This window comes from Streptomyces griseomycini, from assembly GCF_014203535.1.
In the GTDB taxonomy this organism is placed as follows: domain Bacteria; phylum Actinomycetota; class Actinomycetes; order Streptomycetales; family Streptomycetaceae; genus Streptomyces; species Streptomyces griseomycini.
Window position 1 is genome coordinate 403522 of sequence record NZ_JACHJI010000004.1, and the last position, 56775, is coordinate 460296.

The window sequence follows — 56775 nt, forward strand, 5'->3', positions numbered from 1 at the left end:
CCGCCAGCCGCGTCCGCGCCCGCTCGTAGCCGCGCTGCACCTCGCCCGGCGTGTCGCCCAGCCCGTACACGTCGTCGTGCCGGGCGACCCACGCCCGGAAGTCCGCCCAGCGGTCCTCGAACGCGGCCGACTGGTCGAGGTTGTTGCGGTACCAGATCTGCTCCGGGTCCGGGTTCACCGCCGAGTCGAACACCATCCGCCGCACGTGGGAGGGGAACATCGTGGCGTACAGCGCCCCGATGTACGTGCCGTAGGACGAGCCCAGGTACGTCAGCCGGTTCTCGCCGAGCGCGGCGCGCAGCACGTCCAGGTCGCGGGCGTTGTTGAGCGAGTGGTAGTGCCGCAGCGCGTCGCCGGTCCGCTCGGCGCAGCCGCGCGCGTACGCCTCGGCCCGCGCGACGCGCTCCCGCTTGTACGCCTTCGAGGGGTGGACCGGTGCCTTCGTGGGTCCCTCGGCGAAGACCTCCGGGTCCGTGCAGGACAGCGGCGCGGAACGGCCCACCCCGCGCGGGGCGTAGCCGACGAGGTCGTAGGCCGCCGCGACGCGCTTCCACTCCGGGAGCACGCCGAGGAGCGGGAAGGCCATGCCGCTCGCGCCGGGCCCGCCCGGGTTGTAGACCAGGGCGCCCTGCCGGGGCACCTCGCGCCTGCCGCCGGCGGGGTCCTTCCCGGTGGCCCGGACCCGGCTGACGGTGAGTTCGATCCGCTTGCCGTCCGGGCGGGCGTAGTCGAGCGGGACGCCGACCGTGCCGCACTGGACGGTGGCCGGCAGGTCCTCCGCGTCCGGGCACGCGCCGAACTCGACGCCCTCACGCGCGGCGCGCGCGGCGGCCACCGCGGTGCCGCGCAGCTCGGCCGCGCCGGGGGCGGTGGCCGAGGCGGCGGGAGCGGCCTCCCCGGCCGCTGAGGGAGCGCTGCCGGCCGGGGCGGCGGCCAGGGTGGTGAGCAGCAAGGATCCGGCGGCCACGTGGACGGCGGCGGTTCTCATCGCGTATCCCTTCGGTGCACGGTGGCGACAAAAGGGATGTTTCGTTCGATGGTTGGCCGAGGCAAGCACCGTTCGCGGGTGTCGCCGTCAGTACTCCCGTTCGCCCCCGGAACGGCTGCCGTGCTCACGGTGCGCGAAGGCCGCGCGCAGGTCCGGCTCGCCGACCGCGTGGACGCCGCGCACGGCGACGGAGGTGAGGTACGCGCGGTCGTCGCCGGCGCCCTCGGCCCCGCGGTGCAGGGCCCCCAGCAGCCGCTGGCCGGCGGGGGAGGCCCAGCGCGAGTACGGGTGGACCTCGAACCGGGCTATCGCCAGACAGCTCAGCGCGAGGACGAGCGGCAGGGCGAACCACAGGGCGACCAGGTGGCGCGGCACGTCCGGGGGGACCGGCAGCGCCAGGGCGGCGGCGCCCAGCCCGACCACGGCCAGCGCGGCGAGCCGCACCCGGCGGACCGCGTCGGCGATCGTCGTGCCGGTGTGGCCGTCGGGCACGGCCAGACCCGCGCGGACCAACCGGTCGGCGATCCCGCGCACCGCGTCCGCGGTCGCCGCGGCGGTCCGCACCGGAGCGATGGGGGACTGCCCCTCCGGTCCGATCGCCCCTATGACGGACCGCTCCACGTCGTCCCGCCCGCGCGGGTCGACCACGGTCGCCCAGCCGGTGTGCGCCAGCAGCAGGCGGCGCTGGCGCGCCATGGAGACGAGCGTGACGTCGGCGACCCGCCGGGGGCCGCCGGACAGGAACGCGGCCTCGTACAGGGTCAGGGGCGCCGGACGCGGATCGCGTTCCCCGCCGTCGGTCGCGGCGGCGGGACCGGGATCGGCGGCCGCCGCCCGGACGGCTGCCAGGCACAGCCGTGTGCACGCCGCGCCGGCGACGGCCCAGGCCGGCAGCAGGAGGAGGACCCAGAACATGGGTCGTTTGTAAAGGACACGGTCACGAAAGCACCATGCCCTGTTCAGTATCCGGACGGAGTGTTGTCGGTATGTGACGTTCCGTTTCGGGACGTCCCCGACGTCCCGGCACGCCGGCGCCCGGTGCTCCGGCCGGGCTCACCTCCGCAGCAGCACCCGCCGCGCCGCCCGGGCCAGCCGCACCGTCGGCCGCCGCGACCGGGGCCTCGGACCCGACCGCTCCAGCCACCAGTCCCGCAGCTCGCGCCGCGCCCGCTCCTCTTCCGGCCGCCCGGCCAGCAGCAGGTGCTCGGCGAAGTCCAGCGCGTCCTGCCGGTAGCCCCCGCTCATCGGCTGCCCCTGCGCATACGCGAGGAAGTCGGCCCGGTACTCCCCGCCGAGGATCACCGGCAGCTCGGGCGCGACCTTGGCGACGACGTCCGCCCGCTTCGCGGCGAGCGCCCGCACCTGCACCCCCATCCGCACCCGGTCGAACCCCTCGGGCACGGGCGTCCCGGCGACCAGCGCGGACAGCAGCGCGGTCTGCGCGAGGGCGAGCCGCTGCCGGGAGGGCCCGCAGGACCCCCGTTCCGCCTCCGGCCGGACGGGAGGCGCACCCGCGGCCGCCTCCGCGGCACCCGACCGGGCCTCCTCCTCGGCCCGTCGACCGGCACCCTTCTCCAGGGCGTCCCGGATGGCCCTCAACTCGCCTTCCAGCTCGGCCGGTTCCGGGAAGTTCTCGTCCCGCTCCAGCAGCACGCCGGGAGGGGAGACCCGGGCCGCGAGGTCGGTGAGGACGTCGAGCACGGGGCCGGGGACGGGATGGGCGTGGCTGTCGTGCCACACGCCGTCCCGCTCGACGCCGCCGGCGACGTGGACGTACGCGATGGCCTCCAGGGGCAGTTCGGCGAGCGCCTCGGCCGGGTCCTCGCCGCGGTTGACGTGGTTGGTGTGCAGGTTGGCCACGTCGATGAGGAGCCGCACGCCGGTGCGGTCGGCCAGTTCGTACAGGAACTGACCCTCGGTCATCTCCTCGCCGGGCCAGGAGATCAGCGCGGCGATGTTCTCCACGGCGAGCGGCACGGGCAGCGCGTCCTGGGCGATGCGGACGTTCTCGCACAGCACGTCGAGGGCGTCGCGGGTGCGCGGCACGGGCAGCAGGTGCCCCGCCTCGAGCCGCGGCGAGGCGGTCAGCGCCCCGCCCGCCCGCACGAACGCGATGTGCTCGGTGACCAGCGGCGACCCGAGAGCCGTGGCCCGCTCGGCGAGGGCGGCCAGCCGTCCCTCGTCGGGCCGCTCGGCACCGCCCAGCCCCAGCGAGACCCCGTGCGGCACGACGGTCACCCCGCGCCCGCGCAGCCGCGTCAGCGACTCGGGCAGATGCCCCGGGCAGACGTTCTCGGCCACGACCTCGACCCAGTCGATCCCCGGCATGCCCTCCACGGCACCGGCGATCTCCGGCCGCCACCCGATCCCCGTCCCCAGTCGCACCATCGTCCCCTCCTCCACCCGGCTTCCCCGGTCACCCGGCTTCCCCGGTCACCCGGCTGTTCCGGCCCCCGCCGGACGTCCTCTCCGGACGTGACGGGGGTATGACCCCGCAGCCGGCCCCCGAACCCTGTGGCGGACACCTTCAGAGCAACATTTGAGCTTCGGGACGGGCCGCCCGGGTCCGGTGCCGATGAGTACGTGCGGCCGGTGCCGGCCGTTCATCCCGGCCCCGGGGACCCGGGCCGTCCGCCCGCTCCCGCAGACCGGCCCCCCGGGCCGCGAGACCACGGCCCGCGGCCTCGACGGGGGGACACGACCGGTGCGGAACGGGCTTGCTGCGGCGGATGCCGCGCTGACGGAATCATGGACATGATCAAGAGGGCCGAGCCCTCCGTCCGCCGGTGAGGGAGGAGAGGGAGGACACCGGGAGCCATGGCTGAAGGCGAGCCGGCCGGCCCGGAGGGGGCGAAGAGGGCGCGGCGGATCGCCGGTGCCGCACTCCCGCTCTACCTGACGATGGTCGCCTCGTCCGCGGCGTCCCTGGTGGACACGGCCGTCCTGGGACGGCACGCCACGGCCTCGCTCGCGGCGCTCGCCGTCACGCTGGCCGTGTTCGGCCCGGCCACCGCCGCGGTCTCCGGGGCCATGCGCGGAGTCGTGCCGTTCGTGGCGGCCCACAAGGACGACGCCGACGAGCTGCTGCCCGTCCTGCGCAACGGCATGTGACTCGGGATCTGCGTCGGACTGCCGGGCGCCGCGGCGGTCGCCTCCGTGCCGCTGATCGGCAGGGCCGGCGGAGCGCCGCGGACCACCCTCGACGCGTTGGGCGCCTTCCCGTACCTCCTCGCCTGCAGCGTGCTCGTGACGTCGGCCGCCTCCGCCGCGACGTCCGCACTCGTCGGGCTCGGCAGGGGCAGGGCGGTGATGCGCTCCGGGATGGCCGGCACGGGCGCCGCCGTCGTGCTCCCGCTGGTCCTGGTGGGCGGCGTCGGTTCGTTCGAGGGGCTCGGTCTGCCCGGTGCCGGCATCGCCATGCTCGCCTCCGGCGCGATCAACGCCTCCCTGGCGCACCTCCAGCTGCGCCGGCACGCGGTGTCGGCCGGGAGGTCGCTGCGGCCGGGGCGTCCGAGTCCGCGCGAGGTGATCGAGCTGGCCGGGGTCGGCGTCCCGCTCGCGGCCACCGTGCTCGTCGAGTTCGCCGTCCTGGGCGTCCTCGCGTTCTCCGCGGCCCGGGTGAGCACCGACGGCGCGGCCGTGCACAGCATCTCCCTGTCCCTGGTGAACCTCATGTTCGGCGCGGCGGTGGCGGTGGGCCAGGCGACCGTGCCGCTCATGGCCGCCCCGGTGGAGGCCGGTGACGTACGGGAGGTCAGGCGCAGCGTCCGGGCGGGTGTCCTGGTGGCCCCGTGCGCCGTCCGCGCCCTGGCGCTGCTCCTGGTGGCGGCGCGCACCCCGGTGGTCTCGCTGTTCACCGAGGACACCGGCCTGCGGGACCAGGTGCTGGACCTCCTGCCCGTCGTCCTCCTCGTGGTGCTGACGGACGCCGTCCAGGCGGTGTTCGGCTTCGGACTGATCGGCATCAGGCACACCGTCCCCAGCCTGGTCGTCTTCGCGGTCTGCTACGGACTGCTCGCCCTGGTGGCGCTGCCCGTCGGCACCGCGGGCGGCCTGGAGGCGCTGCGGCTCTCCCTGACCGGCGCCGACCTCCTGCTGCCGACCGGACAGGCCCGCTCCTTCCGGCGCCGCAGCGCCGCACTGGCGGCGCCCGAGCCGGGCGCGGGCGACGGCGACCCGCCGTCCCGGGGCCGCGTCCGCCGGGCCGCGCCTGCGGGCCCCACCGAGGGGTCCCGCTCGTCGCCCCCCGGTGTCACCGCAGCGCCGGATGGTCCGCCACCACCGTGCAGGAACCGGGGGCGATCTCCGTGAAGCCCGCGTCGCGGACGGTGGGGAGGCCGCCGGTCACCAGGTCGCCCCAGCGGGACGGGTCCGCGGTGCGGACGGTGAGGGGGAAGCCGGCGGCGTGCCAGGCCGTGCGGTCCTCGTCCGGCAGTTCCCACCAGGCCAGCTGCGCGCCGTGGCCCGCCTGGGCCATGGCCTTGCCGGCCGACATGTCCAGGTCGGGGTTGAGCCAGAGGACGGGGGCGGCCGGGTCCGCCGGGGGCGGGGTCTCCGGGTCGTCGAGGTCGGTGCCGGAGACCTGGAGACGGGCCAGGTCCTTGGGCCAGCCGTCCAGGGGGACGGGCGGGAAGACGCGGACCTCCGCCGACTTGCCGGTGACGGTGATGCCGGGAAGGGCCTCCGCGCGGCGCCATTCCGCGCCGCGCGCCCGGCGCACCACCTTGCGGATCCGGGCGTCCTGCCAGTCCCGCACCGCCCGCGCCCACTCGCCCTCGCCCACCGAGCGCTCGTCGGCCAGCATCACCAGGACCGCGCGGGCCGCCGTCTCCAGTGCGTCCGTACGGGGCGGGGGCGCCGCCCGCTCGATGCGGACCACCAGGGGCAGGACGAACTGGGGTGCCTCGTCGCGGGCACCCGGGTCGGGGCGGAAGGGGCTGTCGGCGGCAGGCGTCTGATCAGTGCTCACGGGTCCAGTCTGCCAAGCGGCCGCGCACCGCCGTCAGCCCGAGCAGGACGTGCGCTCGGCCTCGCGCCACTCGCAGACCGGGCACAGGGTGACGCCCTTGTACGACTCCGGATACTCCGTCGGCTCCCGGCACAGCACGCACTCCGCGTACGGCGGGCCGTCGGCCTTCGGCGGCCTGGACACGTCGATCAGGCAGTAGTCGTCGTCGCTCATGTGTCCAGCGTAGGACGCTCAGCCCCGTCCGTCCGCCGCCCCGATCAGCTCGGAGACCTTCACGAACCGGTAGCCCCTGCGGCGCAGCTCCGGGACGATCGTCCGTACCGCCCGCTCGGTCGTCGGGGCCGCGCTGCGCGTGCAGTGCAGGACGACCACCGAACCCGGCCGCACCCCGTCCAGGACCTGCCGGGCCACCGCCTCCGCGTCCGTGGCGAACGCGTCGCCGCCGACCACGTCCCACTGCACCGCCGTGACGCCCGTCGGGGTCAGCGCCCTGAGCGCCACCCGGTCGTAGCAGCCGCCGGGGAAGCGGAAGTACGGCATCGGGTCCTCCACCCCGACCTCGCGGAAGGCGGTGTACGCCCGCTCCACGTCCGCCCGCATCCGGTCCGCGGGGACGGTCGGCAGGCCGTGGCAGCCGGCGGTGAAGGCGTAGTGGCTGTAGGAGTGGTTGGCGACCTCGAACAGCGGGTCCCGGCCGATGGAGCGGGCCTGGTCCGGGTACTCCTCGGCCCACCGGCCCGTCATGAACACCGTGGCCGGCACCTCCAGCGTCCGCAGGGCGGCGATCAGCCGCGGGTGGTCGAAGCGCTCGCCCGCCGCGGCCCTCGGGCCCTGGTCGGCGGTCATGTCGGCGTCGAAGGTGAGCGCCACCGCCTTGTCGCCGGGGGTGCGGGGGCCGTTGCGGAACACCGGGGTCAGGCCCGAGGGGCCCGGGGCGAGGGTGGGCGGCGACGACCGTACGGCGGGGGAGGAGGGGGCGGGGCGGGGCCGCTGCTGCGGGGGCTGGACGGTGGCGCAGGCGGTGAGCGCGGTGCCCAGGGCACAGAGCGCGGCCACGTGACGTACACGTGTGATCACCGTACGAAGATATGATGGGATTTGCCCCTTTCGTCGCGCCGCGTGCCGGGGCGCGGGCCGGTGTCACCCGGCCGGGGTACGGCTCCCGCGCCGCTTCAGATGTCCCGGCGCTCCAGCGGCCGGGTCGCCGGACCCTGGACGACCTTGCCGTCGGTGTCGAAGCGGGAGCCGTGGCAGGGGCACTCCCAGGCGCGTTCGGCGGAGTTGAAGTTCACCAGGCAGCCCAGGTGGGTGCAGCGGGCGGAGACCGCGTGCAGGGTGCCGTCCTCGTCGCGGTAGACCGCGAGCCGGTCGCCGTCGGCGCGGACCACGGCGCCCTCGCCGGGGGGCAGGGACTCCACCGGCGGCGAGGGGCGCAGCCGGTCGCCGACGAAGTGCCGGGCGACCTCGGCCTGGGTCTTGAGGAAGGACGGCGCCTCGCGCACGGCCGGAGCCAGCCGGCGCGGGTCGTACAGCCCGCTCCACGCGCACTCCTCGCCGGTGATCTGCGCGGTGAGCAGCAGGCCCGCCATCACCCCGCCGCTCATGCCCCAGCCGCCGAAGCCGGTGGCGACGTAGGCGTGCCGGGCGCCGTGGTGCAGCGGGCCGACCAGCGGCACGGTGTCGGTGGGGTCGTTGTCCTGGGTGGCCCAGCGGTGGGTGACCTCCATGTCGGGGAAGTGCTCGCGCGCCCAGGCGGCCAGGCGGTCGAAGCGGGCCCGGGTGTCGCCGGTGCCCGGGGTGAAGTGCTCCCCGGTGATCACGAGCAGGCGCCGGGTGCCGTCCTCGCCGTAGGGGGCCGTGCGCACCGAGTGGGTGTTCTCGTCGGGGGTGATGTACATGCCCTCGGGGTCCTGGCCGGCGGGGAGGGGGCCGGCGACGACCAGTTCGCGGCGCGGGGAGAGACGGGTGAACAGCAGGGCCCGGTCGAAGATCGGGTAGTGGGTGGCGACCACGACGTCCCGGGCGGTCACCGTGGCCCCGGACGCGGTGGACAGGCGGCAGGGCTCGCCCTCCTCCAGGCCGAGGACGGTGGTGTCCTCGTGGACGCGTCCGCCGCGCGCCACCAGGTCGTCGGCGAGGGCCAGCAGGAACTTGCGCGGGTGGAACTGCGCCTGGCCGGTCACCTCGACCGCGCCCGCCACCGGGAACGGCAGCCCGGTCTCCGTCGTGAACGAGGCCGGCAGCCCCGCCTCCCGCGCGGCCCTCGCCTCCGCGCGCAGCTCCTCGACCCGGCCCGCGTCACCGGTGAAGGTGTACGCGCTGCGGCGCTCCCACTCGCAGTCGACGCCGAGCTCCGTCGCGACGCCGGCGAGGTGCTCGATCGCCTCCGACTGGGAGCGGGCGTACAGGCGCGCGCCCTCGTCGCCGCGGGTGCGGCGCAGCTTGTCGTAGATCAGTGTGTGCAGGGCGGTGACCTTGGCGGTCGTGTGCCCGGTGACGCCGGCCGCGATCCGCCCCGCCTCCAGCACCGCGACGCTCCTTCCGGCCCGCGTCAGCTCCCACGCGGTGCACAGTCCGGCGATCCCCCCGCCGATCACCGCCACGTCCACGTCGAGATCCCCGGCCAGCGCGGCATGCCGGCCACCCGGTGCGGTCTGGAGCCAGTACGAGCCGCTGACCTGCTGCTTCTCCGTCATGGGCGTCGAGTACCCCGGTGCGCCGGGTTCAGTGGCCCCCTCCGCTCGGCCCCTGCTCCGTCCGCGCGTTCCGCTTGCGCGCGGGGGCGGACGGGACTATTGTACAACCAAATGGTTGTAGATGGAGTGGCCGCCGGATCCGGCGGCGCCGACGAGACCGTGGACCGGCTGTTCCACGCCCTGGCCGACACGACGCGCCGCGACATACTGCGTCGCTGCGTGCGGGACGAGCTGTCCGTGTCACGTCTGGCCGCGACGTACCCGATGAGCTTCGCCGCGGTGCAGAAACACGTCACGGTGCTGGAGCGGGCCGGTCTGGTCACCAAGCAGCGACGCGGACGGGAGCAGCTCGTGCGCACCGATCCCGACGCGGTGGGGCGCGCGCGGCAGGCCCTCGACGGACTGGAGTCGGCCTGGCGGGCGCGGGTGGACCGGATGTCCGGCCTGCTCGCGGACGACGACGCCGAAGCCGGCCCCGACGGCAACACGAGGAAAGGACCGGACGGATGACCGTCACCAGCGTGGACAAGGACGTCGACCACCTCACCCTCACCCTGATCGCCGACTTCACCGCCCCGGTCGAACGGGTGTGGCGGCTGTGGGCCGACCCGCGGCTGCTGGAGCGCTGGTGGGGACCGCCCACCTATCCGGCGACCTTCGAGGAGCACGACCTGACGCCCGGCGGGGAGGTCAGGTACTTCATGACCGGCCCGGAGGGCGAGAAGCACGGCGGCTGGTGGCGGGTCACCTCGGTGGCGCCGCCGACCTCGCTGGAGTTCACCGACGGCTTCTCCGGCCAGGACGGCAAGCCGGACCCCGGGATGCCGGCCACCTCGGTGCGGATGACCCTCACCAGGCACGACGGCGGGACCCGGATGGAGCTGCGCTCGGTCTTCGACAGCCGGGAGCAGATGGACCGGCTGACCGAGATGGGCATGGTCGAGGGGCTGACGGCGTCGGTCGGGCAGATGGACGACGTGCTGGCGGGCTGACCGCCGCGCCCGCCCGCACCGAGGCGGACGGCCGGGAGGGAGGACGCGGAGCCCTCCCGTCCCGGCCGCCGGGCCGTCACGCGGTCATCTGCGCCACGGCCCCGTCACCGCGAACGTCGTCCCGGGGTCGTAGCAGTTGACGTACATCGTCCGGCCGTCCGGGGAGAAGGCCACCCCGGCGAACTCGCCCCACTCCGGGTCCTCGGGCGTACCCGTGTTCTGGCGGTTGCGGGCCAGCGCGTAGACCTCGCCGCGCCGGGTGACGCCGTAGACGTGCTGGGCGCCGCCGCCGTCCTCGCAGACCATCAGACCGCCGCCGGGGGCGAGGCAGATGTTGTCCGGCGACTCGCCGGGCAGCTGGACATCGGTGTCCGGACCGAAGACGACCACCAGGGTGAGCCGGCGCCGGTCCGGGTCGTAGCGCCAGATCTGCCCGTAGTGGTCGCCCGCCGAACCCTCCGCGCTGCGGGCGAAGGACGACACGAAGTACACCGAGCGGCCGCCCCAGTAGCAGCCCTCCAGCTTCTGGGCGTGGGTGATGCCCTTCGGCCCGAAGTCCTGGTGGCGGATGGGGGTGTGGACGGCCTGCGGGTCCGGTACGTCCACCCACTCGACGCCGTCGAAGCGGGCGCCCGTCTCCCGGATCGAGGACAGGTCCGGCACCCCCGGCACCCGCATCGCCTGGAGCCGGCCGCCCGCGCGCAGCGAGCCGGTGCCGCCGAGCGGTTTGTCCGGCAGGAAGCGGTAGAACAGGCCGAAGGGCCGCTGGAAGGCGTCCTCGGTCTCGTAGACGACACCCCGCTTCGGGTCCACCGCGATCGCCTCGTGCTGGAAGCGGCCCATCGCGGTCAGGGGTACGGCACCCGTGCGGCGCGGGTCGGCGCCGTCGACCTCGAAGACGAAGCCGTGGTCCTTGGCGTAGCCGTTGGTGCCCGCCTTGTCCTCGGTCTCCTCGCAGGTCAGCCAGGTACCCCAAGGGGTCGGCCCGCCCGCGCAGTTGACGGCCGTGCCGGCCACGGCGACCCGTTCGGACAGCACCCTGCCGCGGGAGTCCAGGGTGAGCGCCGTGCAGCCGCCCTTGCCCGCGGGATCGTAGGTCAGGCCCTCGACCGCCGGCACCGGGACCCGGCCGGTGGCGCGGTTCTCGTGGTTGCGGACGAGGTGGACGCGGCCGTGCCGGCCCGCGAAGGCGGCCATGCCGTCGTGGTTGGAGGGGACCGGACCCTCGCCGGAGCGCAGTCGGTCGCCCTCGCGGGAGAGCACCCGGTAGCGGAAACCCTCCGGCAGGTCGAGCAGTCCGTCGGGGTCGGGGACCAGGGGGCCGTAGCCGCCGTGCCCGAGGCCCTGTGCGGCGGCGGTGCCGGCGAACAGTTCGGAGAGGGCGCCGGTGAACGCGATGCCGATCCCTAGGGCACCGGACCGGGCGAGCACCTGACGTCGTGTCGCGGGGGAGCCGGAGTCCGTGGCGGACCCGGCGGTGGACCCGGTTTCAGACATGGGGAAACCTTCCTGCTGGCGGACAGGAACTGTGACCCCGCCGTGTCTATCACCTGGTGCGGATCACGGGAACCACGCGCGTAGCACGTGTCACGGACCGGGGGCGCGGTCCCCGGGCTCCCCGAGGGCCTCCACCGCGTGCCCGGGCGGTGTCTGCTGGGCCCGCTCCGGTGTCTGCTGGGCCCGCTCCAGGAAGCGCAGCAGCTCCACCGGGAAGGGCAGCACGAGGGTGGAGTTCTTCTCGGCGGCGACCGCCACGATCGTCTGCAGCAGGCGCAGTTGCAGCGCGGAGGGCGTCTGGGCCATCTGCTGGGCCGCCTCGGCCAGCTTCCTGGACGCCTGGAGCTCGGCGTCGGCGTTGATGATGCGGGCGCGGCGCTCGCGGTCGGCCTCGGCCTGGCGGGCCATGGACCGCTTCATCGTGTCGGGCAGGGAGACGTCCTTGATCTCGACGCGGTCGATCTGCACGCCCCAGCCGACCGCCGGACTGTCGATCATCAGCTCCAGGCCCTGGTTGAGCTTCTCGCGGTCGGACAGCAGATCGTCCAGATCGCTCTTGCCGATGATCGACCGCAGCGAGGTCTGCGCCATCTGGGAGACCGCGAACCGGTAGTCCTCGACGTTGACGATCGCCGCCGCCGCGTCCACGACCTTGAAGTAGACGACCGCGTCGACCCGCACGGTCACGTTGTCCCGGGTGATGCCCTCCTGGGCCGGCACCGGCATCGTGACGATCTGCAGGTTGACCTTGCGCAGCCGGTCCACGCCGGGTACGACGAGGGTGAACCCGGGCGGGCGCACGTCACCGTGGAGCCGGCCGAGGCGGAAGACCACCCCGCGCTCGTACTGCTTGACGACCCGGGCCGCCGCGGCGAGGTAGACGGTGCCCGTGGCACCGACCGTGACGGCCGCGGTGAGCAGCTCCTCGAGCATGACGACCTCCCGTCCAGAGGTCCGCTGCGTACACTTGCATCCGCTCATGCAACGATATGCCCGGTATCCGGTCCTGGGCCATGCCGTCCGCGTCGTGCCCGACGGGCCGGCCTCCGGAGGGAGGTCACCCGGCTCCTCCCCTGACGCGGTGGTCCGTGAGGCGTGATGCCGTTCGGCTGGCAGACTTGCTGCTCGCCGTGGGGTTCCGGACGGGGGGCGTGATGAGCGGGCGCACGAAGGGGTGGCTGGTCGGCGGTTGGCTCGTGCTGACTGTCGCCGGTTGGTCGTTCACGGAATCGATCAACGATGGGATCGAGCCGACGTCGGGTCCCCGGCCGGAGCCGTCGTCATCGAGTTCTGCCCCGGAATGCCCGACGCCGACGCCGACGCCGACGGCCGACCCGGAGCGCGGCCTCACCGCCTACACCGGCAGGGAGCCCGATTTCGCTGCCACAGCGATCGTCTGCAAGACGTCAGGCTGACGCCACGCCCCCGGTGAGCCGTACGGCCCCGTGCCCTCGCGACAGCGGTGAGCGTCCGACTGCGTGACCACGCCGGTGCGCAGCGGCGGGCAGGCACGGGTGCCTACGGACCACCGGAGCAGGTGAGAACCGCAGCAGCTCGAGGTCAGGTGCCCGTCCAAGTCGCTCCGGGGCGAGGAAGCCAGGGGTTCGGGGCTCGCAGGGCCGGCAGGCGCGGTGCCGCTCGGCGGGGCCGACGCTTCCGCGGTCAGGCCGGGGCGGGCACGAAGCCGCCGCGGGCGGTGTCCGAGGACAGCAGGGCGGACCAGTCGAGTGCCTCGGGCAGGCGGTCCAACGACAGGACGACCGCTCCGCCGGCCCGCTCGGCGTCCGCGCACCAGTCGCCCATGCCGCTCGGTGCCGTGCCGTCGTCGGCTCCGCCGACCACCGGCGCGGCGAGAGCGGGGACGACGAGCCCGTGGTCCCCGGGCCCGTCCACGACGCACAGGGTGAGTCGGGGAACGATGCTCCAGCCCTCGCACAGGGGCACCGCGCCGTCCGGCGCGGTCAGGAGCGGCAGGGCGTCGTGGACGGGCGCGCCGGCCAGCAGGAGCACGGGCGTGGCCCCACGGACGAACAGGGTGTTCTCGGGATCCAGCAGCATGGGACCACTCTCGCAGGCCGGGGCATCGGGACGGCAAGGAGGTGCCGGGGCGGCCGATGAGCACGCGTCGGCCGCGGTCGTCGAACCGACGCCTGACATCCGTCGTCGACGTCGACCACCTCGGACATCGTCGTACCTCCTGGACGACCGGCGTGCAACGCGCGGCAGCGGGACGCCGCGTTCCCCGGCGTCCCCCGCGCCGTAGACGGACATGAACGCCTTGCAGTCGTTCGGGAGGCCGGTCCCCGGGGCCTCTTCGGCCGCATTCCGGTCCACCCGCTCGTCTGCCCCGTGGTCGGCGGACACCGGACTGAGCAGCGGCTCCGAAGAACTCCCAGCGGACATGACGCTCCTTCGGCCGGCCCAGGCGCCTCACCGCAGCCGTACGCACCGACACCCCGGTCGTGTCCGGCGGCACCTTCGTCGTCGCCGACCCCGACGGCAACCGCACCCGTCGACCGACGCGCCGTGCCCGCCGGTACGAGGCGCTGCGGCGGTCGGCCGAGCGCCGGGCCCCTGCGGCGTCTCCCGCCACCGCCCCCGGGTACGGAACCGCCGGATCACGCCTCCGGCCCGCTGACCTCCCGCTCGGGATCCGCCGTCGCGCCCGGGTCGCGGGGGAGTGCCTGCCGGGCCGGGCCGTGAGAGCGCATCCGCAGACCGGTCACCGCTCGGCGCGTGCCCTAGACGGCGGTGGCCGGCTCCTCGTTCTCCGGTCGCGCGGTCTTCCCGTCCCCGGTGACCCTCACCGGGGACGTGCCGGCCGCACCGTGCCGCTCGGCCCAGTTCTCCAGCGCCGTACGGCAGGCGTGGTCGAGGTGGTGGACCCCGGACAGGTCCAGTTCGACCGGGCGGTCCTCGGGCAGCGCCTCCAGGGTGTCGAGGATCCTCGGCAGCCGCAGGAAGGTCGCGTTGCCCGACAGGTACACCTGGATCGGTCCCGCGCCCTTGTCTATGACCTCCAGCTTCGCGTGCGAGGCCTGCCAGGCCGTCTTGACGACCGACAGGGCCAGACCGATCAGCACGCCCTCGAACATGTTCACCGCGACGATCGACACGGCGGTCACGACGAGGATCAGCGCCTCGCCCCTGTGACCCCGCCACAGCGCGGCGGTCTGGCGGAACGGGATCAGCTTCCAGCCCGCGTGCACCAGGATGCCGGCCAGGGCGGGCAGCGGGATCAGTGCCAGGGCCCACGGCATCGCGGCGGCGAACAGCAGCAGCCACACGCCGTGCAGCACACGCGAGGCCTTGGTCTTCGCGCCCGCGTTGACGTTGGCGGAGCTGCGCACGATCACCGCGGTCAGCGGCAGCGCGCCGAGCAGACCGCACACCGTGTTACCCGCGCCCTGGGCGATCATTTCCTTGTTGTACTCGGTGCGCGGACCGTTGTGCAGCCGGTCCACGGCCGCCGCGCTGAACAGGCTCTCCGCCGAGGCGATCAGCGCGAATGCGACGATGGTGCCCCAGATGGCCGGACTGACCAGCTCGCCGAACGCCTCGGCCCCCGGCGGCTGGACGACACCGAGCAGACCCTCCACCTGCACGGTGGCGACCGGCAGGCTGAAGGCCGAGGAGGCGACCGTGGCCAGGATCACCGCGGCGAGGGCGCCGGGCAGGGCCTGCACCCCCTTGGGCGTCTTCTTCCACAGCACGACGACGGCGACGGTGCCCGCGCCTATCGCGAGGGAGGCCAGGGCTTCCGTGCTGCCGAGGGCGTCGGCGAACGCCCCGGGCAGCCCCACGATCTTGCCTATGCCGGTCTCCGGCGCCCTCATGCCCGCCGCCGCGTAGAGCTGGCCTGCGATGATCACCAGGCCGATGCCGCAGAGCATCCCCTCGACGACGGAGACGGAGATCGCCCTGAACCAGCGGCCGATTCCGAGGAAGCCCATGGCGAGTTGGAGCAGACCGGCGAAGAGCACGATCACACCGAGCGTGGCCACGCCGAACTCGCTGACGGCCTCGAAGACCAGCACGGTCATGCCGGCGGCCGGGCCGGACACCTGCAGGCTGCTGCCGCGCATGAGCCCGGTGACGAGTCCGCCCACGATGCCGGTGACCAGGCCCACCTCGGCCGGAACGCCGGAGGCGACCGCCACGCCGACGCACAGGGGCACGGCGACCAGGAAGACGACGATGGAGGCGAGGAGGTCCTGCCTCAGATGAGGGAACTTCGACAGCATGGTCATCGGTTCCCTCAGAGCGCCTTGAACGTGTCGGACTCGGCGCGGTATTCGTGCACGGTCCCGGTGTGGACTTCGTAGTACCAGCCGTGCAACTGGAGTTCACCGGCCTCGATGCGCTGCTCGATGCACGGGTAGGAGCGCAGCCGCAGCAGCTGCGTCAGCACGTGGTTCTGCACGGCTTCGGCGACCGTCGGGTCGCTGGGATCGGTGCACTCGGGCTCGTCCGCGGCGTGCGCGAGCCAGTCGCGTACGGCGGGTACGGCCGTCAGGTCCTCGTGGCGCACCACCGCGCCGACGGCTCCGCAGTGGGAGTGGCCGCAGACCACGACGTGCTTGACGCCGAGCACCTGTACCGCGTACTCGATCGTGGCCGTCTCGCCCGCGGGGGCGGTGGTGGCGTAGGGCGGGACGATGTTCCCCGCGGTGCGCAGCTCGAAGAGCTCGCCGGGGCGGGCGCCCGTGATCAGGGCCGGGACGACCCGGGAGTCGGAGCAGGTGATGAACAGGACGTCGGGGGATTGCCCCTCGGCGAGGCGGGCGAACTCCTCAGGGCGCTGTCCGAACGTGCGGGCGTTGTCGATGAGGGGCTGCATCTGGTGATCCTCCTGGCGCGCAGTGGGGACGCGTCGGACGGGCACGACGAAGGTGGTGGGGGGACCCGCGGGCTCCCGGATGAGCCTTGGCCCTTACCTGGCGGGCCGTATACGCGGGTGCGAAGGCTGCAGGTCATGGGGAAGTGAAGCGCGGGTAAAGCGGCAGCAAGGGCCGAGTGGACGGCCGGAGCCCGCCCACCTCGGAACATGCCTTTCCCTCAAGGTGGTTCGCACCTCTTCTGCGTGCCAACGCTTGGTCAACGGTTGGTCAAGAAACACATTAACCCTGCAAAGGCCTTTGCAGGGTTAATTTCGTGTTTCAGGCCGCGGGGAGCCTGAAAAGCAGAGGTGGATTGGCGTGAACCGCCCCTCAGGGGGAGGGGATTCGGTCGGGTGTCGGAAACCCGTTCACCGGGTTCCGGCGAGCCGTCCCGCGTCCCGGGCCAGCGCGGTGAGCCGGGAAATCGCCCGGAAGTACTTCTTCCGGTAGCCGCCCTCCAGCATCTCCTCGCTGAACAGCCGGTCGAACGGCAGTCCCGAGGCGAGCACGGGCACCTCGCGGTCGTAGAGCCGGTCCGCGAGGACGACGAGCCGCAGCGCGGTCGACTGGTCCGGCACCGGCCGCACATCGGTGAGGCACACCGCACGGATCCCGTCGGTGAGGGCGCCGTAGCGGCTGGGGTGGACCTTCGCGAGGTGCTCCAGCAGGTCCGGGAAGGCGTCGAGCGAGGCGCCCCCGACGGTGTGCGCCGTCCTGGTCACCAGCTCGTCGGAGTGCGGCGGCGGCGCCTCGGGCAGACCGCGGTGGCGGTAGTCCTCGCCGTCGATGCGCAGGGTGCGGAAGTGGGCCGACAGGCCCTGGATCTCGCGCAGGAAGTCGGCGGCGGCGAACCGGCCCTCGCCGAGCTTGCCCGGCAGCGTGTTCGAGGTGGCGGCGAGCGCGACGCCCGCCTCGACCAGCTTGCCGAGCAGGGTGGAGACGAGCACGGTGTCGCCCGGGTCGTCCAGCTCGAACTCGTCGATGCACAGCAGGCGGTGCCCGGAGAGGGTCCTCACCGTCTGCTGGAAGCCGAGCGCGCCGACCAGGTTGGTCAGCTCCACGAAGGTGCCGAACGCCTTGCGCGAGGGCTCGGCCTCGGTGGCGTGCCACAGGGAGGCCAGCAGGTGGGTCTTGCCGACGCCGTAGCCGCCGTCGAGGTAGACGCCGCGCGGGCCGGCCGGGGTCTTCCTCGGCGCCCTGCCGAAGCCGAACAGCCTGCGCCGGCCCGAGTCGCCGGCCGGGGCCCCGCCGAGGCCCGCCGCGAAGCCCTCGAGGACGCGCACGGCCTCGGTCTGGCTCGGCTGGTTCGGGTCCGGGATGTAGGTGGCGAAGCGGACCGCGTCGAACCGCGGCGGCGGCACCATCTCGGCGACGAGCCGGTCCGCGGGGACGTGCGGCTCGCGGGCGCACAGGGACAGCGGAGCCACGTCGGCTATCGGACCGGGACGGGAGGCGGTGGAGGACGACACGGTTCCCCATGCTACGTGGCGTGGAACACTGCACGGCATGCGACGCCTGTTCCCTGTGACCGACGAAACAGCAGCTCCCGCCGGGGAGGCCGGCGCCCCGCGCGGCGGCGCCCGGGAGTGGGGCCTGGCCGAGCTGGCCGCCGCCTACGCCTACCCGGCCCCGGGGCCCCGGGGCCGGGAGCCGTGGCTGCGGGCCAACATGGTGTCCACCCTGGACGGCGCCGCCCAGCACGACGGCCGCTCCCAGCCCATCTCCTGCGCGGCCGACATGCGGATCTTCGGCACCCTGCGGGCGCTCGCCGACGTCGTGGTCGTCGGCGCGGAGACGGTACGGCAGGAGGGCTACCGTCCGGCCCGCGCGCGTGCCGAGTTCGCGGCGGCGCGGGAGGCGGCCGGGCAGGGGCCGGCGCCCGTGATCGCGGTGGTGACGGCGAGCCTGGACCTGGACTTCTCCCTCCCGCTGTTCACCTCCCCCCTGGTGCCCACCCTGGTCCTGACGGGCTCGGGGGCGGCCCCGGACCGCGTCGCCGCCGCCGAGAGGGCGGGCGCGCGGGTGGTGGCCGCCGGGGAGGGCGCCGGCGTGGACCCCGTGCGGATGGTCCGGGCCCTGGCGGACCTGGGGCACACCCGGCTGCTGACCGAGGGCGGACCGCGGCTGCTGGGGCAGCTGGTGGCGGCCGGGGTGCTGGACGAGCTCTGCCTGACCGTCTCGCCGATGCTCACCGCCGGTGACGCACAGCGCATCGCCGGTGGCCCCTCGGTAACACTTCCGCGGCGTTTCGCGCTGAAGTCGATGTTGGAGGAGGACGGGTTCCTGTTCACGCGCTACCAGCGGGAACGGCGGGACCGGCGGTCCTGAGCGGCGGTCCGGAACATCCGGGAAGACGCTCGATGGTGACGGTCGGTCCGGTAATCGGCGGAACAATCCGGTCCGCTCGGAGTGGCGACGGGCACACTGGTCCCGGCGGCACCCGTGCGAACACGGGGCAGACGGTTTCCGCGGGGCCCGGTCCGGCCCACGGAACAGAGAGGGCCCGCGGGCTCTCCGAGGAGTAAGGGGCGCCTGGTGTTCACAAGCGTACTGATGATCGAGAAGGCCCTGACGTCCGCCGACGTGGAGTTCGTCACCACCCTGCACGGTGACGAGCCGGTCTCCTTCCACGTCCTGCTCCAGCCGCGCGGCGAGCAGGCGGACCGGCTGCTGCGGGCCATCGACGACGTCGCGCTCGGCGAGCTCGACGAGGCCGTCCGCGAGGGCGAGACCCCCGAGGGCGAGGAGGCCATGAGCACGGGGCAGCGGGCCCTGGAGGTGTCCCTGCAGGCCCTGCGCGCCTCCGGCGACGAGGCCGAGGGCCGCCTCGTCGAGGACCACCCGCTGGACGCGCTGAAGACCCTGGTCGAGGAGGTCGGGGCGGACGAGGTGATCGTCCTGACCGACCCGCACTACGTGGAGGAGTTCTTCCACCGCGACTGGGCCTCCCGGGCCCGGCACAAGGTGGGGGTGCCGGTGCTGAAACTCTTCTCGCACAGCAAGGCATAGGCTGGGGCGGCGCCGTCCCGCGAGGGCGCGCAGACCGTCGTACCGCTCGTCGCACCACTGGGAGAACACGCATGGCACCCGGCCTTCCCCCCGCCATGGACCGACCGCACTTCATCGGCATCGGCGGCGCCGGGATGTCGGGCATCGCCAAGATCCTCGCCCAGCGCGGCGCGAAGGTGGCCGGCAGCGACGCCAAGGACTCCGCGACCGCCGAGGCGCTGCGCGCGCTGGGCGCCACCGTGCACATCGGGCACGCCGCCGGGCACCTGGCCGACGACGCCAGCTGCGTGGTCGTCTCCTCCGCGATCCGGGAGGACAACCCCGAACTGCTCCGCGCGGCCGAGCTGGGCGTCCCGGTGGTGCACCGCTCCGACGCCCTCGCCGCCCTGATGGACGGCCTGCGCCCGATCGCGGTGGCCGGCACCCACGGCAAGACCACCACCACCTCCATGCTGGCCGTGTCCCTGACCGAGCTGGGCCGGAACCCGTCGTACGCGATCGGCGGCGACCTGGACGCCCCCGGCTCCAACGCGCTGCACGGCGAGGGCGAGATCTTCGTCGCCGAGGCGGACGAGTCGGACCGCAGCTTCCACAAGTACGCGCCCGAGGTCGCGATCATCCTCAACGTGGAGCTGGACCACCACGCCAACTACGCGTCCATGGAGGAGATCCACCAGTCCTTCGAGACGTTCGTCGGCCGGATCGTGCCCGGCGGCACCCTGGTGATCTCCGCGGACCACGAGGGGGCGCGGGAGCTGAACCGGCGGCTGGACGGCTCGGTGCGGACCGTGACGTACGGCGAGTCGGACGACGCCGACGTGCGGATCCTGTCGGTCGTCCCGCAGGGGCTGAGGAGCGAGGTGACCGTCGAGCTGGACGGCGCCCCGCTCACCTTCACCGTGTCGGTCCCCGGCCGGCACTACGCGCACAACGCGGTGGCCGCGCTCGCCGCGGGCGTGGCGCTCGGCGTCCCGGCCGCCGAACTGGCCCCGGCGCTGGCCGCGTACACCGGGGTGAAGCGGCGCCTCCAGCTCAAGGGCGAGGCGGCCGGCGTACAGGTGATCGACTCCTACGCGCACCACCCCACCGAGATGACCGCCGACCTGGAGGCCATGCGCGCCGCCGCCGGCGACGCCCGCATCCTCGTCGTCTTCCAGCCGCACCTGTTCTCCCGCACCCGGGAGCTGGGCAAGGAGATGGGGCAGTCCCTGGCCCTGGCCGACGCCTCGCTCGTGCTGGACGTCTACCCGGCCCGCGAGGACCCGATCCCCGGCGTCACCAGCGAGCTGATCATCGACGCGGCCCGCGCGGCCGGCGCGGACGTGACGGCGGTGCCCGACAAGGCGGAGATCCCCGGGGCCGTCGCGGGAATGGCGAAGCCCGGTGACCTCGTTCTCACCATGGGAGCGGGCGACGTCACCGACCTCGGCCCGCGGATCCTGGACCGTCTGTCGAAGTGAGGGGCTCGAGGCACATGCCGTACGACGTGGAGAAGCCGGACGAGCAGTGGCGCGCGGAACTGACGCCGTCCGAGTACGCCGTCCTGCGCCGGGCGGCCACGGAGCCCGCCTTCACCGGCGAGTACACCGACACCAAAACCGAGGGCGTGTACTCCTGCCGCGCCTGCGGCGCCGAGCTGTTCACCTCGGACACCAAGTTCGAGTCGCACTGCGGCTGGCCGTCCTTCTACGACCCGAAGGACACCGACGCCGTGGAACTGGTGGAGGACCGGTCCCACGGCATGGTGCGCACCGAGGTGCGCTGCGCCCGCTGCGGCTCGCACCTCGGGCACGTGTTCGAGGGTGAGGGGTATCCGACGCCCACCGACCAGCGGTACTGCATCAACAGCATCTCCCTGAGGCTGCGGCCCGCCGGGGCCTGACGCGCGGGGCGCGGTCCGCGCCCGTCGGCGCGACACTGGCGGTGTGCGGGAGGTCGTGGTACGGGTGCTGGGCCGGTTCCGGATGGGACCGGCCGGGGGCCCGCCCTGGCGGCCGGCGTCCGCACGGGCCGAGTCCCTGCTCGGCTACCTGGTCCTGCACCGGGACGAGCCGCAGCCGCGCGGCCGGCTCGCGGGCCTGCTGTGGCCCGAGTCGTCCGAGGCGCAGGCCCGCACCAACCTGCGCCACCTGCTGCACACCCTGCGCGGCGCGGTACCGGACGTCGACCACGTCCTGGAGGTCACCGCGCGCACCGTCGCCTGGCGGGCCGACGCGGCCTGCGCGCTCGACGTCACCGCGTTCGAGTCGGCGCTGGAACGGGCCCGCGCGCTGCCCGCCGGGCGGCGCGCGCCCGCCCTGGCCGAGGCGGTCGCCGCCTACACCGGCGAACTGCTCGCGGACTGCGACGACGCGTGGGTCGTACCGGAACGGGAACGGCTGCGGGCGGAGTTCACCGACGCCCTGGAGGAACTGGCCGCGCTCGCGCACCGGTCCGGCGACCACCGGGCCGCCGTCGGCCACCTGGAACGGCTGGTCCAGGAGGACCCCGTACGGGAGTCCGCCCACCGCGGGCTGATGCGCGTCCACGCCGCCCTCGGCGACCGGGCGCGCGCGGTCCGCGCCTACCACGCGTGCGTGGCGGTGCTGGAGCGCGAACTGGGCGTCGCCCCGTCGCCGCAGACGCGCGCCGCCTACGCCGCACTGCTGTCCGCGCCCCGCCCGGCCCCCTCCGTTCCCTCCGCCGCCCCTCCCGACCGGCCGGCGCCGCCCGGGGACCCGGAGCTCGTGGGACGGACCGCACAGCGGCGGCGGCTCACCGAGGCGTGGCGCACCGCGCGGACCGGCCGCCCGGAACTCGTGCTGCTCACCGGAGACCCCGGCATCGGCAAGACCCGCCTCGCCGAGGACTTCGCGGCCCGGGTGGCCCGCCGTGGAGCCGTCACGGCGACCGCGCGGGCGTACGCGGCGGAGGGCCGCCTGGCGTACGCGCCCGTGGCGGCCTGGCTGCGCACCCCCGCGCTGCGGGCCGCCGTGGACCGGCTGGACGCCGGCCTGCGGGACGAACTGTCCCGGCTGTTGCCGGAGCTGACCGCCACCGGGCCGCCGGAACTCCTGCCCCCGGACGAGCAGCGGCAGCGGCTGTTCGGGGCCGTCGCGCGCGCCGTGGACGCCGTCGGACGGCCGGTGCTGCTGCTCGCCGACGACCTGCACCGGTTCGACGGGGAGTCGCTGCGGCTGCTGCACTTCCTGGTGCGGGGGGCCCCGCGGGAGCGCGGCGGGCCGGCCGGCGGCCGGCTGCTGGTGGTGGGCACGGCCCGCCCCGAGGAGACCGACCCCGGACACCCCCTGCACGAGGTGCTGGGCGGACTGCGGGCGCTGGGCCGCTGCACGGAGCTGGAACTCGGGCCGCTCACCCGCCGGGAGACCGCCGCCCTGGTGCGCCGGCTCACGGGGACGGAGGCGGGCACCGACCGGCTGCACGCGGACAGCGAGGGCAACCCGCTCTTCCTGGTCGAGGCCCTGCGCGCGGGCGGGCAGGCCCACGGCGGCCTCACCCCGCGCGTCCAGGCCGTCATCGGCGCCCGGCTCGCGCAGCTCTCCGTCGGCACCGCCGGACTGCTGGGCGTGGCGGCGACCATCGGGCGGGAGTTCACCGCGGACGTCCTGGGCGCCGCGGCCGGGGCCGACGAACCCGTGCTGATCGCCGGACTGGACGAGCTGTGGCGCCGCCGCATCGTCCGCGAACACGGCCTCGACGCCTACGACTTCACCCACGAGAAGATCCGCGAGGTGGCGTACGCGGCGCTCAGCCCGGCCCTGCGCCGGCACCACCACCGCCGGGTGGCCGAGGCGCTCGCCCGGTCCGGCGAGGCCACGCCCGACGAGGTCTGCGGCCAGATCGCGGACCACTACCGGCGCGCCGGCGACCCCCTCGCCGCCGTGCCGTGGGCGCTGCGCGCCGCCGACGCGGCCTGCCGGCTGCACGCCGACTCCCAGGCGATCGACCTGCTCGACCGCACGCTCCGCCTGCTGCGCGAGCAGCCCCCGTCCCCACGGCGCGACAGGCTGGAACTGGGGCTGCTCGCCGCGCTGCCCGCCCTCCTCGGCCGGGTCGAGGGATACGCCTCCACCACCCTGACCGCCGTCCACACCAGGGCCCTGGAGCTGTCCGCCCGGCTCGGCACCGAACTCGCGCCGCCGCTGGTGCGCTCGCTGGCCCTGGCGAGCACCGTCGGCTCCGACTTCGCGGCCACCCGGCGGTACGGGGAGCGACTCCTGGCCCGGGGGCGGGAGTCGGGGGACGACGTCCTGGTCGTGGAGGGCGCGTACGTGCTGGGCATCGCGGCGTTCTGGCAGGCCCGGTTCACCACCGCGCGGGAGAACTTCGAGCTGGCGGTGCGGCACTACCGTCCCGAACGGCGGGCGCTGCACCTGCTGCGCTACGCGCAGGACCCGCGGGCGGTGTGCCTGAGCCGGCTCGCCAACACCCTGTGGTTCCTGGGCCGTCCGGCCGCCGAGGCGATCGCGGTGCGGGACGCGGCGCTGGCGTACGCGGACGAGACGGGACACGCGTTCACCCGGATCGTCGCCCGGGTCTTCGCGGGCCTGCTGGCACTGGACATGGGGGACGAGGAGGGCCTGCGCGAGCACGTGCGCGAGCTGCGCGGACTCGGTCGCGGCAGCCCGGCGCCGCACGCGTGGATGCCGCTGGAGGCGTTGTCCGGGTACGTGGACGTCCTCGACGGGCACGCGGAGCGCGGGATCCGCCGCTGCCGGCGGGTGATCGCCGCACTGCCCGGCGTCCAGCCCGCTCCCGGGATGCGCGCCGTGCTGCACCGCGTCCTGCTGGCGGCGGCGGAGGCGGCGGGGGACACGGAGGAGGCCCGCCGGGCCGCGGAGCGGTTGCTGGAGATGGGCGGCGCGGCCGCCGTCTGGCGGAAGGAGGCCCTCCGTGCGCGCGAGCGCCTGCGGGACGCGGACTCCGCACGGGAGGGACCCGTGGGGGAGGGGACTGTCCGGGTCGGGGAGCTCCCGGGCAGCGGGCCGGTGCGGGCCGGGTCGGCCGAGGGCGCTGTGGGGGGCAGGCCGGGAGCCGGAGGAGGGTGAGGAACGCTCGTGGAACGCCCGCCCGCGCACGCTCGACGCATATCCGCTCCCCACCGCCACCCGAGGAGGACGGCATGTCCACCGCATACGACGCGATCGTCGTGGGTGCCCGCTGCGCGGGCGCGCCGACGGCGATGCTGCTGGCCCGCCGGGGCCACCGGGTGCTGCTGGTCGACCGGGCCGCCTTCCCGAGCGACACCCTGTCGACGCACATGATCCACCCGCCGGGCGTGGCCGCCCTGGCCCGCTGGGGGCTGCTCGACCGGGTGACCGCCACCGGCTGCCCGCCGGTCACGACGTACTCCTTCGACTTCGGCCCCTTCACCCTCACCGGCAGCCCGCCGCCCCGCGACGGCACCGGCGTCGGTTACGGCCCGCGCCGCCGGGTCCTCGACGCCGTCCTGGTGGCGGCGGCCGACGAGGCGGGCGCGGAGGTCCGCGAGCACTTCCACGTGGACGAGGTGCTGATCGAGGACGGCACGGTCGTCGGCGTCCGCGGCCACGGGGCCGGCGGCCCGAGCGTGACCGAGCGGGCCCGCGTGGTGATCGGCGCCGACGGACGCTCCTCGCACGTCGCGAGCGCGGTCGGCGCCCCCGAGTACCGGACGAAGCCGCGCCTCCAGCGGGGCTACTACGCGTACTGGTCCGGTCTGCCGGTCGCCGGTTTCGAGACGTACGCCCGGCCCGGCCGGGGCTGGGGGACGATACCGACCAACGACGGGCTGACCGTCGTGGTCGTGGGCTGGCCCCGCGACGAGGCGCAGGCGTTCCGGGCGGACGTGGAGGGGAACTTCCTGGCCACGCTCGACCTCGTGCCGGAGTTCGCGGAGCGGGTGCGGGCGGGACACCGGGAGGAGCGGTTCCTCTGCGCGTCCGTGCCCAACTTCTTCCGCAGGCCGTACGGACCGGGCTGGGCGCTCGTCGGGGACGCCGGCCACACCGAGGACCCCATCACCGCGCAGGGCATCAGCAACGCCTTCCGGGACGCCGAGCTGTGCGCGGGCGCCCTCGACGACGTCCTCACCGGGCGCCGGCCGTTCGCCGAGGCCCTGTCCGGTTACGCGGCGGCCCGTGACGCCCGGGTGTCGGAGATGTACGAGTTCACCACCCAGCTGGCCACCCTGGCACCCCCGCCCGAGGACACGGCCCGCCTGCTGGCGGCGGCGAGCGGCGACCGGGCCGCCATGGACCGCTTCGCCGGCGTCGTCGCCGGGACGGTGCCCCCGCACGCCTTCTTCGCCCCGGCCTCCGAAGCTCCCGCACGCTCCGGAGCTCCCGAACTCCCCGACGCCCCCGCGGCCTCCGCGGCTTCCGGGGCCGTCACGGTTCCCGCCCGGGCCGCCTGACCGTCCGTGCCGGCCGCCTGCCGCTCACCGGCCGCTGAGCGGCAGGCGGCCGAGGAGCAGGGCGAGGACGGTCTGCCCGGCGAGCCGGGCGCGCGGACCGGGCAGGAACGCGTACGGGCCCGCAGGTACTCGTGCGGGGTGGTCAGTCGCCCGGCGACGTTCCGGAACCAGCCGGCGACGGGGGCGAGCGACCAGGTCCAGGCCAGGGCGGCCCCCAGACCGCGAGCAGCAGGCGCCACCAGGGCGGGCCGGGCCCCGCGCGTCCGCGGGCGGCGGCGTCCCAGCACCAGGCCGGCCGGGTCCGGGGAGGCGTCGCAGCCGCAGAAGCACACGGTGCCGGCCGTGGCGGCGGTCAGTCCCGCGTGGCAGGCGGCCCCGAAGCCGCGCCGCTCCTCGCGCACGACGGTCGCGCCGACTCCGCGGGCGACGCGGTCCGAGCCGTCCGTGGAACCGTTGTCCACGACGAGGGCGCGCCGGCCGGGCGGGACGCGCTCCAGCACTCACGGCAGCGCCGCGGCCTCGTCGAGGCAGGGCAGGACGACGTCCACGGACGTCGGGTCCGGTTCTGGGGAGGAGACGGCCACGGCCCTCGCCCTACGGGCGCGAGACGGACATACCGGTCATCGGTTCTTACGGAACGCGGACGTCGGGCAGCCGGCCGCACCGCTCGGACGCGCGGGGTGCGAGGCTGTCCGCATGGAGCAGCGACCCCCTGACGCCGAGGCCGGAGCCCGGGTCCTCGTCGTCGACGACGATCCCACCGTCGCCGAGATCGTCACCGGCTACCTCGACCGCGCCGGCCACCTCGTCGAGCGGGCCGGTGACGGCCCCGAGGCGCTCGCCCGGGCGGCGGCGCACCGGCCGGACCTCGTCGTCCTCGACCTGATGCTGCCCGGCATGGACGGCCTGGAGGTGTGCCGCCGGCTGCGCGACCACGGGCCCGTGCCGGTCATCATGCTCACCGCGCGCGGCGACGAGGACGACCGCGTCCTCGGCCTGGAGGTCGGCGCCGACGACTACGTCACCAAGCCGTTCAGCCCGCGCGAACTGGTCCTGCGCGTCGAGTCCGTGCTGCGCCGCGCCCGCCCCGCCCCGGCCGTGTCCGGCCTCCTGCGGGCGGCCGGTCTCCGCGTCGACCCCGCCGCCCGTCGCGCCACCAGGAACGGCGCCGAACTCGCCCTCACCGTCCGCGAGTTCGATCTCCTCGTCTTCTTCCTGCGCAACCCCGGGCGGGCCTACGCCCGGGAGGAGCTGATGCGCGAGGTGTGGGGCTGGGACTTCGGCGACCTGTCCACCGTCACCGTCCACGTGCGGCGGCTGCGCGGCAAGGTCGAGGACGATCCGGCGCGGCCCCGGCTCATCCGGACCGTGTGGGGCGTCGGCTACCGCTTCGATCCCTCCGACGGACGGGAGTGAGCGTGCGCGACACCCTCCTCATCGCCCTGTTCGCCTTCCTCGGCGCCGCCGCGGCCGGGTTGCTCGGCGCGTGCGTGCTGCTGCTGATCCGGCGGCGGTCGCTGACCGCGCACCTCGCCGTGGTCGCCGGGGTGGCGGTGACGGCGATGCTCGCGGGCACGCTGGCCGTGGCGCAGGCGATGTTCCTCTCCGCGCACGACCTGACCGTCGTGACGACCGTCGTCGCCATGGCCGCCGTGGTCTCCACGGCCACCGCGCTGCTGCTCGGCCGCTGGGTCGTCGCCCGCAGCCGGGAGCTGGCGCTCGCCGCCCGCTCCTTCGGCGACGGCGGGGACTTCGCCGCGCCCGACGGCCCGTCCACCGCCGAACTCACCGCGCTGAGCCGGGAGCTGGAGGCGACCAGCGCCAAGCTGGCCGAGTCCCGGGACCGCGAGCGGGCCCTGGAGTCCTCCCGCCGCGAACTCGTGGCCTGGATCTCCCACGACCTGCGCACCCCGCTCGCCGGACTGCGCGCGATGGCCGAGGCGCTGGAGGACGGTGTCGCCGCCGACCCCGGCCGCTACCTCGGACAGATCCGCACCGAGGTGGAGCGCCTCAACGACATGGTCGGCGACCTGTTCGAGCTCTCCCGCATCCACGCGGGCACGCTGCCCCTCTCGCTCTCCAGGATCTCCCTGTACGACCTGGTCGGCGACGCCCTCGCCGGCGCCGACCCGCTCGCCCGCGAGCACGGCGTACGGCTCGTCGGCGCCCGGGTCGAGCCGGTGCCGGTGGAGGTGGACGGCCGGGAGATGAGCCGGGTGCTGGGCAACCTGCTGGTCAACGCGATCCGTCGGACCCCGGCCGACGGCACGGTCGCCGTCGCCGTCGAACGCGCCGCCGACGGCGTGGTGCTGTCCGTCACGGACGGCTGCGGCGGCATTCCGGATGAGGACCTGCCCCGCGTCTTCGACACCGGCTGGCGCGGCACCCACGCCCGCACCCCTCCGGCCGGCGCGGGCCTCGGACTCGCCATCGTCCGCGGCATCGTCGAGGCCCACCGGGGCAGCGCCACCGTCCGCAACGTCACCGGGGGCTGCCGCTTCGAGGTCCGGCTGCCGACGGCACCGGGGTGAGGATCACTCCCCGCGCGGCCCGCAGCCGTGAGGAGTCCGCCGTGATGTGGCGGACGTCGTCCAGGCGGTACTCGCCGGTGACGGCCGGCTCCGGGCCGCCGTACGCACCGGCCGGGGCGCGGGCCGGCTCGCCGACCGTGCGGGGCGCGCCGCTGCCCGTGTCGTACGCCGTGAGCGCGCCGGCGGCCGTCTCCGCCTCCAGCGCCGCCGCAGTGGCCGCCGCCACGTCCCGCACGTGCACGAAGTCCCGCCGCTGGCCGCCGTCCCCGAAGAGGCGCGGCGCCTCGCCGCGGGCCGGTGCCGAGCGGAGGAAGGAGGCGACGCCCGCGTACGGGGTGTCCCGGGGCATCCGGGGGCCGTGGACGTCGTGGTGGCGCAGCGACACCGCCGAACCGCCCGTCGATCGCGCCCAGGCGGCCAGGTGCTCCCGGGCGAGCTCGGTCGTGGCGTACACGTTGCGCGGATCGGCCGGGGCGTCCTCGCCGACCAGGCCCGGTTCGGGGGCCGTCCCGCACACCGGGCAGGCGGGTCCGAACCGCCCGGCCTCCAGGTCGGCGACGGCCCGCGGCCCCGGCCGCACGGCCCCGTGCCGGGCGCAGGCGTAGCGGCCCTCGCCGTACCCGGGCCGTTGTGCGAGACGTACGCGGGCGCGTCGGCGAAGCCGGTGCCGAGGCCGACCACCGCCGCCTGGTGGCAGGCGGCGTCCACCCCGGACAGGGCCCCGCGCACGGCGCCGGGGTCGCGCACGTCCGCCGCCGGACCGGTGCGCAGGTCGTGGACGACGGGCTCGTGCCCGTGCGCCTCGACGCCACGGGACCCGATGAACCCGGCACCGCCGGTGACCAGTACGCGCATGCGGCCACGCCAGGTCCGCGCCCCGGCCCGGCGGCAGGACCGCGCCCGGCACGTCACCGGTCCGCAGGGCCCGCACCGTCCGAACCGGCCAGGGGAAGCCGCACGGTGAAGACCGTCGCCCCCGGCGCGCCGCTCAGCTCGAGGGTGCCGCCGTGCGCCCGCACCAGGGACCGCGCGACCGCGAGGCCCAGTCCGCTGCCGCCCCGGTCGCGGCTGCGGGCCTTGTCGACCCGGTAGAAGCGGTCGAAGACCCGCTCCCGGTCCTCGGCGGGGACACCGGGGCCCGTGTCGACCACCCGCACCAGCGCCGCACCGCCCGCGGCGCCCGCCTCCACCGTCACCCGGGTGCCGGGCGGGGTGTGCACCGCCGCGTTGGTCAGCAGGTTGTCCAGGACCTGCCGGATGCGCTGCGGATCCAGGCGCAGCCGCAGTTCCCCGGCACCGGCGTCCACCGTCAGCGGGTGCTCCGGGTGGCTCGCGCGGAACGCGTCGGCGGCCTGCCGGACCAGCTCCACCAGATCCGCGTCCACCGTCCGCAGCGGCGTGTCCACCTCCGCCGCGTCCAGCCGGGCGAGCAGCAGCAGGTCGTCCAGCAGCACCCCCATCCGGGCGGCCTCCGCCCGGAGCCGGGCCAGGTGCCGCTCGCGTTCCCCCGGTTCGTTGGCGGCGGCGTACTGGAACAGGTCCGCGTAGCCCCGGACCGACATCAGCGGGGTGCGCAGTTCGTGCGAGGCGTCCGCGACGAAGCGGCGCAGCCGCCGTTCGGCCTCCGCGCGCACCGCCAGGGAGTCGTCGATGTGCTCCAGCATCGTGTTGAAGGCGGTGCGCAGCTCCGCCACCTCCGGGCCGCCGTCCCGCCCGTCGGCGCGCAGCGGCAGCCGGGCCGCCGACTCGGTCAGGTCGTGCGAGGCGATGCCGTGCGCGGTGTGCGCCATGTCGCTCAGCGGCTTCAGCCCGCGCCGCAGCATCCGCCGCCCCAGCACCACGAGCGCCAGCAGGGCGAGCGCGAACACCACGACCTGCACCGTGATCAGCCGCTCGACGGTCTCGTCGACGTCCGCCACGGGCGCCGCGCTGATCAGCACCACGTCCTGCTCGACCTCGCACCCCCGCAGCCGGTACTTGCCCTCCCCGCGGATCCACGCGGTGTCCAGGAGCTCGGTGTCGGAGTGCGCCATCGCCCGTGCCAGGTCCGCGAAGGCCCGGGTGTCCTCGGGCACGTCGGCCGGCCTGCGCAGGGCGACCGAGTCGCCCGAGACGTCGTACACCGCCGTGTACCAGCCGTAGTACGGCTTCCGTTTCACCGTGCCGTGCGCCGCCGCGTCCTTGGACTGCACGGTCTGCACCAGCTTCAGCTGGGTGCCCAGCTGCTGTTCCAGGTAGTCCCGCATGTACGTGGTGAGCGCCGTTCCGACGACCGCGAACACCGCCAGCGACAGCGCCCCGAGGCCCAGCGCCAGCCGGGTGCCCAGGCGCAGCCGCCGGTAGGCCTCCCGCGGCCGCCGGACCGCCCCGGTCACTCGGCGGTCCGCCGTATCACGTACCCGAAGCCCCGCACGGTCCGGATCAGCGGCTCACCGGTGTCGTCCAGCTTGCGCCGCAGCCGGCTGATCACCAGCTCCACGACGTTGGAACGGCCCCCGAAGCCGTACTCCCACACGTGGTCGAGGATCTGGGCCTTGGTCAGCACGGCCGGCGACCTGCGCATCAGGTAGCGCAGCACCTCGTACTCGGTCGGGGTCAGCGACAGCAGCCGCTCCCCGCGCCGCACCTCACGGGTGTCCTCGTCCATCGTCAGGTCCGCCACCCGCAGCACCGACCGCCGGAACCCCGGACCCGCGCTGCGCCGCAGCACCGTCCGCAGCCGCGCCATCAGCTCCTCCACGGCGAACGGTTTGACCAGGTAGTCGTCCCCGCCCCGGGTCAGCCCGGCCACCCGGTCGGCCACCCCGTCGCGGGCGGTGAGGAACACCACCGGCACCATCGTCCCGGAGCGGCGCAGCCGGTCCAGGACGCCGAAGCCGTCGACGTCCGGCAGCATCAGGTCGAGCACCACGATGTCCGGGCGGAACCCGGCGGCGCGGCGCAGCGCCTCCTCACCCGAGTACGCGGTGACCGCCTCCCAGCCCTCGTAACGGGCGACGGTCGCCACCAGGTCGGCTATCGGCGGGTCGTCGTCCACGACGAGGAGTCGTACTTTTTCCACCCGCCCATACTGCGGCACACCGCGCCCGGCGCCGGAGGCGGTGCACCGTCACGTCTCGATCGACAAGAACCTGAAAGTCGGCCGACAGGGAATCGACAGCGCCCGTGACCAGGCTCGGAGCCCCAGGACCCGATCGAGGAGTTTCCGGCGTGACAGCTGTCCCATCGCCTCCCGCGCCCCCCACCGCGGGGCGACGCCCCGGGGCGGTGGCGCGCATCGGCCTGTACGGCCTGCTCGCCGCGAACGCGGCGGCGGTGGCCGTCTTCTTCGTCCAGGCGGGCTTCGGCGCCAACGCCCTCCTCCTGCTGGGCCGCCTCACCGGCCTGTACGCCGCCCTGCTGATGGCGTTCCAGCTGCTGCTGGTGGCCCGGCTGCCCTGGCTGGACCGCCGGATCGGCATGGACCGGCTGACCCTGTGGCACCGCCGGGTCGGTTTCGGAGTGCTGTGGACGCTCCTCGGCCACGCGGTCCTCACCACCCTCGGCTACGCCGAGATGTCCTCCATGGACCCGGTGGACCAGCTCGTCGACCTCGCGGAGACCGTCGAGGGCGTGCTGCGCGCGGTCGTCGCGCTGGCGCTGATCCTCGTCGTCGGCGCGGTCTCCGCCCGCCGCGCGCGGCGCCGCCTCGCCTACGAGACCTGGCACTTCATCCACCTCTACACCTACGTCGCCGTGGTGCTGGCCTTCACCCACCAGGTCGCCGTCGGGTCCACCTTCACCGCCTCGGCCGCCGCCACCGCCTACTGGTACGGGCTGTGGGGCGCCGCCCTCGGCGCGGTGTTCGCCGGCCGGCTGGTCCTTCCACTGTGGCGGAACCGGCGCCACCGGTTGCGGGTCACGGCCGTCGTCCCCGAGAACGACGTTCCGGACGGCGGGGTTTCCCGTGGTGGGCGCGGGGCAGGCGGCGGCGTAGCGCGGGGGGCGCGTTCCGGGGTCCTGTCGGAGGCGCCGTCTACACTCGACCGGCGACGGACCAGCAGACCGACAGACCGACAGACCGCGCGACCTTGGCCCAAGCTCCCGCCCCCGAAGGGTATTCGGCGTCTTGATACGGATCGACTCAGTCACGAAGCGGTACCCGGACGGCACGGTGGCGGTCGACCGGCTCTCCCTGGACGTCCCGGACCGCTCGATCACCGTTCTCGTCGGTCCCTCGGGCTGCGGCAAGACCACCACCCTCCGCATGATCAACCGGATGGTCGAACCCACCGAGGGCGCGATCCTCCTCGACGGCGAGGACGTCCGGCGGCGACCCGTCACCGCCCTGCGCCGGTCCATGGGGTACGTCATCCAGAACGCCGGGCTCTTCCCGCACCGCACCATCGTCGACAACATCGCCACCGTGCCCCGCATGCTCGGCTGGGGCAGGCGGCGCGCCCGGGAGCGGGCCGCGGAGCTGATGGAACGGGTGGGCCTGGACACGGCGTTGGCCGAGCGGTACCCCTACCAGCTCTCCGGCGGCCAGCAGCAGCGCGTCGGGGTGGCGCGGGCGCTCGCCGCGGACCCGCCGGTGCTGCTGATGGACGAGCCGTTCTCCGCCGTCGACCCGGTGGTGCGCAAGGGGCTGCAGGACGAACTCCTCCGGATCCAGGATGAGTTGGGAAAGACCATCGTCTTCGTCACGCACGACATCGACGAGGCGGTCAAGCTGGGCACCATGGTCGCCGTCCTGCGCGAGGGCGGCCGGCTCGCCCAGTACGCGCCGCCCGCCGAGCTGCTGTCCGCCCCCGCGGACGCCTTCGTCGAGGACTTCCTCGGCGCCGACCGCGGCATCCGGCGGCTGTCCTTCCTCCCGTCCGCCGCACTGGAGCTGACCACCGACGCCGTGGTCCCGGCCGACGCGCCCGCCGAGCGGATCGCCGCGGCGGACGCCCGGCACCTCCTCGTCACCGACCCCGAGGGCCGCCCGCTCGGCTGGGCCGAACCGGGCGAACTGACCGCCGGGGACATCAGGACGGACCGGCTGCTGCCCCCCGGGCGGCCGTTCGTGCCCGGCACCGACTCCCTGCGGGTCGCCCTCGACTGCGCCGTGCTCTCGCCCACCGGCTGGGCCGTCGCCGTGGACGCCGACGGACGGGTCACCGGAGTCGTCTCCCAGCAGGCCATCGGCGAGGCGATCCGCGCCGCCCACGCCGTGGGCCGCACGGACCGGGCCGGGGTCGCCCCGTGAACGGCTTCTTCGACATCCCCAGCGACCTCCAGCACAGCTGGACCGGCCTGATCGGGCTGCACCTGAGGGAGGCCCTGCTGCCGGTCGCCGCCGGACTGCTGCTCGCCCTGCCGATCGCCCAGCTGTGCGTGCGCTTCCGCCGGCTGTACCCGCCCGTGCTCGGGGTGACGACCGTGCTGTACGCCGTCCCCTCGCTGGCGTTCTTCGTCGTCCTCATCGACTACACCGGCCAGACCGAGCTCACCGTGATGATCCCGCTGGCCGTGTACGGCCTGGTGGTGCTGATCCCGGCGATCGTCGACGGGGTGCGCTCGGTGCCGCGGGAGACCCTGGCGGCGGCCACCGCCATGGGCTTCGGCCCCGTACGCCGCTACCTCCAGGTGCAGTTGCCGATCGCCGCGCCCGCCATCATCGCCGGGCTGAGGGTGGCCACCGCGTCGAGCATCTCGCTCGTCAGCGTCGGCGCCCTGATCGGCAACCAGGGCGCCCTCGGCAACCTGCTCGCGGCGGCGCAGAAGTACGACCGGCCGGAGCTGGCGGTGAACGCCGTGCTCACCATGGCCGTCCTGGCGATCCTGTGCGACGCGGCGCTGGTCCTGCTCCGGACCCTGCTGACGCCGTGGATGCCGCGCGGCACGCGGGAGCGGCGCGCGAAACCCGCCGTGCGACGGGAACGGCCCGAGCCGGAAGGGGCGGTCCGGTGAACGTCCTGAACTTCGTCCACGCCTTCTTCAGCGACGGCGCCCACTGGCAGGGCTACGACGGCATCCCGCAACGCCTCCTCGAACACGTCCGGTACACGCTGCTGGCCCTCGCCCTCGCCGCCGCGGTCGGGCTGCCCGTCGGCCTGCTGACCGGGCACACCGGGCGCGGCGGGAACGCGCTCGCCTTCGTCGCCAACGCCGCCCGGGCGCTGCCCAGTTTCGGCCTGCTGGTGCTGGCCGTGCTGCTGATCGGCTTCGGTCTGCTGCCCGTGATGATCCCGCTGGTCGTCCTCGCCGTCCCGCCGATCCTGGTGACCACCTACGAGGCGGTCCGCTCCGTCGACCCCTCCCCGGTGGACGCCGCCCGGGGCATGGGCATGCACGAGTCGCGGATCCTCCTGAGGGTCGAACTGCCGGTGGCGCTCCCGCTGATCCTGAGCGGCCTGCGCTCGGCGGCCATCCAGATCGTGTCGACGGCCACCATCGCCGCGTACGTCAGTCTCGGCGGCCTCGGCCGGTACATCGTCGACGGGCTCTACCAGCGCGACTACGAGAAGGTCGTCGGGGGCGCCACGCTGGTCGCCGTCCTGGCGCTCCTCACCCTCGCGGTGTTCTGGGCGGCGGGGCGGCTGGCGGTGTCGCCCGGGGTGCGCAGGCGCTGACGCCCGATCACCGGCGTTCGATCACCCGTGCGGCAAACCGTGACCAGCGCGTTGTTGACTGACCGAGGAGCGGCTGGATTGGATCAGTGGATGACTTCTACCGCGCAGAGCAGCAGGTCCAGGACGAGGCACACCGGCGCGGCGGCCGTCGCCCTCACCGCCGCGGCGGCGCTGCTCGCGGGCTGTTCCTCCGGCGACACCTCCGACAACCCCCTGGCGGGGGAGGAGGCGAAGGCCGGCACCGTCGTCGTCGGCTCGAACAACTTCGCCGAGAGCACCCTGCTCGCCGACATCTACGGCGAGGCGCTCCGGGCCAAGGGCATCAAGGTCACCTACAAGCACAACATCGGCAGCCGTGAGACGACGTACGGCCTGATGAGGAACGGCTCCATCACGGTCCTGCCGGAGTACAACGGCTCGCTGCTCGCCTACCTCGACCCCGAGGCCGAGCAGAAGTCCCCGGAGGCCGTGAACGCCGCCGTCGAGGAGAAGCTCGACGAGGGACTGACGCTGCTGGACTCGTCCCCGGCCGAGAACAAGGACTCGGTGAGCGTCAACGCCGGGACGGCGGAGAAGTACGGCCTCACGGCCTCGTCCACCCTCGCCGACCTGGAGGACGTCGCGCCGGAGATGGTGATCGGCGGTTCGCCCGAGTTCCAGACCCGGCGGCAGGGGCTGAAGGGCCTGGAGTCCGTCTACGGCCTGAAGTTCAAGTCCTTCAAGGCGCTCGACGCGGGCGGACCGCTGACCCAGGAGGCGCTGACCGAGAACACCGTGCAGGCGGCGGACATCTTCACCACCGACCCGACCATCGTCAAGGAGAAGTTCGTCGTCCTGAAGGACCCGGAGAACCTCTTCGGGTTCGCGAACGTGACCCCGCTGGTGCACGAGGACGGGCTCTCCCAGGAGGGCGTCGACGCGCTCGACGCGGTCTCCGCGAAGCTGGACACCAAGACCCTCCTCGCCCTGGACGCCCAGGTGCAGCTGGAGAAGAAGGACCCGCTGGACGTGGCCAAGGCCTGGCTGGAGTCGGCCGGTCTGAGCTGACCCGGGGCGGGGTGCGGCCGGGCGGGCCGCACCCCGCGGCCGTCTCACCGCGCCGGGGCCGCCGCGGCGATCAGCCGGTCGATCAGCGCGATCAGCACGTCCCGGCACGACTCCCGCTCCCGCGCGTCGCACAGCAGCACCGGCACGCCCTCCGGCAGCGCCAGCGCCTCCCGGACGTCCTCGACCGGGTACGGGTGCTCCCCGTGGAAGCCGTTGACGGCGATCACGAACGGGATGCCCCGGCGCTCGAAGAAGTCGATCGCGGCGAAGCTGGACTCGGGCCTGCGCACGTCCACCAGGACCACCGCGCCCAGCGCGCCCAGCGCCAGGTCGTTCCACATGAACCAGAACCGCTGCTGGCCCGGCGTGCCGAAGAGGTACAGCACGAGGTCGTCGGAGACGGTGATCCGGCCGAAGTCCATGGCCACGGTGGTGGCACGTTTCTCCTCGATGCCGTCCAGGTCGTCGACGTCCAGGCCCGCCATGGTCAGCGGCTCCTCGGTGCGCAGCGGGACGATCTCGCTGACCGAGCCGACCATGGTCGTCTTGCCCACGCCGAAGCCTCCGGCGATCAGGATCTTGACCGTGTCGGGTGCCGGACGCCCGGCGGGCACCCGGGCGGCGGTGTCAGAGCCGACCAAGGCCGTCCCTCACTTTCTGCAGCAGGTCCAGGTCCGGGGTGGTGCGGGTGACGGGGTGCGGCGGGCGGGCGGTGATCCGGCCCGCCTCCAGCAGGTCGCAGAGCAGGATGACGACCACGCTCACCGGGAGGTCGAGACGCGCGGCGAGCTCGGCGACCGCGACCGGCTCGGCGCACAGCCGCAGGATCCGCGTGTGCTCGGGCTGCGGCCGGGGGGCCGCCTCGGGCTGCGGATCCGCCGCCGTCACCGTCGTGATGAGCGTGAAGTCGGCGCGGCTGGGCCGGGTCCGGCCACCGGTCAGGGCGAACGGCCGGACGAGCCGGCCCGCCGAGTCGCCTCCGCCCACCTCACACGCCGGGGTCGACGGCGGGGCCGGCCGTGTCCCGCGGGGCCGCGCTCAGGTGCTCGCCGATCTTCTTCACCAGCATGTTCATCTGGTACGCCACCACGCCGACGTCCGCGCCGGGGCCGGTGAGCACCACGAGGTGGGCACCGGGACCGGCCGAGGTGAGGATCAGGAAGCTGTTGGCCATCTCGATGAGCGCCTGGCGCACCGGGCCGCCGCGGAAGTCCATGCTGACGCCCTTGCTGAGGCTCATCAGGCCGGAGGCGGTCGCCGCCAGGCGTTCCGCGTCGTCGCGCGGGAAGCCGGTGGACTTGCTGACCACCAGCCCGTCCTCGGAGAGCACCACGGCCTGGTTCACGTCGGCGACGCGTTCCACGAGTCCGGTCAGCAGCTGGTCCAGCTGGGTGTGTGTGGCGGGGGTGGGGCGTGACATGGCGGTGTTCCTTCGTGAGCGGTCGGCGTCGGTGTTTCGGCGGTCAGTGGTCGGAGGGCGGGGGCGAGGTTCCGGGGGAGGCGGCACCGGCGTCCTCGGCGTCGCCGCCGGACCCGTCACCGCCGGACCCGTCGTCGTCACGTGCCCGGAGCGTGCCGCGCTGGAAGCCGGCGAGGGAGGAGGCGGCGTGCTCCGCGGTGAAGTCGTCGTCGGGGCCGTCCTCGGCGGCCGGGACGGGCTCCTCGCGCAGCTCGGCGGCCAGGCTGGTCTGCGGCACCCGACGGGGGAGCGGGGCGAGACCGTCCCCGCGGGCGACGGGCACGGCGGCGGCCGGTGCGGGGGCGGTCCGCACGGCGGTCGCGGGCCGTGCGCCCGCGGCGGCCCGCCCGCTCACGGCGGTGTCCGCGCGCGCGGGGGTCCCCGTGCTCCCGCGGCCCGCCGTGCCGTTCGCGGCCGCCGGGTCCCCGGTGCCCGTGCCGTCCGCGGCGTCCCGCCCGGTGCCGGGCGGCACGTCCCGCACCACGATCTCGTGCGGGAGCAGCACGATCGCGGTCGTCCCGCCGTACGGCGAGGGGCGCAGGGTGACGGCGATGCCGTGCCGGTGGGCGAGCTGGGAGATCACGAACATGCCGAGCCGGAGGTCGTCGGCGAGCGCCACCACGTCGAACTGCGGGGGCCTGCCCAACTGGGCGTTGAGGGAGGCGTAGTCCTCCTCCGGCAGGCCGAGGCCCCGGTCCTCGACCTCGATCGCGAGGCCCTTGGCCACCATCGCGGCCCGCACCCCGACGGGACTCGGCGCCGGCGAGTACGCCGTCGCGTTGTCGATCAGCTCCGCCAGCAGATGGATCACGTCGGCCACCGCGGGCGGGGCCAGGGCGACCTCCTCCTCGGTGTGCACCTCCACCCGCTGGTACTCGGCGACCTCGCCGACGGCGCTGCGCAGGATGTCGACCAGCGCGACCGGTTCGCTCCAGGAGCGGCCCGGCCGCTCGCCGCTGACGATGACCAGGTTCTCCTCGTAGCGGCGCAACTGGCTGGCCGTGGAGTCCAGCGCGTACAGGCCCGCGAGGACCTCGGGGTCGGTGTGCCGGCGTTCCAGCTCGTCGAGCTTGCCGAGCTGGAGGTTGACCAGGTTCTGGCTCTGCCGTGCGATGCCCAGGATGACCTTCTGGAAACCGCGCCGGGTGTCGGCGAGTTCGATCGCGGTGCGTACGGCGGTGCGCTGCGCGGTGTTGAACGCCTGGGCGACCTGGCCCAGTTCGTCGTGGCCGTAGTCCAGCACGGTCGTCGCCGCCTCCGCGTCGACCTTCTCGCCGCGCTGCAGCCGGGCCACCACGTCGGGCAGCCGCTCCTCGGCCAGGCCGAGGGTGGCCAGGCGCAGGCCGCGCAGCCGGCGGGACAGCGAGCGGGTGATGCGCCAGGACAGGCCGACGCACAGCAGCAGCGCGAGCAGTCCGCCGGCGCTCAGGGAGGCGGCGGTCAGCAACAGGCCGCGGGCCTCGTCGGCGCTGCGGGCGAGCAGCGCGTCGGTCTGCTGCCGGATCATGGCGGTGTACTGCGGGGAGACCTCGTCCATGGCCTCCTCCCACCGGTCCTGCAGGTCCGGCATCTCGACGCCGCGGCCCTCGCCCGCGGGCCGGGTCGCGAGGACCTGGTCCTCGACCGCCTCCAGGGCGCGCCACTCGGGACTCTGCAGGATCCGTTCGGCCTGTGCCTTGGCGCTGCCCTCCAGGGACGGCACGATCTGGTCCTTGACCAGCCAGCGGCGGGTGTGGACCAGCTCCGCGAAGTCGTTCCAGCCCTGCGGGTCGAGGCTCCCGGAGGCCCAGGCGAGGGTGAGCTGTGCGTCCTCCCGGGAGACCAGCTCCGCCGCGTGCTCCAGCGCGACCATCGGGCCGGCCTGCGAGGTCAGGTCCCCGTCGTCGACCTGGGAGAGCTCCTGGAAGGCGTGGATCTGCTCGTCGATGATCGAGGTGTACTGGTCGAGCGCCTGCTCGGCGGTGATGTCCTCCGGGTCGTCCACCTGGTCCCGGTAGTACTCCAGGCTGCCCACCGAGCCGAGCACCGAGTACAGCCGGTCCGAGACGCGCGCCGGTGCCTCGGCGATCGCGTCCGCCTGCCCGACCAGCTTCGCCACCGCCTGGTCGGTCTTCCCGCGCTGTGCCTCGAGGGCGGCCCGGGAGCCCTGCGGATCGGCCAGCCACGCGGCGGTCAGCCTCCGCTCCCGCTGCAGCGCCAGCGCGGCGTGCGTGCCCATCGCGCCGGTCGACCGGCTCAGTTCCGTCTGGGAACGCAGCCGCAGTCCCTCCGAGAACATCTGGATCGTCGTCACGCCCCACATGGCCGCGAGGGTGACGCTGGGCACCAGGGCCAGGAGGACCAGTGAGAGACGTATGGAGCCGAGACGGCGCCGGGCACCTGTCCGTGGAGACATCGTGCTCCTAGAGCGGTCGGATGTACGGGGAAGGGGTCACGGGGAGGGGTGTCAGCGGGTTCCGTCGGCGGCGAACCCGGCGACCGAGGCGGCGTTGTCCTTCGTGACGAACGCCGGTCCGGTGAGCACGGGCGCGACCCCGCCGCCGCTGATGTTGCCGTTGGTCCGGTACAGCCACAGCGCGTCCACGGCGAGGTAGCCCTGCAGATAGGGCTGCTGGTCGACGGCGAACTGGACGTTGCCGCCGCGCACGGCGTCCACCAGTTCCTCGCTGAGGTCGAAGGTGGCGACGCGGGCGCCGCTGTCCGCCTCCTCGACCGCGTCGACCGCGGTGAGCGCGTAGTCCGCCCCGTTGGTGACGACCTCGTCGATGGTCGGGTCCTGCCGCAGCCGGGCGGTGATGGCGCCGGAGACGGCGCGCATGTCGGTGCCGTCCACGTAGAGGTTCTCGGTCGTCCCGCCGAACGCCTTCTTCACGCCGGCGCAGCGGGCCTCCAGGGCGACGTTGCCGCGCTCGTGGACGACGCACAGGGCGTGCTCGGCCTTCAGGTCGTCCAGTTCGTCGCCGACGGCCCGGCCCGCGACGCCCTCGTCCTGCCCGAAGTACTCCAGCAGCCCCGACGACCTCCAGGCGTCGATGCCGGAGTTGAGCCCGACCACGGGGATGTCCGCGGCCCGTGCCTCGTTGACCGGACCCTTCATGGCCTGTGGCTTGGCCAGCGTCAGCGCGAGGCCGTCGACGCCGTCCCGGATCGCGTCGCGCACCAGCGCGGCCTGCCCCGCCGGGTCCGGGTCGCTCACGTACGTCAGGTCGATGCCGTCCTTCGCGGCCGCCGCCTCGGCGCCCTTGCGCACCCGCTCCCAGAAGGCGTCGTCCTCGGTCCCGTGGGTGACCATCGTGACCTTCATCCGTCCGGCGCCGGCCGTGCCCGCGCCGTCCTCTCCCGAGGAGTCGCCGGCCGACGAGCAGCCGGTCACCAGCAGGCCGACGGCGACCGCCAGGGCCGCGAGGGGGAGCGGGCGCCTCGGGAAGCGGTGCGACGGGGGACGAGTCTTCATGAGGGGAGCGGACCTCGCTGTACGGCAGAGCAAGAGCAGGGGAGAGCACGGGCGCAACCACGGGGGTGTGCGCCGACCGGGTGACTCTCGCTGGCCCGGAGCCAACCCTGTCGCACCACCGGTCGTCAAGTGAACGGCCACGTGAAGTGAGGTGTTGCTGCCGCATCGTGATGAACCGTGAGGCGCGGTGAGGGCGGTGACGACGACCGCGGCACCCGCACCGCCCGGCGCGTTCGTCCCGCGGCGAGGCGGGCATAGCGGTCCGTTCCCGGTCAACCGCCTTCCACCGAGGGTGGTTTACCGGCCGGATCGAGGGTTTCCCCCGTATCCCGCGTCCCCCCGCGATGCCTATCGTTCGACCGCAGCTGACCCACAGGTAACCCCGGACGGGTCGCCGCAAGCGCCTGGCCGGCCGACGCGTCGTACTTCGATTCACCCCCGCCGCTTCGAGGACGAAGCGAATCGACCCCCACTCCCCACTCCGCGCTGCCCGGAGTCACGGCACGAAAGGCACACCCTTGCGCACCTCCTCCCCGAACCCTCCCCGGAGCTCCTCCCCCGGACGGAAGCTGATATCCGTCGCCGCTCTCTCCGTCGCCCTCCTGACGACCGCCTCCGCCCAGGTCGCCGTCGCCCAGGACGCCCCCTCCGACACGCCGGCCGTCCCCGCGGCCCGGGCCGAGGCCGCACCCGGCGTCCCGGCCGAGCGGCTCATCGTCGGCTACAGGCCCGGCGCCACCGAGGCCAGGTCGGACGAGGCCGCCGCCGCCGACGCCGCCGCCAAGGGCGAGGAGACCGGCGAGGACGTCGGCTTCCAGCGCCGCCTCGGCACCGGAGCCGCCCTCGTCGAGCTGGGGAAGGACGCCGGCACGGCGGACGTCGCCGACGTCGTCGCCGAGTACAGCGCCGACCCGCAGGTCGCCTACGTCGTGCCGGACCGCCTCAACAAGCCGCTGGCCACCCCGAACGACACCGAGTACCCCAAGCAGTGGGACCTGTTCGAGTCCACCGCCGGCATGCGCGTGCCGGGCGCCTGGGACCTCGCCACCGGCAGCGGTGTCACCGTCGCCGTCATCGACACCGGTTACGTCGCCCACTCCGACCTCGCCGCGAACATCGTCGGCGGCTACGACTTCATCTCCGACACCGCCGTCTCCGTCGACGGCAACGGCCGGGACGGCAACCCGGCCGACCCCGGCGACTGGTACGCCGCCGGCGAGTGCGGCCAGGCCGTCGGCAGCGGCTCCTCCTGGCACGGCACCCACGTGGCCGGCACCATCGCCGCGGCCACCGGCAACGGCAAGGGCATCGCCGGCGTCGCGCACGGCGCGAGGATCTCCCCGGTGCGCGTGCTCGGCAAGTGCGGCGGCTACGACTCCGACATCATCGACGCCATCACCTGGGCGTCCGGCGGCACCGTCTCCGGCGTGCCCGCCAACGCCGACGTCGCCGAGGTCATCAACATGAGCCTCGGCGGGGGCGGCGCCTGCTCCACCGCCACCCAGAGCGCCATCAACGGCGCCGTGAACCGCGGCACCACCGTCGTCGTCGCGGCGGGCAACGAGAACCAGAACGCCGCCAACTCCTCCCCGGCGAACTGCGACAACGTCATCACCGTCGCCGCCACCGACCGCTCGGGCAACCGCGCCTCCTACTCCAACTACGGCTCCGCCGTGGACATCGCCGCACCCGGCGGCGAGACCGCGACGGCGGCCAACGGCATCCTGTCCACGCTGAACTCCGGCACCCGGACCCCGTCGACCGAGAACTACGCCTACTACCAGGGCACCAGCATGGCCACCCCGCACATCGCGGGCCTCGCCGCGCTGATGAAGTCGGCGGCCCCCGCCCTCACCCCGGCCCAGATCGAGTCGGCGATCAGGACCAACGCCCGTGCGCTGCCCGGCACCTGCTCCGGCGGCTGCGGCGCGGGCCTGGCGGACGCGGCGAAGACGGTCCAGGCGGTCAAGGGCGGCACGCCCACCGGCTCCACGTACTCCAGCACCACCGCCCTGTCCGTCCCGGACAACGGTCCGGCGGTCGAGTCGCCGATCACCGTCAGCGGCCGCAGCGGCAACGCGCCCTCGAACCTGCAGGTGGGCGTGGACATCACCCACACCTACCGCGGTGACCTGGTCGTCGACCTGGTGGCGCCGGACGGTTCGGTGTACCGCCTGAAGTCCGCCGGCGGCTCGGACTCGGCCGACAACGTCAACACCACCTACACGGTGAACGCCTCCGCCGAGACCGCCAACGGCACCTGGAAGCTGCGGGTCCAGGACACGGCGTCCTACGACACCGGTCGGCTCAACAGCTGGCGGCTGACCTTCTAGCCGCCCACCAGCGGGCGGGCCGGCCGGTGCGGATGGGCACCGGCCGGCCCGCCTCGTGTCGCGCGCGCCGCCGGCGTGGCACGTGCTGCCGTACGGTGAGCCGCATGCCCGACATCCCCGCCGCCCCCGTGATCCTCGGCAACGAACCCGGCTCGTTCCCCCACAGCGTGCTGGCCGAACGGCACCCCGCGATCATCCGGCAGGTGCGCGAGGCCTTCCCGTACGAGCCCCGGCAGCGGCGCGCGCTCGACGCCCTGCTGGCCAACTGCACCGAGGGGGAGATCGAACCCCTCCCCGCCGACGCGCACGACCGGGAGCGGTGGGAGACCTGGGACATGGACGCCCACGCCGGACACTCCTGGTACGACGTGCCCTGGCTGTGGTCCGAGAGCTGGTTCTACCGCCGGCTGCTGGACGCGGTGGGCTACTTCGGCCCCGGCCCCTGGCAGGGCATCGACCCCTTCCTCCCGTCCAAACGCGCCGAACTCGACTCACCCGCCACCGACGGGGAACTCGCCGCGCTCGACGACCTCGCCGGCCGGCCGGCGGAGGAGCAGGCCCGCGCCCTGCTGCACGGCTCCCTGTGGGGCAACCGCGCCGACCTGGGCTTCCGGCTGTCCGCCGAGGGCGCCGAGGAGGCGGCCCCCGTGCCCGGCCTGGTGGCCGACGACAGCGAACGCCTGTGGTCCCTGCTCGGCACCGCCGGCACCGGCACACTGTGCCTGGTCGCCGACAACGCCGGCCGCGAACTCGTCCCGGACCTGCTGCTCGTCGCCCATCTGCTGGCCCAGGGCCGGATCGGCCGGGCGGTGCTGCACGTCAAGCCCCACCCGTACTACGTCTCCGACGCCACCCCCGCCGACGTCGTCGACGCGCTGCGCCGGCTCACCGCCGCCGGGGGCGCGGCGGCCGCGTACGGGCGCGGCCTGTGGACCGCCCTCTCCGAGGGCCGCCTCACCCTCCGCGCGCACCCGTTCTCCTGCTCCCCGCTGCCCTACGAACGGATGCCGGACGACCTTCGCGCCGACTTCGCCGCGGCCGCGGTCACCCTCGTCAAGGGCGACCTCAACTACCGCCGCCTCGTGGGCGACCGGTACTGGCCGCCGACCACACCGTTCGCGGACGTCACCGCCCACTTCCCCGGACCGGTCGCCGCCCTGCGCACCCTGAAGTCCGACGTGATCACCGGGCTGACCCCCGGGACCGAGGCCGCGCTCGTCGCCGCGGAGGGGCAGCGCTGGCGCACCGGCGGCACGCACGCCCTGGTCCAGGTCCGGGCGTAGGAACGGCGATGTGCCACCGGTTCACGCGATGGTGTGATCATGTCCCGGCCGGAGGATGCCGCCATCGTCCCACGGGTAGGGCCCGGCCATGACGCAGCCGTTCGAACTCCCGCACTTCTACCTGCCGCACCCCGCGCGGCTCAACCCGCACGTCGACGAGGCCCGGGCCCACTCGACGCGGTGGGCGCGCGGGATGGGCATGCTGGAGGGCTCCGGGGTCTGGGAGCAGGCCGATCTCGACGCGCACGACTACGGCCTGCTCTGCGCCTACACCCACCCCGACTGCGACGGGCCCGCCCTCTCGCTGATCACCGACTGGTACGTGTGGGTCTTCTTCTTCGACGACCACTTCCTGGAGAAGTTCAAACGCACCCAGGACCGGGAGGGCGGCAAGGCCCACCTGGACCGGCTGCCGCTGTTCATGCCGCTCGACCCGGCCTCGCCCGTCCCCGAACCCGGGAACCCGGTCGAGGCGGGCCTCGCCGACCTGTGGGCGCGCACCGTGCCGGCGATGTCCGCCGACTGGCGCCGCCGGTTCGCCCTCGCCACCGAGCACCTGCTCAACGAGTCCCTGTGGGAGCTGTCCAACATCAACGAGGGGCGCATCGCCAACCCCGTCGAGTACATCGAGATGCGCCGCAAGGTGGGCGGCGCCCCCTGGTCGGCCGGGCTGGTGGAGTACGCGACCGCGGAGGTGCCCGCCGCCGTCGCCGGGACCAGGCCGCTCAGGGTGCTGATGGAGACGTTCTCCGACGCCGTGCACCTGCGCAACGACCTGTTCTCCTACCAGCGGGAGGTCGAGGACGAGGGCGAACTCAGCAACGGCGTCCTCGTGCTGGAGACCTTCTTCGGCTGCACCACCCAGGAGGCCGCCGACCTCGTCAACGACGTCCTCACCTCCCGGCTCCACCAGTTCGAGCACACGGCGTTCACCGAGGTGCCCGCCGCGGCCCTGGAGAACGGCCTGACCCCGGCCGAGGTCGCCGCCGTCGGGGCGTACGCGAAGGGCCTGCAGGACTGGCAGTCCGGCGGCCACGAATGGCACATGCGCTCCAGCCGGTACATGAACGAGCGCGCCCGGCCCGCCGCCGGGTGGCGGGCGCCGGCCGGCCCCGGCACCTCCGCCGCGGACGTCGGCGCGCTGCTCGCCCGGGCCGCCTCCGAGCGGGCGCGCCCCCACACCCACGTGCCCTTCCAGCGGGTCGGGCCGTCGATCATCCCCGACATCCGCATGCCGTTCCCGCTGGAGCTGAGCCCCGCCCTGGACGGAGCCCGGCGGCACCTGCTCGAGTGGTCGCGCGCGATCGGCTTCCTCAGCGAGGGGGTCTGGGACGAGGACAAGCTCGCGAGCTGCGACCTTCCGCTGTGCGCCGCGGGCCTCGACCCGGACGCCACCCAGGAGCAGCTGAACCTCGCCTCCGGCTGGCTGGCCTTCGGCACCTACGGCGACGACTACTACCCGCTCGTCTACGGCCACCGCCGCGACCTGGCCGCCGCCCGGCTGACCACGGCCCGTCTGTCGGCCTGCATGCCGCTCGACGGGGAGCCGGTCCCGCCGCCGGCCAACGCCATGGAGCGCTCCCTGATCGACCTGTGGGCCCGCACGACGGCCGGCATGACACCCGAGGAGCGGCGCCCGCTGAAGTCGGCCGTCGACACGATGACCGAGGCCTGGGTGTGGGAGCTGTCCAACCAGATCCAGAACCGCGTCCCCGATCCGGTGGACTACCTGGAGATGCGGCGCGCCACCTTCGGCTCCGACCTCACCCTGGGCCTGTGCCGCGCCGGTCACGGCCCGGCCGTGCCGCCCGAGGTCTACCGCAGCGGCCCCGTCCGCTCCCTGGAGAACGCGGCGATCGACTACGCCTGCCTCCTCAACGACGTCTTCTCGTACCAGAAGGAGATCGAGTACGAGGGCGAGATCCACAACGCGATCCTCGTCGTGCAGAACTTCTTCGGCGTCGACTACCCGTCCGCCCTCCGCGTCGTGCAGGACCTGATGAACCAGCGCATGCGCCAGTTCGAGCACGTCGTCGCGCACGAACTGCCCGTCGTCTACGACGACTTCCGGCTGTCCGACGAGGCGCGGGCCGTCATGCGGGGCTATGTGACCGACCTGCAGAACTGGATGGCCGGAATCCTCAACTGGCACCGGAACGTCCCGCGCTACCAGGCCGAGTGGCTGGCCGGGCGCGCCCACGGCTTCCTCCCGGGCCGCCCGCCGGCGCTCCCCGTCCTCACCTGACCCCCGGATCCGCCGGTCAGTCTCACTCGTTCGTGGCTCGTCGTCCCCCGGTGTTCCGGGTAGCACTCCTGCCGGAGGCGAGGCGAATCATGGAACAGACAGCGTTGCGGCCCAAGCCGATGCCCGGCCGGGAACCGGGCGACGGCGGGAACGGTACGGGGAACGGGCCCGGGGCCGGCGGGCCGCGGCGGCATGACGTGCGGCGTCGCGGCCGGCGGCTGGTGTCCGCGGTGTCCAGGGCGTTCGTCGCGGTGCTCCTGGTGCTGTCCGGGGCCGGGCTCGGGGCGATGGGCACCGCGGTCGTCGGCGCGGGCGGGATCGCCGAGCTGAAGCGGCAGGCGGGGCTGCCGGCCGCCACCCCGTCCGTGGCGGCGCGCTCCGCTCCCTCCGCCCCCTCCGGTCCGGTGGCGCCGTCCGCGCCCGTCGTCGCCGGGCTGGGCGTGGAGGTGACGGACGGCGGGAAGCCGGGGGCGCTCGTCGTCGGCGTGCACGTGCCCGGCCCCGGGTTCTCGGCCGGCCTGGTGCGGGGCGACGTGCTCCTCGCGTTCGGCGGGACCCGTGTCGACTCGGCCGCCGACCTGGCGCGCGCCGTCGCCCGGGCCCGCCCGGGCGCGGAGGTGACCCTGTCGGTGCGGCACAGCGGCGGCGGTCACCAGCGGTTGACGGTCGTTCCCGCCATCGTCACGTGACCGTGCGGAAGTGGCTGGTCAGCCGCCCGTCGTCGTCCAGTACGTGGAAGGCGAGCCCGACCGGGGCGTCCCGGTCCGCGATCGGCTCGCCCTCCCAGGGCAGCCGCAGCGTCCAGGTCACCCCGGGCCCCACCACCAGGGGACGGCCCGCGAACGTCGTGGCGGCCGGGGTGTGGGCGTGACCGGTGATCAGCCCGGCGATCCGGGGCCGGCGCTCCAGCAGGGCGGCCAGCCGGCCGGGATCGCGCAGGGAGTAGGAGTCGGGCAGCGGGTGGTGCAGCGGGACCGGCGGGTGGTGGAAGGCGAGCAGGACCGGAAGGCCGTCGTCGAGGCCGTCGAGCGTCGACTCGATCCAGGCGTACGTCTCCTCGTCCAGCTCCCCGTCGTCGCGGCCCGGGACGCTGGAGTCGCACATCAGCACGGCGCCCCCGTCCAGCACGTGCGCGCTGTTGACCGGTCCGTCGGCGGCCGGCCGGCCGAGGAGGGCCTTGCGGTACGGCGCGCGGCTGTCGTGGTTGCCCGGGCAGGTCAGCACGGGGAACGGGGCGCCGCCGTCGCGCAGCCCCAGCAGGCGGGCGGCCTCCTCGTACTCGGCCTCCGTGCCGTGGTCCGCGATGTCGCCGGTGACCAGCAGCGCGTCCGGCCGGCGCGGCAGCCCCCACAGCCGGTCACGCACCCGCCGGGCACGCTCCGTCGCCCGTGCGGTTCCGTCCAGATGCAGATCACTGACGTGTGCGAGTACGAGCACGGTCGTACGCCTCCTCGGCGGTGGGGGAGAGCCTTCGGCTAATGGATGCATGAGATCTAAGCATTAGTTCTGACGGGTGGGCAATGAGTTTCCGTCAGTCGGGGGCGGGATGCCGGGTGAACACCGCGAACCGGCTCGCGCCGCCCCCTCCCGCCGGGCAGGATGCTGCCCGTAACCCCTACGTCCGCCCAGGGAGGCCCGGATGACCGGCACCGCGCCCGCGCCCTTCACCGCCGACGACTACCGGACCCGCATGGAGCGTGCGGCGCGGCAGGCCGCCGAGGCCGGACTCGCCGGGCTGCTCGTGGCCCCCGGCCCGGACCTGGTGTGGCTCACCGGGTACACGCCCACCGCGGTCACCGAGCGGCTCACCCTGCTGGTCCTGGCCGCGGGCCGGGACCCCGTGCTGGTCGTCCCCACCCTGGAGGCCCCGGACGCCGAGCGGGCCCCCGGCGCCTCGGCGCTGACCCTGCGCGACTGGACCGACGGCAAGGACCCGTACGCCGCCACCGCCGCCCTGCTGGACGCGAACGGGCGGTTCGGCGTCAGCGACAACGCCTGGGCCATGCACCTGCTGGGCCTGCAGAAGGCGCTGCCCGGCACCTCGTACTCCTCCCTCACCGAGGCCCTGCCGATGCTCCGCGCCGTCAAGGACGCGGCGGAGCTGGAACTCCTGGCCGCCGCCGGGGCCGCCGCCGACGCCGCGTTCGAGGAGATCCGGACCGTCCCCTTCGCCGGCCGGCGGGAGTCCGACGTCGCCGCCGACCTCGCCGCGCTGCTGCGGCGGTTCGGGCACTCCCAGGTCGACTTCACGATCGTCGCCTCCGGGCCGAACGGCGCCAACCCGCACCACGAGGTCGGCGACCGCGTCATCGAACGCGGCGACATGGTCGTCCTCGACTTCGGCGGCCTGAGGGACGGCTACGGCTCCGACACCTCCCGCACCGTCCACGTCGGCGAACCCACCGACGAGGAGCGCCGGGTGCACGACGTCGTGCGCGAGGCGCAGGAGGCGGGCTTTCGCGCGGTGCGGCCCGGCGTCGCCTGCCAGGAGGTCGACCGGGCCGCCCGCGCGGTCATCGCCGACGCCGGGTACGGGGAGTACTTCATCCACCGCACCGGTCACGGCATCGGCGTCACCACGCACGAGCCGCCGTACATGATCGAGGGGGAGGAGCAGCCCCTCGTGCCGGGCATGTGCTTCTCCGTCGAACCCGGCGTCTACCTGCCCGGCCGGTTCGGCGTGCGCATCGAGGACATCGTGACCGTGACCGAGGACGGCGGCCGGCGCCTGAACGACACCGCGCGGGAGATGGTCATAGTGGACTGAACGGCTCCCCTCGTCCCCTCCCCGAACGGCAACGGCGCGATCATGACCCAGGCACCGACACCCACCGCGGACACCGTCCGCCGACTGGCCCGTTCCCTGCTGAAGGACGGCGGGGGCGCGAAAGGCGGCGGGGGCGGCACGGGCGGCGGCGCGGAGTCCGCCGTCGGCCCCGAGGTCCGGCCCGCCACCGGCGGCGTCGAACCCGCCACCTGGTGGGTCGGCAGCCGCCATGTGCTGCGCCTCGCCCCGAACCGCGAGGCGAGCGCGCGGCACCGCCGCGAACTGCGCCTGCGCGAGCTCGTCCGCCCGCACGTCCCGGTCGCGCTGCCGTCGAGCGTGGCGCACGGCGAGTGGGCGCCCGGCCTGCTCTGCACCCTCGACACCAGGGTGCCCGGCGGGACGGGCGAGGAGCACGCCGTGTCCGCCGTCGGCGAGGCCGACCTGGCCGGACTGCTCACGGGGCTGCGCGAGGTGCCGGTGCGGCAGGCGGAGACGCTCGGGGTGCCGAGGGAGTCCCCGCGTTCCCTGGCGGCCCTGCGCCGGGCCGCCGGGCAGGCCGCCGAACGGCTCGCCGAGGCCGACGAGTTCGACCCCGCCCCGCTGCACCAGCTCACCCCGCCCGCCGCGGCCCAGCTCGCCGCCCAGCCCGGCTCGGCGGTCCTCGTCCACCACGCCCTCACCGGCAAACACCTCGTGGTGAGCGCCGACGGCCGGGTGCGCGGCGTCCTCGGCTGGGGCGCCGCGGTGGTCGGCGACCCCGCCGAGGACATCGCGGGCCTCGCGCTCGCCGTGGGGGCCCCGGCCGCCGTCCGCGCCGCCACCCTCGCCGGCTACGGAGCCCGCCCCTGCCTGCGCGGCCTGTGGCTGGCCCGCTGCGACGCCGTCCTCGCCCTCGCCGAGCGGCTCGCCGGACGGGGCACCGACCCGCTGCCCCCGCTGCGCACCCGACTGCGACGCGCCTGGGAACCGATCCTGCTGGAGCGGGTGACGGACCTCGGCCACGGGGACGAGCCCCTCTAGGGCCTCTCGTTTGGATCAGGCCGGGCTCGCGGGGCCTGATCCAAACGAAAGACCCCAGGCCGCGCCGGATCTGACGGCAGGTGCCGGTCCGTCAGGACGGGCCGTACCGCGTGGAGTCGCCCGCGAAGGGACGGGTCGACGGCGTGTACGCCCCGGACGGAGCCGGGCGCTGCGGCGTCACCGGTGCCGGGCCCCGGCCCGACGGGGCCCGGTGGCCGTCGGCGGTGCGCCGCCGGTGCCGGCGGTCCCGCCGCCGACGTGACGACGACCATGACGGCCGCCGGCGGCGCGACGTCCCCGGACTCGCCGCGCGCCGAGACTCCCGGACCGGTCCCGCGGGCCGGATCCGGGACGCGGCCGGGGCCGATCCCGCCGATCCCGCCGATCCGGGCCCGCGGCCCGCGGAGGCGGCGCGGCTGCGGCGCCGGGCCGCCGCCACCGCTCCCCGCGGACGGGGCCGCCCGGGGCGGCGGCGCCGGGACGCGCCGCGTCGCCGGGGGACCGGCCGTCACTCCTGGAGCAGCACCACCGCCGACTCCCCGGGCAGGTGCAGCACCCCGTCCGCGCCCGGTTCCGCCACGGGCTCCCACGCGGCGAGCACGCGCGCCCCCGGCGCGCCCAGCGGGATCGCGGCCGCCTCCCCGGCGAGGTTCACGGCCACCCGGACGTCCCCGCGCCGGAAGGCCAGCCAGCGCCGCTCCTCGTCGTGGGCCACCTTGGTGTCGCCGAGGTCGGGGTCGGTGAGGTCCGGCTGCTCGTGGCGCAGGGCGATGAGCCGCCGGTACCAGGCCAGCACGCGCGCGTGCGGATCGCGTTCCGGCTCCGACCAGTCCAGGCAGGAGCGGTCGCGGGTGGCCGGGTCCTGCGGGTCGGGCACGTCCTCCGCGGCCCAGCCGTGCGCCGCGAACTCCCGGCGCCTGCCGTCGCGCACCGCCTTGGCCAGCTCCGGATCGGTGTGGTCGGTGAAGAACTGCCAGGGCGTGCCCGCCGCCCACTCCTCGCCCATGAACAGCATGGGCGTGAAGGGAGCCGTCAGGGTGAGGGCCGCCGCGCACGCCAGCAGCCCGGGGGAGGCCAGCGCGGCCAGCCGGTCGCCCCGGGCGCGGTTGCCGACCTGGTCGTGGGTCTGGCTGTAGCCGAGGAGCCGGTGCCCGGCCACCCGGTCGCGGTCCAGGGGGCGGCCGTGGCGCCGGCCCCGGAAACTGGAGTACGTGCCGTCGTGGAAGAAGCCACCGGTGAGCGTCTTGGCCAGGGCCGCCAGCGGGGCGCGCGCGAAGTCGGCGTAGTAGCCCTGCGACTCGCCCGTCAGCGCGGTGTGCAGGGCGTGGTGGAAGTCGTCGTTCCACTGCGCGTGCACCCCGAACCCGCCCTCCTCGCGGGGCGTGACGATCCGCGGGTCGTTGAGATCCGACTCGGCGACCAGGAACAGGGGCCGGCCGGTGTCGGCGGCGAGGGCGTCCACGGCCTCGGACAGCTCCTGGAGGAAGTGGTGCGCGCGCGTGTCCACCAGCGCGTGCACCGCGTCCAGCCGCAGCCCGTCGATCCGGTAGTCCCGCAGCCACGCCAGCGCGCTGCCCACGAAGTACGCCCGCACCTCGTCGGAGCCGGGGGCGTCCAGGTTGACCGCCGCGCCCCACGGCGTGTGGTGGGTGTCCGTGAAGTACGGGCCGAACGCCGGAAGGTAGTTGCCGGACGGCCCCAGGTGGTTGTGCACCACGTCGAGGACGACGCCCAGGCCCAGCGCGTGCGCCCGGTCGACGAACCGTTTCAGCCCCTCGGGCCCGCCGTACGGCTCGTGCACCGCCCACAACGACACCCCCTCGTACCCCCACCCGTGCCGGCCGGGGAAGGGACACACCGGCATCAGCTCCACGTGCGTCACGCCCAGTTCGACGAGGTGCCCGAGCCGCTCGGCGGCCGCGTCGAAGGTGCCCTCGCGGGTGTACGTGCCGACGTGCAGCTCGTACAGCACCGCGCCGGGCAGCGGACGCCCGTCCCACCGCGCGCGCCAGGCGAACCGCTCGTGGTCGACGACCGCGCTCAGTCCGTCGGGGCCGTCCGGCTGCCGGCGCGAGCGCGGATCGGGCAGTACGGGACCGCCGTCCAGCGCGAAGCCGTACCGGGAGCCGTCGTGCGCCTCGGCCTCCCCCCGCCACCACCCCTCCCGCCCGGGATCGCGCTCCAACGCGCGCGTGACGCCGTCGCACCGGAGCGTCACTCGGCCGGCCTGTGGTGCCCACACCTCGAACTGCACGGACGGTTCCCCTTCGTCTGCTCACCGTGATGTAGCCCGTCCATCGTGCTGCATGAATGATCGCCGCGCCGGTGAATTCTCCCTTTCGCGGCGGGTGTCGCCGGGTGCGCGCGCGGGGCGGCCGTCCCCGGGTTCCTGGACAGCCCGGCCGCGCTGGCCGACAATCGGCGGCGTGACGCCGTCCTCCGAGTTCTCCACGTACCCCGCGCGGCTCTCCGACACGGAGCGCGACAAGGCGCTGGACGTGCTGCGGGACGGCGTCGCCACGGGCCGGCTGTCCCACGACACCTACATCCGGCGCATGGAACTCGCGCTCGCCGCCCGCCACCCGGACGAACTCGCCGCGCTCACCGCCGACCTGCCCACGGAGAGCCGTCTGTCGCGGCTGGTGTTCGGCACCGTGGAGGCGGTCTCCGGGTTCACCGTGCGGCTGCGCAGGGCCTGGCAGGCCGAGCGGCTGCCCAAGCTGCTGCTGCCGCACCCGGCGTCCGGTCACCCGCTGCGCATAGGGCGCGATCCCGGCAGCGGGCTGCGGCTCAACCACGAGACGGTCTCCCGGGTGCACGCCGAACTCCGGCACCAGGGCGGCACGTGGGTGCTGCGGGACCTCGGTTCGACCAACGGCACGACGGTGAACGGGCGCCGGGTGGTCGGCGCGGCCGTCGTCCGCGAGGGCGACCAGATCGGCTTTGGACGGGTCACCTACCGCCTCGCCGGCAACTGACCGGGACGGACGGGCCTTCCTTCCCCGCGTCCGTTCCCTTTCGGGTGAGCCGGGGTGTGGTCCGGGGGCCGCCGTGCCGATGCACCGGACATGACGCACTCCTCAGTAGTGAAAGCGGTACGGGGCGGGCTGCTGGCCGCCGCCACCCTGCTCGCCTGCGCCGCTCCCGCACAGGCGGACACCGGACGCACCACCCCGGACAACTGGCTGCTGCTCACGGTCGGCGAGGGAGGGACGCCGTCCGCCGCGACGAGCGGCAGCCTGCTGCTGTGCGATCCTCCCCGGGGCCACCGGCACGCCGCCGACGCGTGCGCGGAACTGGCCGCGGCGGACGGGCGCATCGCCGGCATCCCGCCGAAGGAGGTGTACTGCCCGATGGTCTACGCCCCGGTGACCGCCCACGCGCACGGGGAGTGGCGCGGGCGGCCCGTCGCGTACACGGAGACCTTTCCGAACCGCTGCGTGATGGCGGCCCGGACCGGCTCGGTGTTCGCGCTGGACGGTTCGTAGGGTCCGGCGGTCCACGGGGACACGGCGACCGGGGCGACGGGGCGGTCGGGCGGTCTCAGGCCGCCCGCTCGCGCGCGTGGAGCGCCGTCGCGACCACCGTGCGGGACTGGTGCTCGACCTGGTGCTCCACGGGCACCCAGCGGGCGCGGAAGTGCACGGCGAAGGCGTCGCTCCACAGCGCGACCAGGTGCTCGAGGCGTGCCGCCGCGCGCTCGTCGGTCCCGTGCAGCGCCCGCCGCAGCATGGCCGCCGCCCTGAGCGGCACCCGTCGCGCGAACGCGTCCACGCTGCCCACGTAGGCCCTCGTGCCGTCGGCGGGCGGTGTGCGGGTCAGGTCGGCGGCCAGCCCCGGTACCAGATCCAGCCCCCAGGCGGCCGCCCTCAGCAGGGGGTCGTCGGTGTCCTCGGGCCGCAGGCGCGTGTCCCGGAGCACGCGCCGCACCTCGCCCGCGTCGCGCAGCAGCCGGTTTGCGAGCACCCGCAGCGCGGCGGCCGGCGCCGGATGCGGTGCCGGGTCGTCGACCAGGTCGCCGGCCCACATCGGAACCTCGACCACCGCGGTCAGACCGCCGTACCGGTGGGCGTGGTACCAGGTGCTGTGCCGCGCGTCGTCCGGCAGGCTCGGATAGGCCGGTCCGGCCTCCGGAGCGGGCATCACCCGCACCCCGGGACCGGACGCCGGCCAGCCCGCCGCGTCCGAGGCGCCCGTCTCCACCGGGATGTGCAGCTCCGCCGCGGACTTGGCGAACGGCTCGGCGAGTCCCGGCACGTCCCTGGTCAACTGCACCCAGCTGCCGCCCAGATCGGTGCCGTGGAGGGACACCTGGAGATAGGGCCGCAGCTCGTCGATGACCCCGAGCAGGGCACGGGTCTCGGGCGGCAGCCGGTCGGGCGGCAGCACCGACGGCGCCCACTCCGGCTGCTCCGGCCCCGCGGGACGGAAGAAACCGAGATGGTAGTCGTACAGGCTGCGCGGCGCCGACGTCACGTGGAGGCTCGCCCCGTCGGGGTCCGCGCACAGCAGGAAGTGCCACGACGTGCCGTCCCGCAGCTCCCGCTCCTGCAGGGCCCGCCGGGCCAGCGCCAGCAGCGTGCCCCCGCCGGCCGGCTCGTTGGCGTGGGCGCCGGCGACCACCAGCACGGCACGCCGGGCGTGGCCCACGGACAGCAGGTGCAGCGGCCGGCCCGCGCGGGAGACCCCCACCTGCCGCAGTACGCACAGACCGGGCCGTTGCGCGGCCAGCGCGCGGGCGGAGGAGACCAGTTCGGCCACCGTCGGATAGCACAGTTCCGGCAGCGGACTCACCCCCCGTCACCGCCGTGTGACACCGCACTGCGCAGTACCCCACGGCCACGAGGCGGTGTCAAGAGCGTGGCGGAAATGCTCCGGGGCGCCCGGGGGCACTCCACCGCCGGCCGCCGTGCGGAGGTCACTGCTGGTGCAGTCCGCGTCCCGCCAGCGTCAGGAACACCTCGCCGACCGCCTCCGAGAGCGTCGGATGCGGATGGACGTGCCGGGCGACGTCCGACGGTTCGGCGTCCCAGCCGACGATCAGCTGGCTCTCGGCGATCATCTCCGACACGTGCGGGCCCACCAGGTGCACTCCGAGCACCCGGCCGCCCCCGGCCTCGGCGACGACCTTCACCATCCCGCCCCGCCCGTGCACCATCCCCTTGGCGACGGCCGTCAGCGGCATGGTGTTCACGGCCGGCTCGTGCCCGCGGGCGCGTGCCTCCGCCTCGCTCAGGCCGACGGACGCGGTCTGCGGCGCCGAGTACGTCACCCGGGGCACGGCCGCGTAGTCGACGGGCGCCGACGGCAGCCCCGCCAGCGTCTCGGCCACCAGCAGGCCCTCCGCGAACGACGCGTGGGCGAGACCGGGCGAGGGCGGCGGCAGCAGGTCGCCCACGACGTGCACGCCGGGCACGGCCGTCTCCAGCCGGTCCCAGTCGGCCGGTACGACGAAGCCGCGCTCGTCGGTGCCCAGGCCGGCGGCGGCCAGGTCCAGCCCGTCGGTGACCGGCACCCGGCCGACGGCCACCAGGAGCCGTTCCGCCTCGACCGTACGGGCCTCGCCCCGGGCGGTGCGCACGCGCGCGCGCACGCCGTCGTCGAGCACCTCGGCGTCCAGCAGCCGGGCGCCCGTCCGCACGTCGACGCCGCGCTTCCTCAGACCGCGCGTCAGATGCCGGCTCACGTCCGCGTCCTCCAGCGGCACGATCCGGTCGGCGGCCTCCACGAGGGTGACCTCCGCGCCCATCGAGCGGTGGAACGAGGCGTACTCCACGCCGATCGCGCCGCCGCCCAGGACCAGGACGGACGCCGGCAGCCCGGGCGCGAAGAGCGCGTCGTCGCTCGTCACCACGCGCCGCCCGTCCGGCGCGAGTCCCGGGAGCGTGCGCGGGCGTGAGCCGGTGGCCAGCACGATCCCCCGGCGCGCGGTGAAGTCCTGCACGCCGTCCACCTTCACCGTGCGCGGACCGGTCAACCGTGCGCTGCCCCGCACCACCCGCACGCCCACGTGCGCGAGGTGCGCCTCCACGCCCCGGTGGTTCCGGGCCACGATGTCGTCGCGGGTGGCGACCAGTGCCGGCCAGTCCACGGCGTCCAGGGTCGCCTTCACGCCCCACCGCTCGCGCGCCTCGGCGATGCCGTCGACCAGTTCGGCGGCGTGCAGCATCGCCTTGCTCGGGATGCAGCCGCGGTGCAGACAGGTTCCGCCGACCTTGTCGCGTTCGACCAGGACGACGTCGAGGCCCAGGGCGGCGGCGCGCAGAGCGGTGCCGTAACCACCGGTGCCGCCGCCGATGACGATCACGTCGTGTGTGTTCATGCCCTCAGCCTCGGCCCGGCCCTTGCCATGAGTCCAAGGCAATGTTCTTGTGGATCCGATGCAGGACGTTCATGGCGGGGCCGGTGACGGACCGGGGGCGGGGGCGGGGATGAGCCTGCGGCAGATGGAGTACTTCCTGACCGTCGTGGAGGAGGCGTCCTTCACCCGCGCCGCCGAGCTCCTGCACGTCACGCAGTCCGCGCTCTCCCACCAGATCAAGGCGCTGGAGCGGTCGGTCGGGGGCGCGCTCCTGGAGCGCATGCCGCGCGGGGCGCGGCTCACCCCCATGG

Annotated in this window: 50 protein-coding genes and 3 pseudogenes (2 of these 53 cut by a window edge); 27 read left to right on the top strand and 26 right to left on the bottom strand. The window is 74.6% G+C overall.

All coding sequences use genetic code 11. The annotated features are described in order from the left end of the window. From FHS37_RS13550 to FHS37_RS13560, 3 genes are all read right to left on the bottom strand, one after another. A protein-coding gene (locus FHS37_RS13550; RefSeq protein ID WP_184820676.1) for an alpha/beta hydrolase crosses the window boundary here: on the bottom strand, nt 1-988 show its 5' portion. It extends 677 nt beyond the left edge of the window; only the first 988 of its 1665 coding nucleotides appear in the window; the start codon lies at nt 986-988; the stop codon falls past the left edge of the window. An 87-nt stretch (nt 989-1075) separates the two neighbouring features. Further along, nucleotides 1076-1903: a TIGR04222 domain-containing membrane protein gene (locus FHS37_RS13555; protein WP_184820678.1), complete on the bottom strand. Its 828-nt coding sequence runs from the start codon at nt 1901-1903 to the stop codon at nt 1076-1078. Nucleotides 1904-2041: 138 nt separating this feature from the next. Beyond that, the gene (locus FHS37_RS13560) at nt 2042-3376 is read right to left on the bottom strand and encodes an MbnB/TglH/ChrH family RiPP precursor modification enzyme (RefSeq protein WP_184820680.1); all 1335 of its coding nucleotides are present in this window, start codon (nt 3374-3376) and stop codon (nt 2042-2044) included. A 429-nt stretch (nt 3377-3805) separates the two neighbouring features. Here FHS37_RS13560 and FHS37_RS39305 point away from each other — a divergent pair, with 429 nt between their 5' ends. Continuing rightward, nucleotides 3806-4099 (top strand): hypothetical protein, encoded by a 294-nt coding sequence (locus FHS37_RS39305; RefSeq protein ID WP_229889842.1) that lies wholly within the window; start codon nt 3806-3808, stop codon nt 4097-4099. Nucleotides 4100-4144: 45 nt separating this feature from the next. Further along, nucleotides 4145-5299 carry an MATE family efflux transporter gene (locus tag FHS37_RS13565; protein ID WP_229889841.1) on the top strand — a complete coding sequence of 385 codons (1155 nt, stop codon included), beginning with the start codon at nt 4145-4147 and terminating at the stop codon, nt 5297-5299. Here FHS37_RS13565 and FHS37_RS13570 read toward each other — a convergent pair. The 4 genes from FHS37_RS13570 to FHS37_RS13585 all read right to left on the bottom strand — a co-directional run bounded on the left by FHS37_RS13570 (nt 5241) and on the right by FHS37_RS13585 (nt 8653). Next, nucleotides 5241-5957: an aminoacyl-tRNA hydrolase gene (locus FHS37_RS13570; protein WP_184820682.1), complete on the bottom strand. Its 717-nt coding sequence runs from the start codon at nt 5955-5957 to the stop codon at nt 5241-5243. The two genes, FHS37_RS13565 and FHS37_RS13570, sit on opposite strands and share 59 nt — an antisense overlap. Before the next feature lie 33 nt (nt 5958-5990). Continuing rightward, entirely contained in the window at nt 5991-6170 is a 180-nt protein-coding gene (locus FHS37_RS13575) for a hypothetical protein (protein ID WP_184820684.1), read from the bottom strand. A gap of 18 nt (nt 6171-6188) precedes the next feature. Beyond that, complete coding sequence (locus FHS37_RS13580; protein ID WP_184820686.1) at nt 6189-7034, bottom strand: polysaccharide deacetylase family protein; 846 nt, start codon at nt 7032-7034, stop codon at nt 6189-6191. Nucleotides 7035-7129: 95 nt separating this feature from the next. Next, complete coding sequence (locus tag FHS37_RS13585; RefSeq protein WP_184820688.1) at nt 7130-8653, bottom strand: FAD-dependent oxidoreductase; 1524 nt, start codon at nt 8651-8653, stop codon at nt 7130-7132. A 111-nt stretch (nt 8654-8764) separates the two neighbouring features. On the opposite strand from FHS37_RS13585, the gene FHS37_RS13590 reads away from it, so the two are divergent. After that, nucleotides 8765-9163, top strand: a complete 399-nt coding sequence (locus FHS37_RS13590) for an ArsR/SmtB family transcription factor (RefSeq protein WP_184820690.1) — start codon at nt 8765-8767, stop codon at nt 9161-9163. Next, complete coding sequence (locus FHS37_RS13595; RefSeq protein WP_184820692.1) at nt 9160-9645, top strand: SRPBCC family protein; 486 nt, start codon at nt 9160-9162, stop codon at nt 9643-9645. The genes FHS37_RS13590 and FHS37_RS13595 overlap by 4 nt, the downstream gene beginning before the upstream one ends. An 84-nt stretch (nt 9646-9729) precedes the next feature. Here the strand turns inward: FHS37_RS13595 and FHS37_RS13600 are convergent, their stop codons facing one another. Beyond that, on the bottom strand, nt 9730-11142 hold the full coding sequence (locus tag FHS37_RS13600; protein WP_184820694.1) for a PhoX family protein: 1413 nt from the start codon (nt 11140-11142) through the stop codon (nt 9730-9732). 90 nt (nt 11143-11232) lie between these two features. Beyond that, entirely contained in the window at nt 11233-12075 is an 843-nt protein-coding gene (locus FHS37_RS13605; protein ID WP_184820696.1) for a slipin family protein, read from the bottom strand. A gap of 185 nt (nt 12076-12260) precedes the next feature. Between FHS37_RS13605 and FHS37_RS13610 the strand changes: the two genes are divergently transcribed. Beyond that, nucleotides 12261-12557: a hypothetical protein gene (locus FHS37_RS13610; RefSeq protein ID WP_184820698.1), complete on the top strand. Its 297-nt coding sequence runs from the start codon at nt 12261-12263 to the stop codon at nt 12555-12557. Between the two features lie 247 nt (nt 12558-12804). On the opposite strand, the gene FHS37_RS13615 is transcribed toward FHS37_RS13610, so the two are convergent. The 4 genes from FHS37_RS13615 to zapE all read right to left on the bottom strand — a co-directional run bounded on the left by FHS37_RS13615 (nt 12805) and on the right by zapE (nt 17530). Then, nucleotides 12805-13200 carry a hypothetical protein gene (locus tag FHS37_RS13615; protein WP_184820700.1) on the bottom strand — a complete coding sequence of 132 codons (396 nt, stop codon included), beginning with the start codon at nt 13198-13200 and terminating at the stop codon, nt 12805-12807. A gap of 683 nt (nt 13201-13883) precedes the next feature. After that, entirely contained in the window at nt 13884-15386 is a 1503-nt protein-coding gene (locus FHS37_RS13620; protein ID WP_184820702.1) for a SulP family inorganic anion transporter, read from the bottom strand. Between the two features lie 14 nt (nt 15387-15400). Next, nucleotides 15401-15982: a carbonic anhydrase gene (locus FHS37_RS13625; RefSeq protein ID WP_184820704.1), complete on the bottom strand. Its 582-nt coding sequence runs from the start codon at nt 15980-15982 to the stop codon at nt 15401-15403. A 408-nt stretch (nt 15983-16390) separates the two neighbouring features. Further along, nucleotides 16391-17530, bottom strand: coding sequence for a cell division protein ZapE (gene zapE / locus FHS37_RS13630; RefSeq protein WP_221499744.1), 1140 nt, complete (start codon nt 17528-17530; stop codon nt 16391-16393). Between zapE and FHS37_RS13635 the strand changes: the two genes are divergently transcribed. The 6 genes from FHS37_RS13635 to FHS37_RS13660 all read left to right on the top strand — a co-directional run bounded on the left by FHS37_RS13635 (nt 17529) and on the right by FHS37_RS13660 (nt 25425). Further along, on the top strand, nt 17529-18350 hold the full coding sequence (locus FHS37_RS13635) for a pyrimidine reductase family protein (protein WP_184820713.1): 822 nt from the start codon (nt 17529-17531) through the stop codon (nt 18348-18350). The two genes, zapE and FHS37_RS13635, sit on opposite strands and share 2 nt — an antisense overlap. Before the next feature lie 207 nt (nt 18351-18557). Beyond that, the gene (locus FHS37_RS13640) at nt 18558-19031 is read left to right on the top strand and encodes an indole-3-glycerol phosphate synthase (protein ID WP_184820715.1); all 474 of its coding nucleotides are present in this window, start codon (nt 18558-18560) and stop codon (nt 19029-19031) included. A 71-nt stretch (nt 19032-19102) separates the two neighbouring features. Next, entirely contained in the window at nt 19103-20491 is a 1389-nt protein-coding gene (gene murC / locus FHS37_RS13645; RefSeq protein WP_184820717.1) for a UDP-N-acetylmuramate--L-alanine ligase, read from the top strand. A 14-nt stretch (nt 20492-20505) separates the two neighbouring features. Beyond that, on the top strand, nt 20506-20913 hold the full coding sequence (msrB, locus tag FHS37_RS13650) for a peptide-methionine (R)-S-oxide reductase MsrB (RefSeq protein ID WP_184820719.1): 408 nt from the start codon (nt 20506-20508) through the stop codon (nt 20911-20913). A gap of 43 nt (nt 20914-20956) precedes the next feature. Further along, nucleotides 20957-24079, top strand: coding sequence for an ATP-binding protein (locus FHS37_RS13655; protein WP_184820721.1), 3123 nt, complete (start codon nt 20957-20959; stop codon nt 24077-24079). A gap of 74 nt (nt 24080-24153) precedes the next feature. After that, nucleotides 24154-25425 (top strand): NAD(P)/FAD-dependent oxidoreductase, encoded by a 1272-nt coding sequence (locus tag FHS37_RS13660; protein ID WP_184820723.1) that lies wholly within the window; start codon nt 24154-24156, stop codon nt 25423-25425. A gap of 242 nt (nt 25426-25667) precedes the next feature. Here the strand turns inward: FHS37_RS13660 and FHS37_RS40480 are convergent. After that, nucleotides 25668-25925, bottom strand: a pseudogene (locus tag FHS37_RS40480) (glycosyltransferase); the annotation flags it as partial. Nucleotides 25926-26121: 196 nt separating this feature from the next. Between FHS37_RS40480 and FHS37_RS13670 the strand changes: the two are divergent. Both FHS37_RS13670 and FHS37_RS13675 read left to right on the top strand, forming a co-directional pair. Continuing rightward, nucleotides 26122-26841 carry a response regulator transcription factor gene (locus tag FHS37_RS13670; protein WP_184820725.1) on the top strand — a complete coding sequence of 240 codons (720 nt, stop codon included), beginning with the start codon at nt 26122-26124 and terminating at the stop codon, nt 26839-26841. Between the two features lie 2 nt (nt 26842-26843). Beyond that, nucleotides 26844-27956, top strand: coding sequence for a sensor histidine kinase (locus FHS37_RS13675; RefSeq protein ID WP_184820728.1), 1113 nt, complete (start codon nt 26844-26846; stop codon nt 27954-27956). Here the strand turns inward: FHS37_RS13675 and FHS37_RS13680 are convergent. From FHS37_RS13680 to FHS37_RS13690, 3 genes and pseudogenes are all read right to left on the bottom strand, one after another. Next, nucleotides 27907-28811: pseudogene (locus tag FHS37_RS13680) on the bottom strand (NAD-dependent epimerase/dehydratase family protein). The gene FHS37_RS13675 and the pseudogene FHS37_RS13680 overlap by 50 nt on opposite strands. Nucleotides 28812-28864: 53 nt before the next feature. Further along, the gene (locus FHS37_RS13685; RefSeq protein ID WP_184820730.1) at nt 28865-30331 is read right to left on the bottom strand and encodes a sensor histidine kinase; all 1467 of its coding nucleotides are present in this window, start codon (nt 30329-30331) and stop codon (nt 28865-28867) included. Further along, nucleotides 30328-31017: a response regulator transcription factor gene (locus tag FHS37_RS13690; RefSeq protein WP_184820732.1), complete on the bottom strand. Its 690-nt coding sequence runs from the start codon at nt 31015-31017 to the stop codon at nt 30328-30330. The genes FHS37_RS13685 and FHS37_RS13690 overlap by 4 nt, the downstream gene beginning before the upstream one ends. A 149-nt stretch (nt 31018-31166) precedes the next feature. On the opposite strand from FHS37_RS13690, the pseudogene FHS37_RS13695 reads away from it, so the two are divergent. From FHS37_RS13695 to FHS37_RS13715, 5 genes and pseudogenes are all read left to right on the top strand, one after another. Beyond that, nucleotides 31167-31880, top strand: a pseudogene (locus FHS37_RS13695) (ferric reductase-like transmembrane domain-containing protein); the annotation flags it as partial. Between the two features lie 184 nt (nt 31881-32064). After that, a complete protein-coding gene (locus FHS37_RS13700; RefSeq protein WP_184820734.1) occupies nt 32065-33189 on the top strand; it encodes an ABC transporter ATP-binding protein in 1125 nt (374 codons plus the stop codon). Then, nucleotides 33186-33893: an ABC transporter permease gene (locus FHS37_RS13705; protein WP_184820736.1), complete on the top strand. Its 708-nt coding sequence runs from the start codon at nt 33186-33188 to the stop codon at nt 33891-33893. The genes FHS37_RS13700 and FHS37_RS13705 overlap by 4 nt, the downstream gene beginning before the upstream one ends. Further along, on the top strand, nt 33890-34555 hold the full coding sequence (locus FHS37_RS13710; protein ID WP_184820738.1) for an ABC transporter permease: 666 nt from the start codon (nt 33890-33892) through the stop codon (nt 34553-34555). The genes FHS37_RS13705 and FHS37_RS13710 overlap by 4 nt, the downstream gene beginning before the upstream one ends. 90 nt (nt 34556-34645) lie before the next feature. Then, the gene (locus FHS37_RS13715; protein WP_184820740.1) at nt 34646-35602 is read left to right on the top strand and encodes an ABC transporter substrate-binding protein; all 957 of its coding nucleotides are present in this window, start codon (nt 34646-34648) and stop codon (nt 35600-35602) included. A gap of 44 nt (nt 35603-35646) precedes the next feature. Here the strand turns inward: FHS37_RS13715 and FHS37_RS13720 are convergent, their stop codons facing one another. From FHS37_RS13720 to FHS37_RS13740, 5 genes are read right to left on the bottom strand one after another with little or no spacing between them, the layout of a single operon-like run. Then, nucleotides 35647-36243 (bottom strand): GTP-binding protein, encoded by a 597-nt coding sequence (locus FHS37_RS13720; protein ID WP_184820742.1) that lies wholly within the window; start codon nt 36241-36243, stop codon nt 35647-35649. Beyond that, complete coding sequence (locus FHS37_RS13725) at nt 36230-36589, bottom strand: DUF742 domain-containing protein (RefSeq protein WP_184820744.1); 360 nt, start codon at nt 36587-36589, stop codon at nt 36230-36232. Before FHS37_RS13725 ends, FHS37_RS13720 begins: the two co-directional genes overlap by 14 nt. Before the next feature lies 1 nt (nt 36590). Further along, nucleotides 36591-37022, bottom strand: a complete 432-nt coding sequence (locus FHS37_RS13730) for a roadblock/LC7 domain-containing protein (protein ID WP_184820747.1) — start codon at nt 37020-37022, stop codon at nt 36591-36593. Nucleotides 37023-37065: 43 nt separating this feature from the next. Further along, nucleotides 37066-39456: a sensor histidine kinase gene (locus FHS37_RS13735; protein ID WP_229889840.1), complete on the bottom strand. Its 2391-nt coding sequence runs from the start codon at nt 39454-39456 to the stop codon at nt 37066-37068. A gap of 51 nt (nt 39457-39507) precedes the next feature. Further along, a complete protein-coding gene (locus FHS37_RS13740) occupies nt 39508-40515 on the bottom strand; it encodes a substrate-binding domain-containing protein (RefSeq protein WP_184820749.1) in 1008 nt (335 codons plus the stop codon). A gap of 518 nt (nt 40516-41033) precedes the next feature. On the opposite strand from FHS37_RS13740, the gene FHS37_RS13745 reads away from it, so the two are divergent. From FHS37_RS13745 to FHS37_RS13760, 4 genes are all read left to right on the top strand, one after another. Further along, complete coding sequence (locus FHS37_RS13745; RefSeq protein WP_184820751.1) at nt 41034-42848, top strand: S8 family peptidase; 1815 nt, start codon at nt 41034-41036, stop codon at nt 42846-42848. A gap of 104 nt (nt 42849-42952) precedes the next feature. Next, complete coding sequence (locus FHS37_RS13750) at nt 42953-44131, top strand: damage-control phosphatase ARMT1 family protein (RefSeq protein ID WP_184820753.1); 1179 nt, start codon at nt 42953-42955, stop codon at nt 44129-44131. An 88-nt stretch (nt 44132-44219) separates the two neighbouring features. Next, nucleotides 44220-46376, top strand: a complete 2157-nt coding sequence (gene cyc2, locus FHS37_RS13755) for a germacradienol/geosmin synthase Cyc2 (RefSeq protein ID WP_184820755.1) — start codon at nt 44220-44222, stop codon at nt 46374-46376. 230 nt (nt 46377-46606) lie between these two features. Then, a complete protein-coding gene (locus FHS37_RS13760) occupies nt 46607-47065 on the top strand; it encodes a PDZ domain-containing protein (protein WP_308436699.1) in 459 nt (152 codons plus the stop codon). Here the strand turns inward: FHS37_RS13760 and FHS37_RS13765 are convergent. Next, a complete protein-coding gene (locus tag FHS37_RS13765; RefSeq protein ID WP_184820759.1) occupies nt 47058-47813 on the bottom strand; it encodes a metallophosphoesterase in 756 nt (251 codons plus the stop codon). The genes FHS37_RS13760 and FHS37_RS13765 overlap by 8 nt on opposite strands. Nucleotides 47814-48015: 202 nt before the next feature. Between FHS37_RS13765 and FHS37_RS13770 the strand changes: the two genes are divergently transcribed. Both FHS37_RS13770 and FHS37_RS13775 read left to right on the top strand, forming a co-directional pair. After that, nucleotides 48016-49143, top strand: coding sequence for an aminopeptidase P family protein (locus FHS37_RS13770; protein ID WP_184820762.1), 1128 nt, complete (start codon nt 48016-48018; stop codon nt 49141-49143). A 42-nt stretch (nt 49144-49185) separates the two neighbouring features. Beyond that, a complete protein-coding gene (locus FHS37_RS13775; RefSeq protein WP_184820764.1) occupies nt 49186-50163 on the top strand; it encodes an aminoglycoside phosphotransferase family protein in 978 nt (325 codons plus the stop codon). Between the two features lie 508 nt (nt 50164-50671). Here the strand turns inward: FHS37_RS13775 and treZ are convergent. Continuing rightward, the gene (treZ, locus tag FHS37_RS13780) at nt 50672-52417 is read right to left on the bottom strand and encodes a malto-oligosyltrehalose trehalohydrolase (protein ID WP_184820766.1); all 1746 of its coding nucleotides are present in this window, start codon (nt 52415-52417) and stop codon (nt 50672-50674) included. Nucleotides 52418-52589: 172 nt separating this feature from the next. Here treZ and FHS37_RS13785 point away from each other — a divergent pair, with 172 nt between their 5' ends. Together FHS37_RS13785 and FHS37_RS13790 are read left to right on the top strand one after the other, a co-directional pair. Then, a complete protein-coding gene (locus tag FHS37_RS13785) occupies nt 52590-53141 on the top strand; it encodes an FHA domain-containing protein (RefSeq protein WP_184820768.1) in 552 nt (183 codons plus the stop codon). Nucleotides 53142-53231: 90 nt separating this feature from the next. Beyond that, complete coding sequence (locus FHS37_RS13790) at nt 53232-53651, top strand: SSI family serine proteinase inhibitor (RefSeq protein WP_184820771.1); 420 nt, start codon at nt 53232-53234, stop codon at nt 53649-53651. Between the two features lie 55 nt (nt 53652-53706). Here FHS37_RS13790 and FHS37_RS13795 read toward each other — a convergent pair whose 3' ends face one another. Next, nucleotides 53707-54957, bottom strand: a complete 1251-nt coding sequence (locus FHS37_RS13795; protein ID WP_184820773.1) for a M14 family zinc carboxypeptidase — start codon at nt 54955-54957, stop codon at nt 53707-53709. 124 nt (nt 54958-55081) lie between these two features. After that, nucleotides 55082-56485, bottom strand: coding sequence for a dihydrolipoyl dehydrogenase (lpdA, locus tag FHS37_RS13800; protein WP_184820775.1), 1404 nt, complete (start codon nt 56483-56485; stop codon nt 55082-55084). Between the two features lie 109 nt (nt 56486-56594). On the opposite strand from lpdA, the gene FHS37_RS13805 reads away from it, so the two are divergent. Then, nucleotides 56595-56775, top strand: partial view of a LysR family transcriptional regulator gene (locus tag FHS37_RS13805; protein ID WP_184821133.1) — the start only. The gene runs 767 nt beyond the window's last position; only the first 181 of its 948 coding nucleotides appear in the window; the start codon lies at nt 56595-56597; its stop codon lies beyond the right edge, outside the window.

Excerpts from the sequence above, each read along its gene's own strand:
- msrB (WP_184820719.1), top strand. The coding sequence starts at position 20,506 with ATGCCGTACGACGTGGAGAAGCCGGACGAGCAGTGGCGCGCGGAACTG.
- FHS37_RS13590 (WP_184820690.1), top strand. The coding sequence starts at position 8,765 with ATGGTTGTAGATGGAGTGGCCGCCGGATCCGGCGGCGCCGACGAGACC.
- cyc2 (WP_184820755.1), top strand. The coding sequence starts at position 44,220 with ATGACGCAGCCGTTCGAACTCCCGCACTTCTACCTGCCGCACCCCGCG.
- FHS37_RS13605 (WP_184820696.1), bottom strand. The coding sequence starts at position 12,075 with ATGCTCGAGGAGCTGCTCACCGCGGCCGTCACGGTCGGTGCCACGGGC.
- FHS37_RS13670 (WP_184820725.1), top strand. The coding sequence starts at position 26,122 with ATGGAGCAGCGACCCCCTGACGCCGAGGCCGGAGCCCGGGTCCTCGTC.
- FHS37_RS13625 (WP_184820704.1), bottom strand. The coding sequence starts at position 15,982 with ATGCAGCCCCTCATCGACAACGCCCGCACGTTCGGACAGCGCCCTGAG.
- FHS37_RS13635 (WP_184820713.1), top strand. The coding sequence starts at position 17,529 with ATGCGACGCCTGTTCCCTGTGACCGACGAAACAGCAGCTCCCGCCGGG.
- FHS37_RS13560 (WP_184820680.1), bottom strand. The coding sequence starts at position 3,376 with ATGGTGCGACTGGGGACGGGGATCGGGTGGCGGCCGGAGATCGCCGGT.
- FHS37_RS13600 (WP_184820694.1), bottom strand. The coding sequence starts at position 11,142 with ATGTCTGAAACCGGGTCCACCGCCGGGTCCGCCACGGACTCCGGCTCC.
- FHS37_RS13615 (WP_184820700.1), bottom strand. The coding sequence starts at position 13,200 with ATGCTGCTGGATCCCGAGAACACCCTGTTCGTCCGTGGGGCCACGCCC.
- FHS37_RS13555 (WP_184820678.1), bottom strand. The coding sequence starts at position 1,903 with ATGTTCTGGGTCCTCCTCCTGCTGCCGGCCTGGGCCGTCGCCGGCGCG.
- FHS37_RS13750 (WP_184820753.1), top strand. The coding sequence starts at position 42,953 with ATGCCCGACATCCCCGCCGCCCCCGTGATCCTCGGCAACGAACCCGGC.
- FHS37_RS13740 (WP_184820749.1), bottom strand. The coding sequence starts at position 40,515 with ATGAAGACTCGTCCCCCGTCGCACCGCTTCCCGAGGCGCCCGCTCCCC.
- FHS37_RS13715 (WP_184820740.1), top strand. The coding sequence starts at position 34,646 with ATGACTTCTACCGCGCAGAGCAGCAGGTCCAGGACGAGGCACACCGGC.
- FHS37_RS13735 (WP_229889840.1), bottom strand. The coding sequence starts at position 39,456 with ATGTCTCCACGGACAGGTGCCCGGCGCCGTCTCGGCTCCATACGTCTC.
- murC (WP_184820717.1), top strand. The coding sequence starts at position 19,103 with ATGGCACCCGGCCTTCCCCCCGCCATGGACCGACCGCACTTCATCGGC.
- FHS37_RS39305 (WP_229889842.1), top strand. The coding sequence starts at position 3,806 with ATGGCTGAAGGCGAGCCGGCCGGCCCGGAGGGGGCGAAGAGGGCGCGG.
- zapE (WP_221499744.1), bottom strand. The coding sequence starts at position 17,530 with ATGCCGTGCAGTGTTCCACGCCACGTAGCATGGGGAACCGTGTCGTCC.
- FHS37_RS13595 (WP_184820692.1), top strand. The coding sequence starts at position 9,160 with ATGACCGTCACCAGCGTGGACAAGGACGTCGACCACCTCACCCTCACC.
- FHS37_RS13730 (WP_184820747.1), bottom strand. The coding sequence starts at position 37,022 with ATGTCACGCCCCACCCCCGCCACACACACCCAGCTGGACCAGCTGCTG.
- FHS37_RS13770 (WP_184820762.1), top strand. The coding sequence starts at position 48,016 with ATGACCGGCACCGCGCCCGCGCCCTTCACCGCCGACGACTACCGGACC.
- FHS37_RS13575 (WP_184820684.1), bottom strand. The coding sequence starts at position 6,170 with ATGAGCGACGACGACTACTGCCTGATCGACGTGTCCAGGCCGCCGAAG.
- lpdA (WP_184820775.1), bottom strand. The coding sequence starts at position 56,485 with ATGAACACACACGACGTGATCGTCATCGGCGGCGGCACCGGTGGTTAC.
- FHS37_RS13790 (WP_184820771.1), top strand. The coding sequence starts at position 53,232 with ATGACGCACTCCTCAGTAGTGAAAGCGGTACGGGGCGGGCTGCTGGCC.
- FHS37_RS13620 (WP_184820702.1), bottom strand. The coding sequence starts at position 15,386 with ATGCTGTCGAAGTTCCCTCATCTGAGGCAGGACCTCCTCGCCTCCATC.
- FHS37_RS13660 (WP_184820723.1), top strand. The coding sequence starts at position 24,154 with ATGTCCACCGCATACGACGCGATCGTCGTGGGTGCCCGCTGCGCGGGC.
- FHS37_RS13585 (WP_184820688.1), bottom strand. The coding sequence starts at position 8,653 with ATGACGGAGAAGCAGCAGGTCAGCGGCTCGTACTGGCTCCAGACCGCA.
- FHS37_RS13775 (WP_184820764.1), top strand. The coding sequence starts at position 49,186 with ATGACCCAGGCACCGACACCCACCGCGGACACCGTCCGCCGACTGGCC.